Origin of the sequence: Angustibacter sp. Root456 (assembly GCF_001426435.1) — a bacterium.
GTDB lineage: Bacteria > Actinomycetota > Actinomycetes > Actinomycetales > Angustibacteraceae > Angustibacter.
Genome location: NZ_LMER01000002.1, coordinates 86,211 through 133,034, shown reverse-complemented (window position 1 = coordinate 133,034; position 46,824 = coordinate 86,211). Strand labels below are relative to the sequence as shown.

Genomic DNA, 46,824 nt, shown 5'->3' with positions numbered 1-46,824 from the left:
AACGCCGGCCTGCTCTGCGGCTTCCACCACCGCTACGCCCACACCACCGGCGCCACCGCACAAGTCATCAACGGAACAGTCGTCTGGGACACCACCCCACCAGGCCCACCAGGCAGCAACCCACCAGACCCACCCACGAGCGACCTAGCCCTCCCCCCACACCGACGAGACCACCTCATCCACCGCCTCGTCCAGCAGTGGGTCACACCCAGGCGTGAGTAGAGCTCAGCCGGCGGACCGGGAGCGATAGGCCGCTGTCTTGGTGCGGTTCTGACAGCTGGTGGAGCAGAACCGACGGCTGCCGTTCTTCGAGGTGTCGACGAACACGACGTCGCACCGCTCGGCGGCGCACGTTCCCATCCGTCCGGCGAGGTCGCTGCCGAGCGCCAGGGCGAGCGCCGCCGTGCACCCAGCCGCCCACCCCACGGCCAGGCTGTCGTCGGAGCCGTGGAAGTGCATGTGCCAGCCCCCGCTGGCGTGGGGGTCGAGCTGCGGACGCGCGCCGGTCTCGAGTAGCAGGCGGTTGAGCACTCGGGCCGCACCCGCGTCGTCTCCGTCACGGACGGCGTCGAAGACGGTGCGCCACTGCAGGGCGTGCTCGGCCAGCGCCGCCGCGTCCGCCGCGGTGACGCGGGGAGCGCGCCCGCCGCCGCGCTGCAGCACCGCAGCGGTCGCCGCAGGTGCGTCCGCAGCGTCCAGCTGCGACCGCTCGCGGCCGCGCTCGTCACGCCCGGAGTGGAGGTTCACCAGGCTTGCGGCGACGTCGATGAGCGTCACCAGGTGACTGTCGAACATCACTTGACCAGTCACCTCCAGCAGCCCTACGGTTCCTCAACACGTGACTGGCAAATTGCTGGTCGCCAGTCACCGAACGGTAGCGCATGCTGCTCTCTCGAACGAGCCGGACGGCGGGGCTTCCCACCACCGTGCGCGTCCTGGTCGTGGCGCGAGCCGTCAACCGGTTGGGCGCCTTCTCGCTTCCCTTCCTCAGCCTCGTGCTGGTGCACGAGCAGGGGGCGACCCTGCGCGACGTGGGGCGGTTGCTCGCGGCGTTCGGCGTCGCCACGATCGCGTCTCGGTTGCTCGGCGGCTGGCTCTGCGACCGCTGGTCGGCGCGCGCCACGATGGTCACCGGGCTCGTGGGGACGGCCGCCGCGCAGCTGGGGATCGCAGCGGCGACGACGATGCCGCAGGCCGCGGTGGGGGTCGTGGGTCTCGGCCTGGCGTTCGAGGTCTACGAGCCACCCAGCCAGGCCCTCATCGCCGACCGCACACCCCGCGAGCAGCACGCCGCGGCCTACGGGTTGCTCGGCGGGACGCTCGCGGCGGCGGGCATGGCGGCGGGCCTGCTCGCGGCCGTCCTGGCCCCACTGGGGCTGAGGTGGCTCTTCGTCGCGGACGCCACCTCGTGCCTGGCCTGCGCCGTCGTCGTCGCGGCCGTCCTGTCGGCTCGGCGGACGGCGTCCCCACCGGCCGGCCGCGGCCCTGCCCAGAGCGGCGAGACCGACCAGGGCGGCGAGACCGACGAGACCGACGAGGCGGCCGGCGGCGCGTGGCGCGACCGCAGGTTGCTCGCCCTGCTCGCGGTGGGGACCGTCTTCGCGACGGTGTACCTGCAGGTCACCGTCACCTTGCCGCTCACGCTGGCTGAGCGGGGGCTCGCGCCGTCGGTGCTTGGCCTGCTGCTCACGCTGTCGGCCCTCACGATCGCGCTCGGCCAGCTGGTACTGCGCCGCAGGGTGTGGTCGTACCGGCCGTTCCTCGCGATGGCGGTCGGCTACTCGCTGCTGGCCATCGGGCTCGGACTCTACGGCGTGGCGACGTCTCGTCCGACGTTCGCCCTCGCCACGGTGGTGTGGAGCGCTGGTGACCTGCTGCTGATCGGCCACGCCTACGCCGTGGTGGTGTCGATCGCGCCGGCTGGTGCGCGCGGCCGGTACCTGTCGACGTACGGGTTGAGTTGGGGCCTGGCCGCCGCCGTGGCACCGCTCGCGGGCACGCAGCTGCTGGCGCGTCTGGGCCCGGCGGGCTTCTGGGCCGTCGTCGCGGTGGCGGCCGCGTCGCTCGCGCTGGTGCAGCCGGCACTTCACCGGCGCCTCACGGTGCGGGGCGCCGCCTGACGCGCCGAGCGAGAGGGGCCCTCGTACGCTGACGAGCATGACCTCCGTCGTCGACGCAGTCCTCGGCGCTCCGGGCTGGCTGGTGATCCTCGTCGTCGCCGCGGTGGTCTTCGCGGAAGACGCGCTGTTCGTCGGCTTCGTCATCCCCGGGGAGACGGCGGCCATCCTGGGCGGGGTTGCCGCACAGCGCGGCCACGTCGCGCTGTGGGCGGTGATCGTCGCCGTGGTGCTGGCCGCGATCGTCGGCGACACGGTGGGCTACGAAGTCGGTAAGCACCTGGGCCCGCGGATCCTGCAGCTCAAGATCCTGCGCAAGCACGGACGGCGGTTGGACGACGCCCGCAGCTTCCTGGCCCGCCGCGGCGGCGCGGCCGTGCTGCTGGGCCGCTGGGTGGCCTTCTTCCGCGCCGTGATGCCCGCCCTGGCCGGCGCCTCGCACATGCGCTACCCGACGTTCCTCGCCTGGAACGCCACCGGTGGCGTCGTGTGGGGCTCGGCGGTGGTCGTCGCCGGCTACCTCGCGGGCGCGTCGTACGCGCAGGTCGAGAAGGCGATGGGCCGCGGGGGTGCGGCCGTCGTCGTGGTCGTGGTGGTGATCGCGTTCGTGGTCTGGCGCGTGCGCCGGCATCGCGCGGCCCGCGAGGCGGGCTGAGCCACTACTGTCGTCTCGACACGACCTGCGGGAGTCTCAGATGTCCTTGGCGCGCCAGTACCCGGACGACACCTACGCCGGCGACGGTGGTGAGGTCACCGCCTGGCTGCGCACACCTGACACGCCGCCAGACGTGACCTACCGCAGCGGTGTCACGTGCGAGTACCTCGCCACCGGCGACCAGACGGCGGGGCGGTTCGGCCTGTACCGCTGGACGTTCGGGGACGACGAGTCCGGACCCGACCCGCACTTCCACCGCTCGATCTCGGAGCAGTTCTACGTGCTGTCGGGCGAGGTGCGGTTGTACGACGGACGCGAGTGGGTCACGGGCCGACCGGGCGACTTCTTCTACGTGCCCGAGGGTGGTGTTCACGGGTTCCGCGGCGCCGACCGCGCATCGATGCTGCTGATGTTCGCTCCGGGCGGCCCGCGCGAGGACTACTTCGAGACGCTGGCACGCGGGGAGCCGATGACCGAAGCGCAGCGCGACGCGTTCATGCAGCGTCACGACACCTACTGGCTGTAGGGCCGCCTCGACACGCGTCGGTCAGTCGCCGCAGGTCGCCGTCGTCCCGTGCAGCCTACGGGCGTCGCTCAGAGCACCGACTGGCCGATGAGACCAGGGTTGTACGCGACCTCCCAGCGGAAGCCGTCCGGGTCGGCGAAGTAGCCGGTGTAGCCGCCCCAGTCGCGGGCGATCGCACCGGTCGGCGCCGCGGCCCCCGCGGCAGCCGCCTCGGCGAGCACACGGTCGACGTCCTCGGGTGAAGAGACGTTGTGCGCCACCGTGAAGGGCGGCGCACCGTCGCCGCGGGCGATGGGTCCGAGCTCGCCCACTGCGGCGTCCTCCTGCCACAACGAGAGCACGAGCTTGTCTCCGACGCGGATCATGACGACCTCGTTCGGCACGTCGAGCTCTGGCGCCCAACCGAGTCCACGCACGTAGAAGTCGCGGCTCCGGTCGAGATCGCGCACGACCAGGGTGATGAAGCTGACGCGAGGGTCCATGGTGACGAACCTACGCCGTCGTGGTCCCGCCACCGGGGGACGCCGACAACCGACGTCGCTGCTCGCAGAGGTGCTCGCGCTCGACGTCGTTGCGGCACAGAGCGATCGCCTCGTCGTAGGCCTCGCGGGCGGCGTCAGTGTCGCCCCGGCGCGCAAGCAGCTCGGCCCGGACGGCGGCTACCCGGTGGCTGCCCGGCACCTGGATCCCTTGCAGCGCAGCTAGTCCCGCATCAGCACCGTTCGCCTCGGCCACAGCAACCGCCCGCGCGAGCTGGGCGCTGGGTGAGGGAGCCAGCTGGAGCAACACGTCGTAGTGCTCGATGATCCGGTGCCACCGTGTGGCTTCCGCAGTGGCAGCGGTCGCGTGCTCGGCCGCGATCCGCGCCTGGACGACGTACGCCGCGGCGAGCGGCGGCAGCGGACCTCCCAGCCCGCGAGAGCCGAGCAACGACAGCGCCTCGTCGATCTCGTCGCGTCGCCACCTCTGGCGGTCCTGGTCGGCGAGGAGCACGAGCCGGCCGTCGTCCCCGACCCGCGCGTCCCGGCGCGAGTGCTGCAGCAGGAGGAGCGCGAGCAGCGCCGCGGGGGTCGGGTCGTCCGGGCGCAGGTCGGCGACCACCCGCACCAGTCGGATCGCCTCACCGGCCAGCTCCGCACGCAGCAGGTCGGGCCCGCTACCCGGCGCGTACCCGGCGGTGAAGGCGAGGTACGCGGTGCGCGCCACCGACTCCAGCCGCTCGGGCAGCACGTCAGCGCCGGGAACGGCGAACGCGATGCCAGCGGCCACGATCTTCTTCTTGGCCCGGGTGATGCGAGCCGCGACCGTCGCCTCGCTGACCAGGAACAACCGCCCGATGTCAGGGGTGCTGACGCCCAGCACGAGCCGCAGCGCGAGCGCGCTCGCCGACTCCGGCGCCAGCGCCGGGTGGGTGCACATGAGCACCAGGCGCAGCACGTCGTCCTCGACGAGACCACCTGGGTCGGCCATCGCCGCCAGCTGCTGCTGACGGTGCTCGGCGTCGGTGACGAGCAGGGGCACCTTGCGGTGCGCCATCGACTCGGCACGCACGCGGTCGATCACCCGGCGGCGCGCCGTCGTGAGCAGCCACGCCGCCGGGTTGTCCGGTGCGCCGTCGACCGGCCAGCGGCGCGTGGCGGCCTCGACCGCGTCGCCCAGGGCGTCCTCCACGAGGTCGAGTCGACGGAACTGCGCGAGGAGCAGGGACGCCAGGCGGCCCCACTCCTCGCGCACGACCGCCGCGAGGACGACCTGAGGGTCGCTCACTCCCGCCCGTACCCCTCGATCGCCACCACCGGGCGGATCTCGACCGCGTAGGACGACGGGAGCAGGCGGCCGGCCTCGATCGCGTGGTCGAGATCGGGCAGCTCGACGTCGTAGTAGCCGCCGACCTGCTCGACCGACTCGACGAACGGGCCGTCGGTGACGGTCACGTGCCCGTCGACGTGGCGGATCGTCGTCGCGGTGTCGGCTCCGGCGAGCGGCGCCGAGCCGAGCCGGCGTCCGTGCGCGTCGACGTACTTCTCGAAGGCGTGGTGCGCGTCGAAGTACTTCTGCCGCACCGCCTCTGACGCCGACTCCCACTCCCCCGCCTCGTAGGCGACGAGGACGACGTAGCGGGTCACGACGGCCGCTCGGCGGGGTCGACGGTGCGTCGCACCTCGATGCCGTCGCCGACACCGGTGATGATCGTGCAGCACTCGAGCAGGTCGTCGAGGTCGTCGCTCTCGACGAGGTAGAACCCGCCGACCTGCTCGGCCGTCTCGGTGAACGGGCCGTCGGTGACCACGGTGCTCCCGGGCCGGATCGACTTGGCCTCGGCGCTGTGGTGCAGCTCGGCGCCGCCCTTGATCTTGTGTCCGCGGCTCTCCAGCTCGCGACCGAAGCGTGCGTACTCGGCGTAGGCGTCCTTGCGCTCCTTCAGGCTCATCGACGTCCACCAGCGGTCGGCGTCGCCGACGATGATCACCATGTACTCGCTCATGACGTTCTCCTTCGCTCCCAGTCACTCGGCCAGGCGGCGGAACTCGATGAGCTCACCTCGAGCGGCGAACCGCTCGCACGCCGCGCGCAGGTCGGCCTCGTCGTCGCTGCGGACGAGGTAGAAGCCGACGATCTGCTCCGCCGACTCGGTGAAGGGGCCGTCGGTCACCAGCACCCCTCCGCCGCCGTCCGGGCGCATGGACGTCGCCATCGCCGAGGGCTCGAGCGGGCTGACGGCCAGCAGCTCGTGGCCGCCGGCCTCCAGGTCGGCCTGGAACTGCGCGTGCGAGCGCATGCCCTTCTCGTGGTCGGACTGCGGCAGCTTCGCCCACTCAGCCTCGGGTGCGGGCAGCAGCACGAGGTAACGACTCATCGGTAGGTCCTCCTGGGTGTGGTGGGGTCGCGGGGTGCGACCTCACCCCCGTGACGAACGAACCTGGCTCGCATCGACAGCACCGACCGACATTCTCGGCCGCTGGTCGACCAGTGTCTCAGTGCGGGCTCCGCCAGCGCCCTAGCCTGGCGGCGTGAACACCTTCGTGGCCGACGAACGGCGCACGCTCGAGCGGATGCTCGACCACCAGCGGCAGGAGGTCGCCGCGCTGCTCGCCGACCTCGACGACACCGAAGCGCGCGCCCGCCTCGTGCCCTCGCTCACGACGCCGCTGAGCCTGGTGAAGCACGCGACCTTCGTGGAGAAGGTGTGGTTCCACTCCCGCGTCGCAGGGGTGCCCCGCGCCGAGCTCGGGCTGCCGGACACGGTCGACGAGAGCTTCGTTCTGGACCCGCAGGACACCGTCGACTCGGTGCGCGCGGCGTTCCTCGCCGCCTGTGAGCACTCGCGGACCGTCGCGGCCAGCCACGACCTCGACGAGGAGTTCCCGTGGCACCGGGGACCGGTGAGCCTGCGGTACGTCTACGCCCACCTGGTCGCGGAGCTCGCTCGGCACGCCGGGCACGGCGACATCCTGGTCGAGCAGATCCGGTCTCGCCGATCGTGAGCTCTGGCTACGCCTTGACGCCTGTTGGCTATTTGCATTAGCTTTTCAGACATGAGCACTAGCCCGCCTCGCTTCGGCCCTTCCGCCCCGTCCGATGTCCGCACGCTCCAGCGCGATGAAGGACGCCTCGCCTACGACGTCCTGGGCGACGGGCCGCTCGTGGTGTGCCTGCCCGGCATGGGCGAGCTGCGCAGCAGCTTCCGCTTCACCACCGCGACAGTGGCCGCCGCCGGCTTCCGCGTAGCGACGATGGACCTGCGGGGGCACGGCGACAGCGACGCGACGTTCTCGGCGTACGACGACCCGGCCGCAGGCAGCGACGTGCTGGCCCTCGTCGAGGAGCTGGGTGGGCCGGCCCTCCTGGTGGGCAACTCGATGGGGGCCGCGGCCGCCGTGTGGGCCGCCGCCGAGCGCCCCGACCTCGTGGCGGGGCTGGCCCTGCTCGGCCCGTTCGTGCGCGAGGTGCCGCTCAATCCGCTGATGGCCTGGGCCTTCCGCGTCGCGATGTCGGGCCCGTGGGCTCCGGCGGTCTGGAACGCCTACCTGCCCTCGCTGTACCCGGGCCGCAAGCCGGCGGACTTCGCCGAGCACCGGGCGGCGATCCGGGCCAGCATGCGCCGTCCCGGCTACGCGAAGGCCTTCACCGCCACGACGCGCACGAGCCACGCCCCGGTCGAGGCGCGCCTCAACGAGGTCCGATCCCCCGCACTGGTGGTGATGGGCACCGCCGACCCGGACTTCCCGGACGCCACGGCCGAGGCCGAGTGGATCGTGGACCACCTCGCCGACGCCGAGCACCTGCTGGTCGAGGGCGCGGGCCACTACCCCCAGGCGGAGGAGCCGCAGCAGGTCAACCCCGCGCTGGTGGCCTTCGCGCACCGGGTGCTCGCCGATGCCTAGGGCCGGGCTCACCCCGGCCAAGGTGGTCGCCGAGGCCGCAGCGCTGGCCGACGAGGTCGGGTTCAGCAGCCTGTCGCTGGCCGCCCTGGCGCCGCGGCTCGGCGTCAAGCTGCCCAGCCTCTACAAGCACATCAGCTCGCTCGACGCCCTGCGCCTGGACGTCAGCGCGCTGGCTCTGCGCGAGCTCGCGACGGCGATGACGTCCGCCGTGCTGGGCAAGTCGGGCCGGCAGGCGTTCCTCGCGCTGGCCGAGGCGTACCGCGAGTACGCCCTGGCTCACCCGGGCCGCTACGCCGCCACCGTCAGCGCGCCCACCGGCGAGCACGTCGAGCAGGAGCAGGCCGCGGCCGCCGTCCTGCAGGTCGTCCTGGCCGCGCTCAGCGGGTACGGCCTCTCGGGCGACGACGCGATCGACGCGGCCCGGGCGCTGCGCGCCGCGCTCCACGGTTTCGTCGACCTCGAGACCAACGGCGGCTTCGGGCTGCCCACCGACATCGACCGCAGCTACCGCCGGCTCGTCGAGGGCATCGACACCACCATGACCGCCTGGGCCGACGCGGGCTGACCGCCCTGCAGCGTCAGGTCGGCTGCCCAGCCTTCATCGTCACCGGACGGCGCCGTCAGCCCCGAACGCTCGCCACTGCCCTTCGGAGACGACCTCGACCACCCCGTCCTCGACGGCGATCGCGGTCTGCTCGTCGATCGCGTAGGCGGGGCCGCCGATCTCGGCCGCCCAGCGCTCGGCGTCGGCCATCGTGTTGTCGGGGAACAGGTCCAGGTGGGGGAAGATCGAGAAGTCGACCACGCCGAGGGTGCGGTCGTCCGGCGCGCCGGACCAGTGAACGAAGTCGGAACCGACGCGAGGCGCCATCACCATGCTGCCGGCGCTCACCCCGACCCACACCAGGTCGGGCAACGACGGCAGCAGCTCGGCGAGCCCGGACTCCTTGATCCAGTGGGCGAGGTAAGTGACCTCACCCCCGTCGACCAGCAGGACGTCGGCGTCGCGCACCCACGGCACCCACCGCTCGGCGCCGATCGACGGCAACGCGGTGAGCTCCAGGACGCCGAGGGAGGCCCACCCCAACCCCGTGAAGGAGTCCCAGGCGGGGTCGGCGGCGACCAGCCCGCGCACCGACGCCGGGCCGCACATCGGGTGACCCCACTGCGCCGTGGGCACGACGAGGGCGCGACTGTCAGAGATCGGCTGGCCCAGCATCCGCTCGAGCGCCGCGCGGATGCTGTCGTTGCGGACGCCGCCTGAGGTCAGGAGAAGCTTCATCGTGCCGCCACCGTTCTGGTCGAAAGAGTCAGTTGATGATCTCGCCGTGCACCTCGGGCTGCCGGAGACGTCACACCTTCGTCCGGGCGAGCTCGCCCCAGGTCCGGCGGCGGACACACGCACAGTCTAGGGAGGCGCGTGAGCTGGTCGGTGAGTACGCGACCCGTTGCGAGCGCCCACGTCGTAGCCTGCAACGATGCAGCAGCCACAGGTGCTCCTGATCGGCATGGACCCAGCGGTCATCGACTTCTCCCCCTGGCCGGGCCAGGACGCGGACACGCTCCGGGCGCGCATCGCTGACGCCGACGCCGCGTTGCGGGCCGCTGGTCTCGACGTCACCCCGTGTCTCGTCCCGGCCGACGCTGATGCCGCGGAGGAGGTCGTCCGGGCGCAAGCGGCCGACCGCGCCTTCGAGGTGATCGAGATCGGATCGGGGATGCGCACCTCGCACGAGTACACCGCGGTCTTCGAGCGGGTCGTGAACACGGTCGTGGCCCTCCAGCCGGGCGTGCCGCTGTGCTTCAACGACTCACCCGAGACGACGCTGGAAGCCGTTCGGCGCGTGCTGTGACGTCGGTGCGGGGCCAGGTCCAGGCGTACCGCACGACGAGGGCGAGAAGGACCAGCTCCAGCGCGACGCCCAGCCCGTAGAAGTACCGATAGGACTCGCCCACCACGTTGAACGCCGTGACGGGGACGTACAGCGAGGCCACGACCAGGTTCGTGGTGCGGTTCGCCCGTGCGGCCAGCGTCATCGACAGCACGATCATGAAGATCGGGATGGACACGAGGATGAGCGCCGACGTCGAGAAGGTCTGAGAGAGGTCGAACTCGAAGACCTTGCCGTTGAGGAGGTCCTCGATGACGCCGGGGGTGAAGAAGTTGAGGATGTCGACGTAGGCGTACAGGAACATGAAGCTCGTCCACGTCGCGGCGAGCTTGTATCGCACCGGCACCTGCTGTTCTTGCAGTGTGGTGGTGGTCTGGGGTGTGCTCATCGTGGGCTCCCTTGTCGTGAGAGATCCGTCGTCGTGAGGGATCGGGAGGTCCACGATCGCTGCGCCCGGGCACCTGGCACCTCGGCCCGCAGGCCGGGCTTCGCCTGGCCGATGGTGGGGTCTTCCTCTCCTCCTTTCGGGGGGTACGCCGAGGCGCGCCGATCCCTACGCTGGAGCCGTGCTCACCGCCCGGCGCTCCATCTGGCACGAGCCGCGGCCTGCCGGCGCCCCACCTATCGGCCGGCTCGACTGGCTGCTGGTGGGCGTTTTCGCGGCGGCCGCCGTGGTCGAAGCGGCCGTTCGGCCGGGCATGGCCTGGCGCCCTCTGGTGACGGTGCTCGCCCTGGCGCTGACGCCGGCCCTGCTCTGGCGGCGGAGCCGCCCGCTGATCGCCGCGCTCATCGGGTGGGGCGTCGCTGGGGTGCTCTCGACCCTCCAGCTGATCCTGCACGCCGGGGACCTCGGCCTCGACTCCATGATGGCCGTCCTGATCCTGCTCTACTCCCTGGCGCGTTGGGGCTCGGGACGCGAGCTGGCGCTGGGGGCGCCGTTCGTCACCATCGTCGTCGTGCTGGGGATGAACGCCTCCTCGGCGGGCTGGGCCGACGTCTTCGGTGGGACCGCCCTGCTGTTGCTGGTCGTCGCTCTCGCGGCGGTGTTCCGCTACCGCGCGGCCCTCTGGGATCGCCAACAACGTGAGATCCGCAACGAGGAGCGAGTGGCGCTGGCGCGCGAGCTGCACGACACCGTCGCCCACCACGTCTCGGCCATCGCGGTGCAGGCGCAGGCCGGGGGCGTGGTCGCGGGCATCCAGCCGGAGAAGGCGGCCGAGGTCCTGGCCGCGATCGAGTCCGAAGCGTCGCGGACCCTGGCGGAGATGAGATCCATGGTGCGGGTGCTGCGCGAGGAGGAAGCCGCCGCGTACGCACCGCAGCGGGGGGTCGCGGACCTGCCTGCTCTGGCGCGCGCCGACGCGACGCCCACTGTCGAGGTCTCGCTGGACGCTACGTTTCCCCCGCTGGCCCGACCCGTGGACGCCGCGCTCTACCGGCTCGCGCAGGAGTCGCTGACCAACGCCGTCCGGCACGCCAGGGGTGCGACCCGCGTCGGGATCGACGTCCGCCGCGAGGGCGACGCCGTCAGGCTGCGGGTCAGCGACGACGGACAGACGGGGCCGGGGCCAGCCCCGCACCCTGGTTTCGGTCTGCTGGGCATGGCCGAACGCGCCCAGCTCCTCGGCGGATCGCTCAGCGCCGGGCCGGGGCCCGACGGTGGCTGGCTCGTCGAGGCCGTGCTGCCGGTGCAGGCGCCGGCATGAGCATCCGTGTCGTCGTCGCCGACGACCAGGATCTGGTCCGCGCCGGGCTGGTGATGATCCTCGGGGCGCAACCCGACCTCGAGGTCGTGGGTGAGGCAGCAGACGGCCTCGCAGCGCTCGACCTGGCGACCCGGCTGCGGCCCGACGTCCTCCTCGTCGACATCCGGATGCCTGGCCTCGACGGCGTCGAGGTGACACGGCGACTGGCCGGCCCTGACGTGACGGACCCGATGGCGGTCGTCGTGATCACCACGTTCGGCCTCGACGAGTACGTGCTCGGGGCCCTGCGCGCCGGCGCTCGCGGCTTCCTGCTCAAGGACGCCGGTCCGGAGCTCCTCGTGCAGGCCATCCACGCGGCGGCCGACGGGGACGCGCTGATCGCCCCCAACGTCACCCGCCGGCTGCTGGCGACCTTCGCCGACCAGGCGCCAGTGGTGCCGGCTCAGCCCATCGACCCGCTCACCGAGCGCGAGGAGGAGGTGCTCGCGCTGGTGGCCCGGGGCCGGACCAACGCCGAGATCGCCACCGAGCTCTACGTCGCCCTCAGCACCGTGAAGTCCCACGTCGCAGCGCTGATGACCAAGCTCGGCGCCCGCAACCGCGTCGAGATCGCGATGTGGGCCCACGACACCCGACGCGTGAGAGCCGACTAGCGGGGGCCGGCCGCCGGCCCCCGGCGGGGCTCGGTCGACTCACACGTTGAAGCGGAACTCCACCACGTCGCCGTCGGCCATGACGTAGTCCTTGCCCTCGATGCGCACCTTGCCGCGCGACTTGGCCTCGGCCATCGAGCCAGCGGCGACGAGCTCGTCGAACGACACGATCTCGGCCTTGATGAAGCCGCGCTGGAAGTCGGTGTGGATCACGCCGGCGGCCTGAGGCGCCGTCCAGCCCTTGCGGATCGTCCAGGCGCGGGCCTCCTTCGGCCCCGCCGTCAGGTAGGTCTGCAGGCCGAGGGTGTGGAAGCCGATGCGGGCCAGCTGGTCGAGGCCGGACTCGTCCTGGCCGATGCCGGCCAGCAGCTCGGCGGCGTCCTCGGGGTCGAGCTCGGCGAGCTCGGCCTCGACCTTGGCGTCGAGGAAGATCGCGTCGGCCGGTGCCACCAGCTCGCGCAGCCGCGCCTGCAGCGCGTCGTCGCTGAGACCGGCCTCGTCGACGTTGAAGACGTAGAGGAACGGCTTGCTCGTCAGCAGCGACAGCTCGCGGACGTCGGCGAGGTCGATCTCACCGGACGCCGCAGCCGCGTACAGCGTCGTACCGCGCTCGAGGATGCCGCGGGCGGCGACGGCGCCGTCGAGCACCGCCTTGTCGGTCTTCTTGCCCTTGACCTCCTTCTCGAGGCGCGGCACCGCGTTCTCGAGGGTCTGCAGGTCGGCGAGGATCAGCTCGGTGTTGATGGTCTCGATGTCGGACGACGGGTCGACCTTGCCTTCGACGTGCACGACGTCGGGGTCGTCGAACGCGCGGATCACCTGGCAGATGGCGTCGGCCTCGCGGATGTTGGCGAGGAACTTGTTGCCCAGCCCCTCGCCCTCGCTCGCGCCCTTGACGATGCCGGCGATGTCGACGAACGACACCGTGGCGGGCAGGATGCGGGCGCTGCCGAACACCTCGGCGAGCTTCGTGAGCCGCTCGTCGGGCAGCGGGACGACGCCGACGTTGGGCTCGATCGTCGCGAACGGGTAGTTCGCCGCGAGCACGTCGTTCTTCGTCAGGGCGTTGAAGAGGGTGGACTTGCCGACGTTGGGCAGTCCGACGATTCCGATGGTGAGGGCCACGAGGACGAGAGTCTACCGTCGTGGCGCCGCCCCGCTGTCGGTGCCGCCTGGCACCGTGATCGGCATGGACGTCTCGACGGTGGTCAGCCTGCTCGTCGCCCTCGTGCTCGGCGGGGTGCTCGGCGGTGTGGTCGGCGTGCTCGTGACGCGCGCGCGTCTCGGCACGGCCGCAGCGGTCGCCGAGAGCGAGCGCGACCTGCTGCGCGAGCGGATCGTCGACCTCGAGGCGACGAGCGGGCACGAACGCGAGATCGCGGCGGTGCTGCACCCCTTGGCCGACAGCCTGACCCGCGTCGAGCGGCAGGTCGCCCAGCTCGAGCGTGACCGCGTCGAGCAGTACTCGCGGCTCGGCGAGCAGGTGGCGGCGGTGGCGGCGTCCGGCGAGGCGCTGCGCGAGCAGACGTCGGCGCTGGCCGGTGCGCTGCGCTCGTCCAACACTCGCGGCACCTGGGGCGAGACTCAGCTGCGCCGCGTGGTCGAGCACGCCGGGATGCTGGCGCGCGTCGACTTCACCGAGCAGCCCAGCGTCACGGCGCCAGGAGGCAACGTGCTGCGCCCCGACCTCGTGGTGCACCTGCCCGGCGGCAAGCACCTCGTGGTCGACGCCAAGGCCCCGCTGACGGCGTTCCTGGACGCCGGAGCGGCGGAGGGTGACGAGCGCGCGCGACTGCTCGGCCAGCACGCCAAGGCGCTGCGCGGTCACGTCGACGTGCTCGCCGGCCGTGCCTACTGGGAGGCGTTCTCCCCCACGCCCGAGATGGTGGTCTGCTTCGTGCCCGGCGACGCGATCCTCGCCTCGGCGCTCGACGCCGACCCTGGCCTGCACGAGGCCGCCCTGGCCCGTCGCGTGGTGCTGGCCTCACCGGCGACGCTCATGGCGCTGCTGCGCACGGTCGCCTTCACCTGGCAGCAGGACGCCTTGGCCGGAAACGCCCGCGAGCTGTTCGAGGTCGGCCGCGAGCTGTACTCGCGGCTCGCCACGCTGGGCAGCCACTCGGCCAAGCTCGGCCGCACCCTGCACCGGGCGGTCGAGGACTACAACGCCCTCGTCGGCACCCTCGAGCGTCGGGTGCTCGTCACCGCCCGGCGGATGAACGACCTCGACCTCACCAGCGAGCCGCTGCCCAGCGTCGAGCCACTGGAGTCGACGCCGCGCACCCTCACCGCGGTCGAGCTCATCGACGACCTCGAGCTGGTCAACGGCCGCGTCGAGCGGCGCGACGACCAGCGCGACGCCGGCTGACCCGGCAGCCGCGAGATCGCAGCTCAGGTGAGGGCGTCGGCGCCTGCGGCGGCCTTGAGCGCCTCGGCCGCCTTGAGGTCGCGGCGCAGCTCGCGCGGCAGCGAGAACAGCAAGCTCTCCTGCGCCGAGACGACCTCGTCGACCTCACCGAACCCGCGCTCAGCGAGCCAGGCCAGGACGTCGCGGACGAGCACCTCGGGAACGCTCGCGCCACTGGTCAGGCCCACCGTCGTGACGCCGGCCAGCCAGGCCTCGTCGATCTCGTCGGCATAGTCGACGAGGTAGCCGGCGGCCGCGCCGTGCTCGAGCGCGACCTCGACGAGCCGCACCGAGTTCGAGGAGTTCTTCGACCCCACCACGATCATCAGCTCGACCTGCGGGGCGATCTGCTTCACCGCGACCTGGCGGTTCTGCGTGGCGTAGCAGATGTCGTCGCTGGGCGGGTCCTGCAGCGCAGGGAAGCGCTCGCGCAGCCGCCGCACCGTCTCCATCGTCTCGTCGACCGACAGCGTCGTCTGCGAGAGCCACACCACGCGCTCGGGGTCGCGCACCGTGATGTTCGGGACGTCGTCCGGCCCGTCGACCAGCTGGATGTTGGCCGGCGCCTCGCCCGCGGTGCCGATGACCTCCTCGTGCCCCTCGTGGCCGATGAGCAGGATGTCGAAGTCGTCGCCGGCGAAGCGCTTGGCCTCCTGGTGCACCTTGGTGACCAGCGGGCAGGTGGCGTCGATCGTCTTCAGCGCGAGGCGGGCCGCCTCCTCGTGCACGGTCGGTGCGACGCCGTGCGCGGAGAACACCACGGTGGCGCCCTCGGGCACCTCGTCGGTCTCGTCGACGAAGATCGCCCCCCGCTTCTCGAGCGTGGCCACGACGTGCTTGTTGTGCACGATCTGCTTGCGGACGTAGACGGGCGCGCCGTAAAGGTCGAGTGCCTTCTCGACGGCCACGACGGCGCGGTCGACGCCGGCGCAGTACCCGCGGGGGGCCGCGAGCAGGACGCGCTTGCCGGTGGGCTGCTGGGGAGAAGTCACCCCTCCATGGTAGGCGGCGAGCCGCAGCACGCCGTCCGCGACCGGGTTCGGCTCGAGGGCCGCCCTGCGTAGGCTGGCGCGGTGACGTCCAGCGCAGCCGAACCGGCGCGACCCGTGCGGCAGATCCCGGCCAAGGCGCTGCAGACCACCGCCGAGCACCCGTGGCCGGTGCGGCTGCTCAGCACGAAGATGGCCGAGTACGTCGACCGCATGCCGCCCGTGTGGGTGGAGGGCCAGGTCGTGCAGGTGTCGCAGCGGCCCGGCACCACCACGGCGTTCCTCACCCTGCGCGACGCGGACGTCGACTTCTCGCTGTCGGTCACCGCGAACGTGCGCGTGCTGGCACGCCTCGACGGCGGCCTCGCCGACGGAACGCGCGTGGTCGTGCACGCCAAGCCGACCTTCTTCACCCGCCGCGGCACGCTGCAGCTGAGCGCCGACGAGATCCGCCCGGTCGGCGTCGGTGAGCTGCTCGCCCGCATCGAGCACCTCAAGCGGCTGCTCGCGAGCGAGGGGCTGCTCTCGCCGGACCGCAAGCGACCGCTGCCCTTCCTGCCCCACCGCGTCGGCCTGGTCTGCGGGCGCGCCAGCGCGGCCGAGCGCGACGTCGTCGAGAACGCCCGCCGCCGCTGGCCCGCCGTGGAGTTCGCGGTGCGCGAGGTAGCCGTGCAGGGTCCGAACGCGGTCACCGAGGTCTGTGCCGCCGTCCGCGAGCTGGACGCCGACCCCGACGTCGACGTCATCGTCATCACCCGCGGCGGCGGCTCGCTCGAGGACCTGCTGCCGTTCAGCAACGAGACCCTCGTGCGCGTGGTGGCCGCGGCGGTGACGCCGGTCGTGAGCGCCATCGGTCACGAGGTCGACTCGCCGGTGCTCGACCTGGTGGCCGACGTCCGGGCCTCCACGCCCACGGACGCCGCCAAGCTCGTCGTGCCCGACGTCGCCGAGGAGAGCGCCGGGGTCGCTGCCGCGCGCGCTCGCGTCCGGCGGGCCGTGGCGCACCGGGTGGACGCCGAGCAGACCGGCCTGGACCACCTGCGCTCGCGCCCCGTGCTGGCCGCGCCCACGACGATGGTCGACCAGCGGCGCGAGGAGGTGCTCGCCGCATGCAGTCGCGCCCGCACCGCCGTCAGCGCCCGGCTCGACCGCGCGGCCGACTCCGTCGTCCACCTCGCCGCCCAGGTGAGGGCGCTCTCCCCCGCCGCGACGCTCGAGCGCGGCTACGCCGTGGTGCAACGCGACGACGGCGCCGTCGTCCGCTCGCCCGACGACGTCCGCGCTGGCGAGCACCTGCGCCTGCGGGTGGCGCAGGGTGAGGTCCGCGCGACGGTCGACGGCTGACGAGGCGCCCTCCGATCCGGATGATCTTCTGGCCCGCTCGTCGCGGCAGATCCGGGCGTTCAGATCCGGATGTCTTGTGCACGTCCTGCCAACCACGCATCCTCCCGGGCGTAGTCGAAGAAGGGCAGAAAGAACGGGTCGTGCGGCCGGGGCAGGATGGCAGCGGGGTCACCGGAGCGCGCAGCGGCGACGAGCCAGTCGACCTCTGCGGCTACCGTGGCCGCATAGTCCCCAACATGGACGAACCCGAGCCGTTGGGCGGCAGAAGTGTCCAGAACAAACGGCGGCATCGTGTTCCACGGGTGATCACCGAGGCAAGCCGGTGCGGTCGAGTCCAGCAGCACCTCACTCCACGAGTGCTCCAGATGCGCCGCGATGATCCGAGAAATCGTCAGGCCGTCCGGTGCGTCGGGGTCTGCGCTGTTGAGGATGCGCGTGCCAGGTTCATCGCGCAGAACTCTACGAGCGCGGCCAGATTGACTGCTGCGGTCGGGTGGTTGAGTCCCCGGCCTGCATGAGCGAGCACTACGTGCGATCGACGGTCGAGCACACGCTTGGCGAAGACCCATTCGCGCGGGCGTGCGGCCCCAACACCGTGAATCCGCGAAGGCCGCAGGACGCTGACCCGCAGGTCAGAGTCCAGCAGAACCTGTTCAGCAGCCACCTTGTTGCGCCCGTATCCCTCGCGGGAGTCGTAGTCGATATCCGAGGCCGGCGCCACCGTCGGCTGCTCCTCAGTCACCGGAGCACCGAACTCAGGAGGCACATCGGAGTTGGAGTGTCGGCCCTGATCGTCGACGTAGACGGCCTTGCTTGAGATGAACACCATCGACCCGATGCTGTGACTGAACGGAAGAAGTAGTCGGGCATGGGCCGCGGTGTATCCGACGCAGTCGACCACGACCTCTGCACCTCGACGGAGCACATCGTGGAGGTCGTCGGCGTTGTAGCGGTCGGACTGGATGAACGTGACACCGGCGTCCCGTAGATCGTGCGGGAAACGGTGCTCGGTGAGCCCCGTGGACGTGACCTGCCAACCTGCCGAGACCAGTTGCCGCGAACACGCACTACCAACCTGCCCGTTGCCGCCCAGGACGATTGCTCTTCGCACCTCGGAACCCTACGACGAATGTTGAGACACACCCTTCGAGATGTCCTCTCGTGGGCCACGAGCGGACTTGGCGCACCCGGTTGCTGCCGGTCTCGGGGCAATCGACACGTCGGGACCCCCAGGGAGAGTCAGCCCTCTGGCTGCCAGCTGAGCGTCGGCTGGCGGCGCTCGGCGAACCCCAGCGAGCGGTAGAGGCCCTCGCCGTCCCTGCTCGCACTCAGCTGCACCCGGCCCGCGCCCTGCTCGACGAACCAACCGAGCAGGTCGCTCACCGCGGCGCGCGCGAAGCCGCGGCGGCGCCACCGCTCATCGGTGGCCACCGAGCTGATGTGACCCACGGGCCCACGGCGCGTGGGCGACGGCAGGCGCAGGTCGACCATGCCCACGGCGCACGCGGCCAGCCCTGCGCCGTCCGGGGCCTCGACGACGCTGGCGGCCAGCCGGCCGCCGCCCAGGTGCTCGACGAAGAAGCGGTGGCACTCGTGCACCCAGAGCCCGTCGTGGGACTCGCCCATCGACGCGAACATGACACCCCGTAGGCGGACCAGTTCGGCGACGTCGGCGGCGGTAGCCCGGCGGGCGAGGGGTGCGCTCATGTCCCCGAGCCTACGGACGGTGCGCCGATGGAGCCGACCTCGCCGGATAGGGTGCCGACGTGCCAGCCGCGAAGAAGAAGCCCGCCGACGACCCGCTCGACGAGCTCAGCTACGAGCAGGCCCGCGACGAGCTGCTCGACGTCGTCCGGCGCCTCGAGGCAGGCGGCACGAGCCTGGAGGAGTCGCTCGCCCTGTGGGAGCGCGGCGAGGCCCTGGCCGACCGCTGCCAGCGCTGGCTCGACGGCGCCCGCGCCCGCCTCGACCGCGCGCGCGACTCCGAGTCTGACTCCGAGTCCCAGTCCGAGTCCGAGTAGCGCGCGTACTGGGGCGTTCTCCTGCCACAACTCGTGGCGACTGGGTGCCCCAGCTGCCAACCTATGGCGACAGGGTGCCCCCGCGGTCAACCCACGGGAGGGCCCCCGCGGTCAACCCACGAGAGGGCGCGGGGGGTGGGGGCTGAGCGTCAGGGAGCCGGGCGCAGGCTGGCCGCCAGCACCGCGAGCTCGTCGAACGACGCGGTGCCGGTGACGATCGTGGTGACCTTGCCGCTGGTGAGCACCAGGCTGTTCTGGACGTTGCGTCCGCCGGAGTAGCGCTGCCACGTCTGGCCCGCCACCTGCTGGGTGCCGTCAGCCCGACCGTGGTTGGTCTGCTGCGCCACCCAGGCCCGGGGTGCGTCCTGACCCTGCTCGACGGCGGCGTACTGGTTGCTCGGGCTCTGGTAGCCGGCGTGCCAGGTGATGACGTCGGCCGTCGAACGCGTGGTGCGCACGCTCGTCGCCCGCCAGCCCTGGGGCAGTCCGGTGGGCACCGAGGGCGTGAACTCCACCTTCGTGGCGGCCACGCGCGCCCCCAGCCCGACGTCGACCGGCGGCTGGGTGACGCCGTTGACCCGCGGCACCATGAGCACCAGCACCACGACGATGGCCAGCACGACGGCGAGCGACAGCACCATCGAGGTCCACGGGGCGCGAGCGCGCCGGGCCCGCCGCACTGCGGCCAGCTCGCGGGCGCGCTCGAGCTCGTCGTCGGGTCGCACCGTCGGCTGACCGTCCACGGCACCGGGCTCGCTGCTCACGCTCCTATGGTCGCCGATCGCCGCCGGCTTCGTGACGGGGGGCGCGATCACCCCCGGCCGCTAGCATCGGCGTGCGCGCTCTCCCGGGGGGCGGCCCCCGCCCGACCGACGCCCGACCGACGCCCGACCGACGCGAGGAGAACCATGCCCGACGACCGCACCGAGTCCGCCGAGCTGCCGCAGGCCCTGCAGGTGACGCCGGAGCACCCCGACCGCAACCTGGCGCTGGAGCTGGTGCGCGTCACCGAGGCTGCGGCGATGGCCGGCGGCCGCTGGGTCGGCCGGGGCGACAAGAACGGCGCGGACGGCGCGGCGGTCGGCGCCATGCGCGCCCTGATCGGCACGGTGTCGATGAACGGCGTCGTGGTGATCGGCGAGGGCGAGAAGGACAACGCGCCCATGCTCTTCAACGGCGAGCAGGTCGGCGACGGGTCCGGCCCCGAGTGCGACGTCGCGGTCGACCCGATCGACGGCACCAGCCTGTGCGCGAACGGCCAGCCCAACGCCGTCGCGGTGATGGCCGTGGCCGAGCGCGGCTCGATGTACGACCCCTCCGCGGTGTTCTACATGGAGAAGCTCGTCACCGGCCCGGAGGCCGCGGACGCCGTCGACATCACGCTGTCGGTGGCCGAGAACATCGACCGGGTCGCCCAGGCGAAGAACGAGACGCCCGAGGACGTCACGGTCGTGATCCTCGACCGGCCGCGGCACGCGCAGATCATCGAGGAGGTGCGGGCCACCGGCGCCCGCATCCGCCTCATCTCCGACGGCGACGTCGCGGGCGCGATCATGGCGGCGCGGCCCGACACCGGCGTCGACCTGCTGCTCGGCATCGGCGGGACGCCCGAGGGCATCATCGCGGCCTGCGCGATCACGTGCCTCGGCGGCACCATCCAGGGCCGGTTGTGGCCCCGCGACGACGCCGAGAAGTCCAAGATGGCGGCCTCGGGCGACGAGCTCGGGCGGGTGCTGCACACCGGCGACCTCGTGAGCGGCGAGAACGTGTTCTTCGTCGCCACCGGCATCACCGACGGCGAGCTGCTGCGCGGCGTCCGGTACCGCGCGGGCGGAGCCACGACGCACTCGCTCGTGATGCGCTCCAAGAGCGGCACGATCCGCGTCATCGAGAGCCACCACCGACTCGGCAAGCTCAAGGCGTACAGCGCCGTGGACTTCGAGCACGGTCGCTGACATGACGGCACCCGTGCTCGTCGTGGGCGAGTCGCTGGTCGACGTCGTGGTCCGCGAGGGCCTCGACGGCGCCGAGCGCGTCGAGCGCCACGTGGGCGGCAGCCCGGCCAACGTCGCGATCGGCCTGGGCCGCCTCGGCCACGACGTCGCCCTGGCCACGTGCCTCGGTCGCGACGCCGACGGCGACCTGGTGCGGGCGCGGCTGGCCGAGGACGGCGTCCGGCTGATCGAGGGGTCGGCGTCCGCGGCCCGGACGTCGACCGCCACCGCCCGCCTGGACGCCACCGGCTCGGCCACCTACGAGTTCGACCTCGTCTGGGACCTCCTGCCCGTCGACGTCACCGACGCCGGCCACGTGCACACTGGCTCGATCGCCGCGGCCCTCATGCCGGGTTCGGCCGCCGTGAGCGTCGCCCTGCACGGTGCCCGCGCGCAGGGCGCCACGACGTCGTACGACCCGAACCTGCGCCCGGCGGTCATCGGCTCCGCGGACGACGAGCGGCCAGCCGTCGAGGCGCTCGTCGCCGCGTCCGACGTCGTGAAGGCCAGCGAGGAGGACGTCGCCTGGCTGTACTCGGCGCACACCGTCGAGCAGGTGGGTCGGCTGTGGCTCGACCTCGGGCCCTCGCTCGTGGTGGTGACCCTCGGCGGCGAGGGTGCGATCACGTGGCACCGCAACGCGCCGGATGCGCCGATCCGCGTTGCGCCGCAACGGGTGCAGGTGGTCGACACCGTCGGCGCCGGTGACTCGTTCATGTCCGGGCTGCTCTCGGGGCTGGTGGACGCCGGGCTGCTGGGTCACGGCCGTCGTGACTCGCTGCGGGCCAGCTCACCGGACGACGTCCGGCCGGCCCTCGAGCGCGCGGTGACGACGTCCGCGATCACCTGCTCGCGCGCCGGCTCGAACCCGCCCACCCGCGCCGAGCTTCCCTAGCGCGCCACGCGGTGCAGCGTCAGGTCGTGCAACCGGCCGTCGCTCACCGCGACCGTCAGGTACGTGCAGTGCGGCTGACGGCGCCGGTCAGTGGGTGAGCCGGGGTTGAGCAGCCGCAGCCCGGAGTCGGTCGTGCTGTCCCACGGGATGTGGCTGTGCCCGAACACCAGCACGTCGTCGCCTGGGAACCGCTCGGCGCACCGGCGTTCGCGACCCGCTGCGGGTCCCGTCTCGTGCACCACGGCGAAGCGCACGCCGTCGACCTCTACGCGAGCCACCTCGGTGAGCCGCTCGCGCAGCGAACCGTGGTCGTTGTTGCCCCACACCGCCACCAGTCGCCTGGCCCGAGCCTGCACGGCGTCCAGCAACCGCACGTCGACCCAGTCACCGGCGTGCACGACGACGTCGGCGCGCTCGACCTCGCTCCACACCTGGGCGGGCAGGTCACGCGCGCGCTTCGGCACGTGGGTGTCAGCGAGCAGCAGCAGCCGAGTGGTCACCGGCCCCAGTGAACCCCAGAACGCGCTCGGTAACCTGGTGAGGCCCCTCCCCTTCGTCGCCGAGGTTCACCATGCCCAGCCCTGAGTTCGTCTACGAGGACCTGCTGCCGATCGGCACCGACACCACGCAGTACCGCCTGCTGACGAGCGAGGGCGTGAGCGAGGTCGAGGGACCTGGCGGCCGGCGCTTCCTGCAGGTCGAGCCCGAGGCGCTGCGGCTGCTCACCGAGACGGCGATGCACGACATCGCGCACTACCTGCGGCCCGCGCACCTGGCGCAGCTGCGCTCGATCCTCGACGACCCCGAGGCCAGCAACAACGACAAGTTCGTGGCGCTCGACCTGCTGAAGAACGCGAACGTCGCGGCCGGCGGTGTGCTGCCGATGTGCCAGGACACCGGCACCGCCATCGTCATGGGCAAGCGGGGCCAGCACGTGCTCACCGCCGGCACCGACGAGCGGGCGATCTCGCAGGGCGTCTTCGACGCCTACACGCGGCTGAACCTGCGGTACAGCCAGATGGCGCCGATCACCATGTGGGAGGAGAAGAACACCGGGTCGAACCTGCCGGCGCAGATCGAGCTGTACGCCGACACGACGCCCGGCCACGAGACGTCGTACAAGTTCCTCTTCATGGCCAAGGGCGGCGGCTCGGCCAACAAGTCGTTCCTCTTCCAGGAGACCAAGGCGGTGCTCAACCCCGCGGGCATGCGGCGGTTCCTCGACGAGAAGCTGCGCTCACTCGGCACGGCCGCCTGCCCGCCATACCACCTGGCGATCGTCGTCGGCGGGACGTCGGCGGAGTTCGCCCTCAAGACCGCCAAGTACGCGAGCGCCAAGTACCTCGACTCACTCCCGACGACGGGTTCGCTTGCGGCGCACGGCTTCCGCGACCTCGAGCTGGAGCAGGAGGTGCTCGAGCTGACCCGGCAGTTCGGCATCGGCGCGCAGTTCGGTGGCAAGTACTTCTGCCACGACGTCCGGGTGGTGCGCCTTCCCCGTCACGGCGCCTCCTGCCCGGTGGCCATCGCCGTGTCGTGCTCGGCCGACCGCCAGGCGCTGGGCAAGATCACCGCCGAGGGCGTCTTCATCGAGCAGCTCGAGACCGACCCCGCACGGTTCCTGCCCGAGACCACGCACGAGACGCTGGCCGACTCCGACCTGGCCCAGCGCGCCCGGATCGAGTCGACGTCCGGTGACGACGTCGTGCGCATCGACCTGGGCCGGCCGATGGACGAGATCCGCGCCGAGCTGAGCCGCTACCCCGTCACCACGCGCCTGTCGCTCACCGGGCCGCTCGTCGTCGCGCGCGACATCGCGCACGCCAAGATCAAGGAGCGGCTCGACGCGGGTGAGCCGATGCCGCAGTACCTGCGCGACCACGCCGTCTACTACGCGGGGCCGGCCAAGACCCCCGAGGGCTACGCGTCGGGGTCGTTCGGGCCGACGACGGCCGGGCGCATGGACTCCTACGTCGACCAGTTCCAGGCGGCCGGTGGCTCGCTGGTCATGCTGGCCAAGGGCAACCGCAGCAAGGCCGTCACCGACGCGTGCGCCGCCCACGGCGGCTTCTACCTCGGCTCCATCGGCGGCCCCGCCGCGCGGCTGGCGCAGGACTGCATCAAGCACGTCGAGGTGCTCGAGTACGCCGAGCTCGGCATGGAGGCGGTCTGGAAGATCGAGGTCGAGGACTTCCCGGCGTTCATCGTGGTCGACGACAAGGGCAACGACTTCTTCGCCGCCACGTCCACGCCGCTCGCGACGACGATCCCGCGTCGGCCGGGTGCATGATCGGCGGATGACGAAGCCGTTCACCTTCCTGGCCGACGCCGCCGACGTCACGAGCGCGCGCGCCCTGGGTGAGCGGGCGCGCGCCGCCGAGGACCTCGGCATCACGACGTTCGTGCTGCCCGACCACCTCGTCGCGCAGCCGGCCCCGGTGCCGTACCTCGCCACCGTCGCCGCCCTCACCGAGCGACTGCGGATCAGCGCTTTCGTGCACAACAACGACCTGCGCCATCCTGCCGTCCTGGCTCAGGAGCTCGCCACGCTCGACGTCCTCTCGCAGGGACGTCTCGACGTCGCCATCGGTGCGGGGTGGAACGAGCCGGAGTACGCCGCGATCGGGCTGACCTTCGACCCCATCGGGGTGCGTCAGGCGCGCCTCGCCGAGGCCGTGCAGGTGCTCAAGGGCTGCTTCGCGCCCGGCCCCTTCTCGTTCGCCGGGCAGCACTACACGATCACCGGTTACGACGCGCAGCCCAAGCCGGTGCAGCAGCCGCACCCGCCCTTCTTCATCGGCGGCGGTGGGCGCACGACCCTCGAGCTGGCGGCCCGTGAGGCCCAGACGGTCGGCCTGGCCCCGCGGATCCTGCGCGCAGGCAGGCTCGACGCGCGCTCCCTCACGTGGGCCGCCACCGAGGAGAAGATCGGCTGGGTGCGCGAGGCCGCCGGTGCGCGCTTCGACGACCTGACCTTCAACGTCTACCCGTCGTCGTGGCCGGTCACCGTCACCGACGACCTGCACGGCGAGGTCGCTCGGGCGGCGGCCGCCCTGCGTGAGCGCACTGGCGTCGAGCTGACAGCCGACGAGGTGATCGACTCGCCTCACCTGTTCATCGGCTCGACCGAGCGGATCGTCGAGAAGCTGCTCGAGCTGCGCGAGCGCCTCGGGATCTCGTCGGTGCTCGTCGGTGACCTCGACCAGCTCGGGCCCGTCGTCGAACGGCTCGCCGGTACCTGACGCCGCCTGCACCGCGTCAGCCGCCGCCTCCAGTTGCATGGCGTGACGAAACTGACACAGTGTGTCGCGCAGACCACCGGGGCCGGACCAGAGCAAGGGGCTGACGTGGCGACGACCCACAGCACGGCTGCGCCAGGCGAGTTCCTCACCAGCGCCCAGAAGGTCCTCGACCATCTCGCCGCTGCGCGGCCGGACGCCGGCTGGGCCGCGAGCCAGGTCGTCCGCGGCGGCCACGCGGTGCTCGCAGTCAGCGGCCGCCCGGCTCGCGCGCGGGTGGGAGACGTCCTGACGCCCGGGGAGGGCGCGGTGCTCGCCCACCGCCTGGTCGGACGCGACGGCGAGGAGTTCGGAGGGCTGTGGGCCCTCGGCCTGCCGTCCGGCGACGCGCACGCCGGTCAGGCCCCGCTCGACCTGCTGGCCGACCTGCTCGCCACGATCCTGGAGAGCGACCTCGCCCGCGTCGCGAGCGCCCGACGCTCGCAGGTGCTGCACGAGCAGGCGCTGAGCGACGAGCTCACCGGCCTGCTCAACCGCCGCGGGTGGACCCAGGTGCTCGAGGCCGAGCCGAGCTACCCGGACGTCGACGCCGCGCCGGCCGTCATCGTCGTCGACCTCGACCGGCTGAAGGAGGTCAACGACGAGCAAGGCCACGTGGCCGGTGACGAGTACCTCCAGCTCGCCGCGGTGACGCTGTCGGCCGCCTGCCGCGAGGGCGACCTGGTGGCCCGCCTGGGCGGCGACGAGTTCGGCGTCCTGGTCGAGGGGTCAGCGGCCTGCGGTGTGGCCGCCGTCCGGCGGTTGGTCGAGCGGATGCGCGAGGCCCTGGACGCCGCGGGCGTGGCGGCGTCGATCGGGTGGGCGCCGTACGAGCCCCACGGCGGCCTCGTGCGCAGCTGGTGGCTGGCCGACCGCGCGATGTACGGGGAGAAGCAGCGCCGGCGGGCGCAGGTGGCCTCAGCCGTCGTGCTCGCGTAGGAACGCGCCGACGACGTCCAGCAGCTCCTGCGGCTGCTCGACGTGCGGCATGTGACTGGCACCGGCGACCACGTGGCTGCGCACGTCGGGCACGAGCTCGACGAACGGCGCCCACGTCTCCGGCTGGGCCTCGTCGTGCTCACCGGCCACCACGAGCGTCGGCACGCTCAGCTGAGCGAGCCGGTCGACCACCGACCAGCCGACCAGCGAGCCCACGACGTGGAACTCCGACGGGCCGTTCATGGTCAGGTACACCGTCGGGTCGGCGTCCAGGGCCGCGAACGTCGCCGCGACCTCCGGCGGGTTGGGCAGCACTCGGCACACGTGCCGGTCGTAGAACACCTGCATGGCCTCGTGGTACTCGGGGTCGTCGGTGGTGCCAGCGTCCTCGTGCCGGGTCAGCGCCTCCTGCACCGCCACGGGCAGGGCCGCGCGCAGCCGCCCGGCCGCCGCGAGCCACAGCTCGATGGACGCCGGGCTGTCGAGCACCGACAGCGAGCGGACGTCGTCGGGGTGGGCCAGCACGAACTCGGGCCCGAGCATGCCGCCCCACGACTGGCCGACGAGGTGGAAGCCGTCGGCGAGCTCGAGGTGGCGCACGAGCGCGGCGAGCTCGTCGACGAAGAGCCCGACGGTCCACAGCCCCGGGTCGGCGTCGGGCAGGTGGCTGCTGCGGCCGTTGCCGACCTGGTCGTAGTGGATCACGGTGCGCCCGTCGCCCACGAGGTCGGCGAGCGCCAGCAGGTAGTCGTGCGTGGCGCCCGGGCCACCGTGCACGACGACCACCGGCGCCGCGCCCGCCCGGGGCTCGGCCGGCGTGGCGGTGCGGTGCCACGTCGTGACCTCGGTGCCGTCCGGCAGCGTCCAGGTCATCGAGCCCTCGGTCACCGTCGCGCGGCCTGCGTCACCCGTCGTCGCCATGCGCCCGACCGTACCGGCCGGCAGCGCAGACCACGCGCCGGGTCAGCGGCGCGGGCGCAGCCAGCGCGACAGCGAGGGTCGCACGACGAACGCCTCGGCCTGCAGCGCGGCCACGGCGACGTGCGGCAGGTCGGCGGGGCGCGCGAAGCACACCATGCGGGGCACCCACGCCGGCTGGTACTTGGCGTTGGCCCGGTACAGCGACTCGATCTGCCACCAGCGCGACGCCCAGAGCAGCAGCGAGCGCCAGGCCCGCAGCACCGGGCCGGCGCCCACCTGGCCGCCGCGCTCGAGCGCTGAGCGGAACACCGCGAAGTTGAGCGACATCCGGCGCACGCCGAGGTCGCGCGCGTGCGCCGCCAGCTCCGTCACGAGGTACTCCATCGTGCCGTTCTCGCTGTCCTGCGAGCGGCGCATGAGGTCGAGCGAGAGGCCGTCGTCGCCCCACGGCACGAGCGACAGCACCGCCACCAGCCGCCCGTCGGCGTCCCGGGCGCGCACGACGACGACGTCGCCGTCGGCGGGGTCACCCACCCGGCCCAGGGCCATCGAGAACCCGCGCTCGACGTCGCCGTCGCGCATCGCGTCGGCCGCCTGGGCCACCTCGGCCAGCTGGTCGGCGCTGAGGTCGCGCTGGCGCCCGACCTCGCACGTGTAGCCGGCGCGGCGCACGCGCGAGACGGCCTGGCGCACCGACCGGCGCTCGCGGCCCTCGAGCGAGAACGTCGTGAGGTCGAGCACGGCCTCGTCGCCGATCTCGAGCGCGTCGAGCCCGGCTCGCACGAACGCCGTGGCGCCGTCCTGGCTGGCGCCGAGCACGCCCGGGGTCCAGGCGAAGCGGTCGGCCTCGTCGAGCCAGGCGGCGATGGCCCCGGGCCACGCCTCGGGGTCGCCGAGGGGGTCACCAGAGGCGAGCGTCACGCCTCCGACGACCCGGTAGGCCACGGCGGCCTTGCCACTCGGCGAGAAGACCACCGACTTGTCGCGACGCAGCGCGAAGTAGCCGAGCGAGTCGCGGCACCCGTGCCGCGCGAGCAGATCGCGCAGGCGGCGCTCGTCGTCGGGCTCGAGCACTGCGGGCTTGCGCCGGGGCGACAGCATGATGAGCAGCACCACGCCGACCGTGGCGACGCCCAGGCCCGTGAGGACGACGCTCGTGAGGTCACCGGCAGCCGGCCGCCGGTAGGGCAGGTCGGGGACGAAGCCGAACAGGCCGCGCACGGTCTCGCGGACGGCGACCCAGGAGTCGGCGTCCGGAGCCGTGCGGGCGGTGAGGGCCAGCCCGCTGAGCAGCGACACCACCGCGGTGAGCAACCCGGCCCGCAGCGCCAGCCACCGCGACGACGGCTCGGACTCGGCCCGGAACTCACCGCGGGTCCACACCAGCAGCGCGGCCACGGCGAGGTTGAGGCCGGCCGCCTCCCACGCCCGCGCCCGGGCGTAGAGCACGGCGGCGACCGCGACGATCCCGAGCACGACGCGCCACGCGCGCCGCTTGCGGCGGGCCAGGGCCCGGGCCAGCACCAGGCTCACGGCCGCCAGGGCCACCACCACCACGATCGTCGTGCCGTCGAGCAGCGCGTCGCCCAGCCGGTGGTGGGGCTGCTCGCCGGACCGGCTGAACAACGACACCAGGGAGAGCAGGGCGACGGCCCGCACGACCCACGCCATCGCCCGGGGGACGCGTCGGCGCAGCGACCGCGCGCGCGAGGCTGCGCTCGACCCCGGCGCCGCACCGTCCCGCTCCGTCGTGGCGCTCACGCCCACCACCCTAGAGGCGTCACGTCCGGGGACGTGGGGCACGATGCAGGGCGTGCCCAGCCTGCCGGCCTCCCGCGCCCTCGCGCCCTGGCTCGGCCTGGCGGCGGGCGTGCTGAACGTCAACTTCGTGCTCGAGACGGTGCTGGGCCACCCCGGTCCGATCGCCCGCACCGTCGTGAGCGATCTCGCGGTCGACGGGCACCCGTGGAGCTGGGCCTATCGGACGGCCGACGTCGCGTCCGCCGTGCTGCTGGTGATGCTGTGCGCGCTCGGCTGGCGAGCCGGCCGCGGCCGGCTGTGGCGCCTCGGCGTCGCGATGCTCGCCGTGTTCGCCCTGTCGACCCTGCTGGCCGTGGTGTTCCCCGAGCACTGTGCCGCCTCGGCCACCGAGTGCCCTGCCGCACGCGACCAGGGGTGGGGCGACGTCGCGCACGACGCCATCAGCACCCTGGGGACGACGTGCGGCGTGCTGGGCGCGGCGGTGCTCGCGATGGCGACCCGCCGGATCCCCCGGCTGCGGCCGGTGGCGGCGCTGCACGCCGCGGTCTTCGTGCTCGCCGGAGGGCTCGGGCTGCTGTTCGTGTGGGCCCAGACCACCGGCCACCTGGCGTGGCTCGGCTGGCCGCAGCGGGGGCAGATCGTCACGCTGTCGGCCTGGTACGTGGTGGTCGGGGTGAGCGTGGCGCGAATGGAGCACCTTCGTCGTGCGCGCGCTCCACGACCTGAGAAGATGCCGCCGTGACCGACACGCAGAAGACCCCAGCCGAGGCGTGGAGCGAGCTGTACGCGGGCAACACGCGGTTCGCGGAGGGGCAGTCCACCAACGCCGACCAGGACCTCGCCCGCCGCGCCGAGCTCGCCCAGTCGCAGCACCCGTTCGCCCTGGTGTTCGGCTGCGGCGACTCGCGAGTCGCCGCCGAGCTCGTGTTCGACCAGGGGCTCGGGCGCCTCTTCGTCGTCCGCACCGCCGGCCACGTGGTCGACTCCGGCGTGCTCGGATCGGTGGAGTTCGGCGTCGACGTGCTGTCGATCCCGCTCGTGGTGGTGCTGGGTCACGACTCGTGCGGAGCCGTCGGCGCGGGCCTGGAGTCGGTGAAGAGCGGCGTGCTGCCCAACGGCTTCCTCCGCGACATCGTCGAGCGCGTGATGCCCAGCGTGCTCGCGGCGCAGCGCGCGGGCCGGTCCAAGCCCGAGGACGTCGGCGCCGAGCACGTGCGCCAGACGGTGCGGCTGCTCGTCGACCGCTCCTCCGTGCTGGCCGAGGCCGTCGACCGGCGTGAGTGCGCCGTCCTCGGCCTGGTCTACGCCCTCGACGAGGGCCGGGTGCGCGTCGTCGACGTCGTCGGCGACCTCGACGTCACCGTGCAGGCCTGAGACCCGCGCGCGTTCCTCGCCGCCCCCCACGTGCTGGGCCGGCCGGTCGGGGCCACGATGGACCCATGGCCGACTTCAGGATCGAGCACGACACCATGGGCGAGGTGCGCGTCCCCTCCGACGCGCTGTGGGGGGCCCAGACGCAGCGGGCCGTTGAGAACTTTCCCATCTCGGGAGTAGGCGTCGAGCCGGCCGTCGTGCACGCCCTGGCCCGGATCAAGGCGGCGGCGGCGGTCGTCAACCAGCGGCTCGGCGTGCTCGACGAGGACGTCGCCCACGCGATCACCGCGGCCGCTCGCGAGGTCACCGAGGGGCGGCACGACGACCAGTTCCCCATCGACGTCTTCCAGACCGGCTCGGGCACCTCGACGAACATGAACGTCAACGAGGTCGTCGCGCGGATCGCGAGCAACGCCCTCGGGCGTCCGGTGCACCCCAACGACCACGTGAACGCCTCGCAGTCGAGCAACGACACCTTTCCCACCAGCCTGCACCTGGCGGCCACTGCCGCGGTCGTCGACGACGTCGTGCCTGCGCTCGAGCATCTCGCAGAAGCGTTGGAGCGCAAGGGCTCTGAGTTCGCCGACGTCGTGAAGGCTGGGCGCACGCACCTCATGGACGCCGTGCCGGTGACGCTCGGCCAAGAGCTCGGTGGCTACGCCGCCCAGCTGCGGCACGGCGTCGAGCGACTGCGGTCGTCGCTGCCGCGCGTGGCGGAGGTGCCGCTGGGGGGCACAGCCGTCGGCACGGGCGTCAACACCCCTCCGGGCTTCGCGGCGGCAGTGATCGAGGAGCTGCGTCAGTCGACCGGCCTGCCTCTCACCGAGGCACGCAACCACTTCGAGGCGCAGGGCTCGCGCGACGGGCTGGTCGAGCTGTCGGGGCAGCTGCGCACCGTGGCGGTCAGCCTGGTGAAGCTGTGCAACGACCTGCGGTGGATGGGTTCCGGGCCGCGAGCGGGCCTCGCAGAGGTGCACCTGCCCGACCTGCAGCCGGGGTCGAGCATCATGCCCGGCAAGGTGAATCCGGTGATCCCCGAGGCGACGCTCATGGTGTGCGCCCAGGTGATCGGCCACGACGCGACGGTGACCTTCGCCGGCGCCTCCGGCAGCTTCGAGCTCAACGTCATGATGCCGGTGATGGGACGCGCCGTGCTGGAATCCACGCGCCTGCTCGCAGCCGCGTCCCGCCTTCTCGCCGACCGCTGCGTCGACGGCCTCGTGGCCGACGTCGACCGGTGCCGTGAGCTCGCCGAGTCGTCGCCGTCGGTCGTGACCCCGCTCAACCGCTACATCGGCTACGAAGCCGCTGCGGCAGTAGCGAAGAAGGCCGTCAAGGAGCGCACGACGATCCGCCAGGCCGTGCTCGACCTCGGCTTCGTCGAGCGCGGCGACCTCACCGAGCAGCAGCTCGACGAGGCGCTCGACGTCCTGCGCATGACGCGTCCGGCGCAGTGACCGCGAAGGTCACTGCGCCGGACGCGCGAGCCGGCGGCCCTCAGTACCAGCCGCTGGCCTGGCTGTGGTTCCACGCCGCGCACGGCGTGCCGTACGACGCCTTGATGTAGCGCAGCCCCCACTTGATCTGGGTGACCGGGTTGGTGCGCCAGTCACTGCCGGCGCTCGCCATCTTGCCGCCGGGCAGCGCCTGCGGGATGCCGTAGGCGCCGGACGACGGGTTGCTGGCATGGGTGTTCCAGCCACTCTCCTTCTGCCACAACGAGTTGAGGCAGCCGAACTGGCTGGAGCTGAAGCCGAATTCGCTGAGCAGCGCACGGGCAGCCGAGCGCGGGTCGGCGCTGAGCAGGCGCTTGCGCTCGGCGGCGCGGCTCGCGCGCAGGCGCTCGGCGCGTCTGTCCCGCTCGGCCTTCGCGGCTGCGGCCTTCTGCTCGGCACGCTTCTTGAGCTTCGCCCGGTGCGCGCTCGCCGCGATCTCGCGGCGGCGGCTGTCGGCGACGGGCTTGGGGTCCTGCACCGTCGGCGTGGGCGTCGACGGCGCGAGCTGGACGCTCAGGCCGGTCGCGCTGGCCTGCGTGGTGGTGGTGGTGGAGGTGAGGACGAACCCGCCCGCGGCGAGGCCGGCGGCGGTCAGTGCGGTGAGGCTGGACAGGACAGGACGGCGCAGGGCGCGTCGGATCACGAAGTGCCTTTCGTCGGCCACGCCCCCGCGTGCGGTGACGGCGTGGTCTCGTCGCACCCCTTCCTGGACGTGGGTCGGCGCCGCTACGCGGCCCGATCCGAGGTGTGCGCACGCGGGCGCCCAGCGATCGTCGGCCGCCGGTCAGGCAGCCACCGTCGCGCCAGGGGTGCTTCGGTCTGCTACCCACCGTGCGCGAAGGTCATGAGATCGCAAAATCTCGATCCGGCCGTCAGCACGAATTTCTCGACGCAGCGTGCGGCGTGCTCACTCTGCGTCGACAAACGTGACGATCCTCACCGATTCCGGCAGCGGATCCGGGCCCCTCAGACCTCCAGGCCCTCCAGCAGGTCGGTGACCAGAGCAGCCACGGGCGAGCGCTCGGACCTGGTCAACGTGACGTGCGCGAAGAGCGGGTGACCCTTCAGCGCCTCGATCACCGCCGCCACGCCGTCGTGACGACCCACCCGCAGGTTGTCGCGCTGAGCCACGTCGTGCGTCAGCACCACCTTGGAGTTCTGCCCGATCCGCGAGAGCACCGTGAGCAGGACGTTGCGCTCGAGCGACTGCGCCTCGTCGACCACCACGAACGCGTCGTGCAGCGAGCGGCCCCGGATGTGGGTCAGGGGCAGCACCTCGAGCATGCCGCGGTCCATGACCTCCTCGACGACCTCGCTCGACACGAGCGCGCCGAGGGTGTCGAACACCGCCTGGGCCCAGGGGTTCATCTTCTCGGACTCGCTGCCCGGCAGGTAGCCGAGGTCCTGCCCGCCCACGGCGTACAGCGGCCGGAAGACGATGACCTTGCGGTGCTGGCGCCGCTCCATCACGGCCTCCAGCCCCGCGCAGAGCGCGAGCGCGCTCTTGCCGGTGCCCGCGCGGCCACCGAGGCTGACGATGCCGACGTCCGGGTCGAGCAGCAGGTCGAGGGCGATCCGCTGCTCCGCACTGCGACCGTGCAGCCCGAAGGCGTCACGGTCGCCGCGCACCAACCGCACGCCCTTGTCGGCGGTCACCCGACCGAGGGCGCTGCCACGCTCGGACACCAGCACCACGCCGGTGTGGCACGGCAGCTCGGTCTGCTCGGGCACACAGGCCCCTGCGGCCCGCAGCGCCGTGAGGTCGAGCTGGCCGTCGTCGTACAGCCGGGCGACGTCGTCCGCCGAGACCTCCAGCTCGGCCATGCCGGTCCAGCCGGAGTCGACCGCGAGCTCGGCGCGGTACTCCTCAGCGCGCAGGCCCACCGCGGAGGCCTTGACGCGCATGGGCAGGTCCTTGCTCACGAGGGTCACGTCCGAACCCTCACCGGCGAGGTTCTTGGCCACCGCGAGGATGCGAGAGTCGTTGTCGCCCAACCGGAACCCGGCCGGCAGCGACGTCGGGTCGGTGTGGTTGAGCTCGACCCGCAGCGTGCCCCCGCCGTCGAGGGCGAGGGGTGCGTCCAGGCGGCCGTGCTGCACGCGCAGGTCGTCGAGCAGCCGCAGCGCGGTGCGCGCGAAGTAGCCCAGCTCAGGGTGGTGCCGCTTGGCCTCCAGCTCGCTCACGACCACCACGGGCACGACGACCTCGTGCTCGGCGAAGCGCAGCATCGCGCGCGGGTCGGACAGCAGCACGGAGGTGTCGAGCACGAACGTCCGTCGGTCAGTGGCCACTTCGACTCCCCTGGCCGGGCACGTGCCCGGCGTCGCTCGCGGGTCAGGTGCCGGGACCAAGCCCCCACGGGGCCGGGAGCCGGCCCCTTCCGCGGCCATCAGGTCGCGTCACGTGGGCCTCCCGAACGGCTCGGCGGGATGCGTCGCCGTCCTCTCGGACGCTACGCCGGACCCCTCGCAGGGCGACGGCAACACGCCGAAGGCTTGAGTTCGTCACCCCCACGGCCGATAGCGAGGTCGGGACGTCCAACAACGCGCGGAGGAGGCATGATGCAGGCGGCGCCGCCCGGCAAGTCCGCCCTGAGCTGGACCTTCGACATCACCGTCATCACCACCGGTGCCGCGCTCGCCGTCAACGCCCTCGCGCGGTTCGCCGGCTCGGGCGGCATCGACCCGACGTGGTTGGTGACCTTCGTCGTCGGTGTCCCCCTCATCGCGCTCATGGCGCGCTTCCCGCTGCAGCTCTCGCGGGCCGGCGTCGGCATCGAGGTCGGGTTCGAGTCCGCGGTGCTCGTGGCGCTCGTGGTGCAGGGCGACGCCTGGGGCGCGCTCGCCGTCTGGGCGGCGGGCCAGACCCTCGCCCAGGTGACCAAGCCCAAGCGCGTCGACGTCCGGCTGTTCAACGCGGCACTCACCGTGCTCTGCGGCAGCGCCGCCGTCGGCGTGATGTACGCCATCGACCCGCTGGGCCGGACGTCGGTCACCGAGCTCGCCGCCGTCGGCACCGGCTGCACGGTCTTCTTCGTCGTCGACTACGTGATCTCCGCTGCTTCGGTCGCCTTCGAGGAGCGCACCTCGCCGCTGGAGCAGCTGCGGTACAGCAACGGCCTGATCGCGGGCCTGGCCTTCGTGGGCATCGACAGCCTCGGCTACCTCGCCGCACTCGTCGCCCGGTCGCTGCCCGGGTGGGCCAGCGCGCTGCTCATCGTGCCGCTCGCGACGATCCTGGTCGCCAGCCGGGCGCTGAGCCGCGGCTCGGAGCACCAGCGGCGGCTCACCACGCTCTTCGACGCCTCCGGTGCGGTGCAAGGCGCCGCCACCAAGGAGGACGTGCTCAAGTGGTTGCCGCTGCAGGCGGAGAAGGTGCTCGCCTGGCCCCAGGTGGCGCTGCGCTACGACGCGCCGTCCGAGCGCGAGGTGGGCGCGGTGCTGGACGACGACGGCGCCCCGCTGTGGCTCGTCGCCCGCACGCCGGGGCTCAGCCGCTCGGCGCGTGAGCTCGACCGTCAGGCGCTGGAGGCGCTGGCCGGCGTCGGAGAGCAGGTGCTGGCCCGGCTGACGCTTGTCGAGCAGCTGGCTCGCCAGGCCCGCCAGGACAGCCTCACCGGGCTGCCCAACCGTGCGCTGTTCACCGAGCGGTTGGAGGTGGCGCTGGCGTCGGCCTCCGCGCGGCGTCAGGTGGCGGTGCTCTACCTCGACCTCGACGGCTTCAAGTCCGTCAACGACCGCTTCGGCCACGCAGCCGGCGACGAGCTGCTGCGCATCGTGGCCGAGCGCCTGGCCGCGCTCGCCGGCACCCGAGGCTGCGTCGCGCGCCTGGGTGGCGACGAGTTCGCCGTCCTGCTGCTCGATGTCAGCGACGTCGAGCAGGTCGAGCGGGTGTGCCAACGGGTGCTGGCCGCCGTGCGCCGCGAGGCGGTCGTCGCCGGCCACGGCGTGCTCGTGGGCACCAGCATCGGCGTCGTCGTCTCCTCCGGAGGCGAGGAGGCGTCGGAGGTCATGCGCAACGCTGACATGGCGATGTACAGCGCGAAGGGGCTCGGCAAGAGCCAGTACGCCATGTACGAGGGCTCACTGCGCGACGACCGCATCCTGCGCCTCGAGCTCATCGAGGCGCTGCGGGCCGGCATCGAGCGTGAGCTCGTGGTGCACTACCAGCCGGTGATCTCGCTGGAGTCCGGGCGCATCGCGGGGGTCGAGGCGCTGGTGCGCTGGCGCCGCAACGGTTCGCTGGTGCCTCCGGACCTGTTCATCCCGGCCGCCGAGGACTCCGGCCTCATCGTGCCGCTGGGGCAGCGGGTGCTCGCGCAGGTCGTGGCCGACATCCCGCAGCTCGTCGCCGCCGCCGGGCGGCCCATCGACCTGGCCGTGAACATGTCGGCGCACCAGCTGCACGACCCGGACTTCGTCGACCACGTCCGGGCGGCGGTGGCGGCGTTCGGGGCATCGCGCCTGGTGCTCGAGATGACCGAGACGGTGCTCGTGCAGGACGACCCGCACACCGCCGAGACCCTGCACCGGCTGACCTCGGCGGGCGCGCGGCTGGCCATCGACGACTTCGGGGTCGGCTTCTCGTCGATCGGCTACCTGCAGCACCTGCCGGTCGACGTCCTCAAGATCGACCGGTCGTTCGTCCGTGACATCGACGCGATGCCCCGCGCGCGGGCGCTCGTCGACGCGATCCTGGTGATGGCGTCCGCGCTGGAGCTCGACGTGGTGGCCGAGGGCATCGAGCGCGAGTCGCAGGCTGAGGTGCTGCGCGTGGCCGGGTGCACCGAAGGGCAGGGCTTCTTGTTCGCGCGGCCGCAACCACTCGACGAGGTGCTGCAGACGCTGCGCTGCGCAGAGGTGCGGGCGCTGGCCCCCGACCTCGACTGACCCCTCCCTCGCGCCACCGAGGCCGAAGGGGCTGGGACGGCGCGCGGGTCAGGCGCCGAAGCGGCGCTCGCGCAGGCCGTAGGCACGCAAGGCGCGCAGGAAGTCGACCTTGCGGAAGTCGGGCCAGTAGGCCTCGCAGAAGTAGAACTCGCTGTGCGCGCTCTGCCAGAGCAGGAAGCCACCCAGCCGCTGCTCGCCCGACGTGCGGATCACCAGGTCGGGGTCGGGCTGGCCGCGGGTGTACAGGTGCTCGCTGATGTGGTCGACGTCGAGGATCTCGGCCAGCTCCTCGAGCGACGTGCCGCGGGCGGCGTGCTCCTTGATGAGCGAGCGGACGGCGTCCGCGATCTCGCGCCGGCCGCCGTACCCGATCGCGGCGTTGACGGTGCGGTCGGTGATCGCGCTGGTGCGGTCCTCGAGCTCCTTGAGCCGCCGGGCGGTGGCGTCGGGCAGGAGGTCGAGTGCACCCACGGGGTGCAGGTGCCAGCGGCCGGTGGCGGCGATCCGCTCGGTGAGGTCCTCGATGATCGGCATGAGCGCCGCGAGCTCCTCGGGTGGCCGGTTGAAGTTGTCGGTCGAGAGCAGCCACAGCGTGACCACCTCGACGCCGACCTCGTCGCACCAGTCGAGCAGGCGCTCCATGTTCTCGGCGCCGGCGGCGTGGCCCACGGCGGTGCCGGCACCCGACTGGCGGGCCCACCGGCGGTTGCCGTCGACGATCACCCCGACGTGGCGCGGGATCGAGGCGGGATCGAGCGACGCGGCGAGCCGGCGCTCGTAGACGCCGTACGCGAGGTCACGAAGCCCCACGGGAACCTCGCTCACCCTGCCGTCGCTGCATGTGCCACTCTCCGTTGCTGAGACCGTCGGACACGGTACTCCCAGACCGCCCGCGCAGCCCCTAGCCGCGGCCGCGGCCGGCACTCCGGCACAGCATCTTCACCGAGCGAGCGACCCGTCGAGGCGTGACGTGGCTCAGGTCACGCAACCTACGCTTCCGTAACTTACGCCGTCGTAGGTTACGCTCGGTCCATGGGTGCGCCGCACGAACCGAAGGAGCCGGCGTCGGAGACCGTCTCCGACGCGGTCCACGACGCCGTGGCCGCGGTCAAGCCGCGGCTGCGCGGGTGGCTGCACGCGGGCACCGCTCCCCTGGCGGTCGCCGCCGGGCTGGTGCTGGTGATCCTCGCTCCGACGACGACCGCGCGCGTCGCCTCCGCCGTCTTCACGGTCTGCGCCGGCCTGCTGTTCGGCACGAGCGCGGTCTACCACCGCGGCAACTGGTCGCCGCGCACCCGCATGCTGCTCAAGCGGTTCGACCACTCGAACATCTTCCTCATCATCGCCGGCTCGTACACGCCGTTCGCGGCCCTGCTGCTGCCCGAGGGACGCGGCCGCACGCTGCTGTTCATCGTGTGGGGCGGCGCCATCGCCGGCGTGCTGTTCCGGGTCTTCTGGGTGGGCGCGCCGCGATGGCTCTACACGCCCGTCTACGTCGCCCTCGGCTGGGTCGCCGTGATGTACCTGCCCGACTTCCTGCGCACGGGCGGCCCGGCGATCGTCACGCTGATCATCGTCGGGGGCGGCCTGTACACGCTCGGTGCGGTGGTCTACGGCCTCAAGCGTCCCGACCCCAGCCCGCGGTGGTTCGGCTTCCACGAGATCTTCCACGCCTGCACGGTGGCCGCGTTCGTCACCCACTACATCGCGGTGTCGATGACGGTGTACGGCCACTCGGGCTGAGCCGGGCGCACTTCGCCTGAGCTCACCGACCCCGAGCCGACGTCGCCGCCCTCAGACGGGCCGCACCACGAGCACGGACGAGTGCGCGTGGCGCACGACCTGGTCGGCGGTCGAGCCGAGGAGCAGGTCGACGAAGCCGCCCTGGCCGCGCCGGGCCACCACCAGCAGCTGCGCGTCCAGCGACGCCGCCACGAGGGCGTCGACCGCCTTGCAGTGGTGCACGTGCGGCACGACCTGAAGGTCGGGCAGCTCGGCGCGCACGTGCTCCACCACCTGCTCGACCGACGTCCGCACGGCCTGCTCGACCTCGTCGAGGCTCGGCACGGTGCCCACCGGGGCACCGGCCTCGTCGGCCGCCGACGAGAACATCCACGCGCGCACGACGTGCAGCGGCACACCGCGCATGGCCGCCTCCTCGGCGGCCACCGCGACGGCGCGTCGCGAGGCGGGCGAGCCGTCGAAACCGGCGACGACTCCGCCCGTCACGACCGGGTCGAAGGTGATCTCCTTGGCCATGGCTACGCGCCTCCGGGTGTCGACGGGCGCCCGCTCGGGCGGTCGTCTCGATCTTCGCACCTGACGAACGCCCGCACGGCGCGGACGTCGACAGTGGGCAGGTCGCACACCTGACCTCGGCACGGGTACGCCGCCGGCTCGCCGCGCACCAGGCCGCGACCCTCGAGCAGCTCGACGGCGGGGACGGCGCCCGGTGCACCCGCGGCCACCACCAGCCCCGGTGCGGTGCCGGCGAGCGCCTCGAGCCACAGGGCCGTGGTGCGCTCGTCGCCGGGCGCCCCTACCACCGCGACCTCGCGTGGTCCGTCGACCGCGGCCTCAGCGGCCGCGAGCCCCCACCCGGCGAAGCGGGGTGACGCGGCCGAGACCTGGCGCACGCCGTCGAGTGCCTGCGCGGCCACGAGGCGCGCCGTGTCGTCGCCGGTGAGCGCCGCCCAGGTGAGCAACGCCGACGCGGCGGCCGAGGGGCCGGACGGGTAGGCGTTGTCGGAAGGGTCCGCCCCGCGGTCACCAGCGGCGTTGCGCAGCAACGGGTCCGAAGCGTCACTGGCGGTGTCTGAGAAGCCGGACCGCGCCGTCCAGAAGCGGCTGGTGATGGCCTCGACGAGCGGCCTGGCGGCGTCCACCCAGTGCGCCGCACCGGTCACCGAGTAGAGCGCCAGGAGGCCCTCGATGACGTCCGCGTGGTCTTCGAGCACGCCCGCCGGTGCGCCGACGCGGCCGGCCCGCGACACCCGTCGCAAGCGCCCGCCCACCACGTGCTCGCGCACCAGCAGGTCGGCGGCGCGCTCGGCGACGGACAGCAGGTCCGCGCGACCGAGCAGCACGCCGCACTCGGCGAGCGCCGCGACGGCCAGGCCGTTCCAGGCGGCGACCACCTTGTCATCACGGGCCGGCTGCGGCCGGCGGGCGCGCGCGCCGCGCAACCGGTCACGGGCGCTCTGCCAGCGACGCACGTCGGCGGGGTCGGCCCCTGCCGAGTCGACGTCCAGCCTCAGCTGCAGGGTGGACGTGCCGTGCTCGAAGGTGCCCTCCGGCGTGACGCCAGTAGCCTGCGCGACCCAGGGCCCGTCGTCCGGGCCGAGCACCTTCCGCAGCTGCTGGGGCGTCCAGACGTAGGTGAGGCCCTCGACGCCGTGCGCGCCCTCCCCGGTGGGGGTGTCGGCGTCGAGCGCGCTCGACAGGCCGCCCTCGGCAGTGAGCAGGCGTCGCACTATGAAGTCGCACGTCTCCTCGGCGACCCGACGGCCCAGCGGGTCGCCGGTGAGCCGCCACCAGTGCAGGTAGACCCGCGCCAGCAGGGCGTTGTCGTAGAGCATCTTCTCGAAGTGGGGCACGACCCAGTCGGCGTCGACGGCGTACCGCGCGAACCCGCCCTCGAGCTGGTCGTACATCCCGCTGAACGCCATGTGCCGCAACGTCTCGGTGACCATGTGCAGGGCGGCCGCGCCCGTCTGCTCGTGGTCGCCCACGCGAGCGGCGTGCCGCAAGAGGAACTCCAGCACCATCGACGGCGGGAACTTCGGCGCGCCGCCGAAACCACCACGTTCGGCGTCGAAGTCCGCATGGAGCCGGCGCACCGCGTCGGCGAGGTCCGAGGCGGACGGCGCACTCGAAGTGTCGGTGCCGCCTCGCCGTTGGCGGGCCGACAACGCCTGGGCCACCCGGGTCGCGGCACCCTCGACGTCCCCGCGCTGCCCCTCCCACGCTTGCCGGACGGCGCCGAGCAGCTGGGTGAACGACGGCATCTGCGGGTGCGGCCGTGCCGGGTAGTACGTGCCGGCGTGGAACACCCTGCCCTCGGGCGTGAGGAACACCGTCATGGGCCAGCCCCCGTGGCCGGTCATGGCGACGGTCGCCTCCATGTAGACGGCGTCGACGTCCGGCCGCTCCTCGCGGTCGACCTTGACGCAGACGAAGCCGTCGTTCATGAGCGCCGCAGTGGCGTCGTCCTCGAACGACTCGCGCGCCATGACGTGGCACCAGTGGCACGCGGCGTAGCCGACGCTGAGGATCACCGGGACGTCGCGGCGTCGCGCCTCCGCGAAGGCGTCCTCACCCCACTCCCACCAGTCGACGGGGTTGTCCTGGTGCTGAAGCAGATACGGGCTCGTGGCGTTCGCCAGCCGGTTGACCATGTCCCCACCTTGGCCCAGGGGCGGTCGACGTGCGACCGCCCCTGGCCGTCAGGCGCAGGCGCCGTGCAGCATCTGGAGGAACCGGCTGCGGTCGGCTCGGACGACGACCGTGGCGTTCGGCGGCCGGCCAAGCAGCCCGAGCCGGTCGACCACCGTCATGCCGCGCGTGAGCTCGCCCGACGTCTCGACCGCGACGTACGTCAGGACGGTCTCGGTCGCGATCGACGGGTCGATGGCGATCGCGGTGGTGACGGGGTCCGGGAGGTCGATGCCCTCGATCTGCGTCACGTCGTGGCAGAACCGCATCAGCTGCGCCTGGATGCCCGCGCAGAACGCACCCCTCTCACCCAGCGTCGACAGGTGCTCGACGTCGGAGGGTGACAGCGCCGCGTCGTTGCGCGACACGTCCCAACCCACCATCTCGATCGGCATGCCCGATCGGAACACCTCGTCCGCGGCCTCCGGGTCGACGTAGACGTTGAACTCCGCCGCCGGTGTGATGTTGCCGCTGTGGTCACCCGTGCCTCCCATGATGACCACCCGTCGGTACGCGGTGGCGATGGACGGGTCCAGCCGCAGCGCCTCGGCGAGGTTCGTCAGCGGCCCGAGCGCCACCAGCACCAGCTCGCCCGGGTGCTCGTGGGCGAGCCGCACCAGCGCCTGGGCGGCCGGCTCCTCCTGCGCTGTGGCTGGCGCCAGCGGCAACCCGATGTCACCCATGCCGTCCGCGCCGTGCACGTTCTGGGCACTGACGTGCTCGCGCACCAGCGGCTGGGCTGCCCCCGCGTGGATCGGGACGTGCTGCGCTCCGCAGAGGTCGCGGGTGTACGCGGCGTTCGCCAGACCCTGCTCGAGCGACACGTTGCCCATGACCACGGTGATCGCCAGCACCTCGACGTCCGGGTGGGTCAGGGCCATCACGAGCGCGACGGCGTCGTCCGACGCGGTGTCGGTGTCGATCACCATGCGCGTCACGAGCGGACCCCCAGCCAGCGCACGAGCTGGTCGAACAGCGTCGCGTAACCGCCCCACTCCAGGAAGCCCGGCGGCGCCCAGTGCGGCGCGACGTCGGAGGTGAACGCGGCCGACCGACCCTGCTCGTACTCCCCGAGCACCAGGAGGGGGTGACCGGCGCACTCGGCGACGACCACCGCGCCGTCGCGCGCAACGGTCTCGTTGAGCCCGAGCAGCGCGGGCCACCGCGCGTCCAGGCCGGCGACGACCTCGTGGTCGGCGACGACGACAGGCGGGACGCCCGACGGCAGCTCGACCCGGTCGTCGCGGTCGAGCACCTCCACCGGCAGGGCGCCGGCGAGGGGCGTACGGCCCCAGCGGGCCTTGGCGTCGATGCCGCTGAAGGTCAGGTAGCCCCCGACCATGAGCAGCCCACCGCCGCGAGCGACGTAGTCACGCAGCAGCTCCGTGCGGTCGGTGGTGGGCACCGACCTCTCGAACGTCTCCGGCAGCAGCTGGAAGGTGTTCGCCCCGACGTCACTGACCACCACGACGTCGAAGGCGTCCAAGGACTCGGCCGTGTCAGGGAACCGGGACGCCACCTCGTGGGACGGCACGTACACGACCTCGTGCCCGGTCGACTCCAAGGCGGCGATGAACGCACCGCCGCCCTCCTCGTAGGTGGAGGTGAAGAAGGAGTCGAATCCCTTCTGGTGCACCATGTGGACGAACCAGGACTCCCCCACCAGCAGGACGCGAGCCACGTCAGACCGCCCGCGCGAAGGTTTCCATCAGCTGCTGGACGAAGAGAGGCGCATCCGCCTGCAGGGCCACGTGGCAGTTCGGAGGCAGGCTGTCGTGGGTGCGCGTGTCGATGACGGTGCGTCCCACCGTGTACTTTCCCTGCGTCTCGACGCAGACGTGCAGGTGCCGCGTGCTGATCACCTTGGGCTCCACCAGGTACGCCGTGCAGAGCGCGTCGTGCACCGGTGCTGCGTCGGCGACGGCGACGCCGTGCCCACGGGTGTACGCCGAGACGCGCCGTCCGATGAGCACGTCCGCCGCGATCCCCGCGGGAGTGCCGAGAGCCTTCATGCGCGTGCAGTCGTCCGCGGACACCAGGGCCTGGTGCGTCGCGTCCAGCGGCACGAGCGTGACCTTCTCGAAGCCGGCCGCGAACACCATCTCGGCGGCCTCCGGGTCGGCCCAGATGTTGAACTCCGCGGACGCGGTCTCGTTGCCGACGTCGTGGCCGCCGCCCATGATCACGACCTCGTCGACGGCCTCGGTGATCTTCGGGTCGATCGCCAGCGCCGCGGCGATGTTGCTGAGCGGCCCGACCGGGACGAGCGTGATCTGCGACGTCGTCGCGCGCAGCGTCTCGACCAGGTACTCGACCGCACCAGTGTCGTGCTTGCTCGACGTGGGGTCCGGAAGCGGCAGCTTGGTGCCGTGCATGTCCTGCTCGGAGTCGCGCTCGTAGCGCTTGGGACGAGGGAAGTCCAGACGCACGATGGGTCGTGACAGCCCCTCGTGGACCGGGACGTCGGAGCGCCCGATGAAGTCGAGCACGCGCAGGCTGTTGTCGGTGCAGTGCTGCACGGGGACGTTGCCGTTGACCGTGGTCACGGCGAGCAGCTCCAGCTCAGGGTGCAAGGCAGCGAACATGATGGCGACGGCGTCGTCGGTTCCGGTGTCGACGTCGAGGATGAGCTGGCGAGACATGCGAGCAACTCCTTCAGTGNGGAGCGGGCCGCCGCGGTGAACACCGCGGCGGGGTTGGCGGTCAGCAGGCTGGCGATGGTCTGCTCGTCGACGCCCAGGCGTTGCAGACGCGGCAGGAAGGCGGCCGGGACGAACGCGTACCCGTTGCCGCCGTACCGGGTCCACATGGCCTTGAGGAAGACGTCGTGCGACAGCAGCAGCTGGGACGCGAACCCGTCGGCGATCAGGCCCGCCACCGCGTCGGCGGTCTCGTGGACGGCGGGCGACTGCCCCTCGCCCACGAAGTTGAAGGGCATGCCGACCATGTCGAACTCCAGCCACACGCCGCGCGCGGCCACCTCGCGCTGGTACGCGCGGTCTGCGCCGGACGGGTCCATGTGGCACAGCACCACCGCGCGCGGGTCGCACCCCTCGGCGAGCACGAGGTCGACGACCTCCTGGGCGCGCCGCTGCCATCCCGGGAGGTGGATCAGCAGCGGCAGACCGGTCCGCGTCTGCGCCTTCGCCGACGCCAGCAGCGTGACGCGCTCGGACGCCGTGAAGCTCGGCCCCACGCCGATCTCGCCGATGATGCCGGGCCGCACGGGGTCGCCGTCCCCGATGTCCACGCCGCCGGTGATCTCCGCGACGAGCTCGTCCGCGGCCTCCTCAGGGTCACGGCCGGCCCACGAGTCGTCGTGGCCGTGCGCGAGGCACCAGCCGCTGCCCATCACGAGGTTGAGACCCGTGCGCTGGGACACGCGGCGCAGCGCGGCGGGGTCGCGGCCCGGGCCGGTCGTGTTGTCGACCACCGTGCGTCCGCCGACCGCCGCGAAGAGCCCGAGCTCGGAGACGGTCACGTCCTCGTCGTCGAGCGTGCAGTTGTCCTCGTTGCTGTACGGGTCCTCGCGCAGGGCCCACGCGATCTCCGCGGACACCGGCTGCTGGGCGAGGTCGCTGACGAACGGCGCCACGCCTTCCTTCAGCGCCTCCCGCAGGTCGTTGAACACGTGCTCGTGCATGAGCGTCGTGCCCAGCTCGGACACCGGGATCGGCCCGAGCACGGTCTGGACCGTCTCGTCGTCGTGCGTCGTGCCAGTCTCGTGGATGACGTCCACGTCAGCCTCCAGTCGTCGTAGGTTGCGGTGGCCAGGTGCTGCGGGCGTGCCGACCTCGCAAGCCGGCCGCGAAGCTCGCGGCCACCAGCGCGGCGAGGCCCGCGGTCGCGAAGCCCCAGGGGGCGCCGCCGAGGTCGATGAGGGCACCGGCCGCCGCTGTGCCCGCGCCGGCGCCGGTGGTGACGCTGGTCGAGAGCCACGCCTGGCCCTCGCTGCTGCGGGCGGCCGGCGCGGCGAGGTCGACGAGGTTCTGCAGGATGATCAGCGTCGGCGAGATCGCGAGCCCGGTGAGGTAGAGGAGAGGCAGCAGCACCAGCAGCGCGGGCGAGGACTCGCCGATCAGCAGGGAGATCGGCGTCAGTCCGCAGGCGAACGCCAGCAGCAGGACAGGCAGGAAGCGGATCTGGGCCCGCTGGGTGACCCCGCGAGTGCCGAACCACAGCCCGCTCGTGGCGCTGCCTCCGGCGACGGCCGCGAAGAGGAAGCCCAGGGTCGCCTGGTTGCCCAGCACGTCGCGGGCTGTGGCCGCGAGCGCCGTGTCGATCGCGCCGAACGCCACGGCGAGCCCGAGACCGGTGACGAGCACCGGCAGCAGTCCGTGCGGCAGCACCCGGTCGAACCGCGACTGCGCAACGGCGGCCACCAGAGCTTCGGCCGTTCCTCGGCTCCCGGCGCGTCGCGCCGCCCCGGTGGTCGCGTAGGTGACTCCTCCGACGATGAGCAGCCCCGACGTGACGAGCAAGGGCACGACGGGCGACCCGACGACGAGCAGCAGCGACAGCAGCATCGGCCCGGCGATGAAGATGGTCTCCACCGACACCGCGTCGAGGGCGAACGCGGCCGCGTGCCGTGAGGTGTCGGGGACGGCCTCCCGCCAGGCCGACCGCATGGCCGGCGTCATCGGCGGGAAGGAGACACCTGCGAACGCCCCCAGCACGATGAGCACCGCCAGCGGTACGTGACCGGCGGTCAGCGCGATCAGCGCCGTGAAGACGGCGCTCACGACGGCGGTCGGGCCCACGACCCACGGCTGCCCGAGGCGGTCGATCGCGCGTCCCCACAGCGGCGCACCCACGGCGGTCCCGAGCGCGAAGGCGCCCGTCACGCTGCCCGCGAGGGCGTACGAGCCCGTGACGTGCTGCACCAGCAGGACGATGCCGAGGGGCGTCATGGCGATGGGCAGCCGGGCGATCGTCGCCGCGCCGAACGGTCCAGCGGCGGCGCCGGGCGCCACGAGCTGGAAGTACGTGCGCAGCGACCCCTTGCTCACTGCAGCGTCGCCCCGGCGTCGACGACGAGCTCGGTGCCCGTGACGTAGCGCGCTTCGTCCGAGCTGAGCCACCGCACCGCGTGAGCGACGTCCACCGGCTCCATGCGGTGGATCGGCATGGGCAGGCGCAGAGCACCGCCCACCCCCTCGACGCCCGCCTGCCACGCCTCGGCCGCAGGGTTCTCGGTCATGTACGTGCCCGTACCGCCCGGGTGCACGGCGTTGACGCGGATCCGCTCGCCCGCGAGCTCGAGAGCGAGGCTCTTGAGCAGCCCCACGAGCCCGTTCTTCGCTGCGCTGTAGTGACCGATCGTCGGCAACGGCTTGACCGCGGCGGTCGAGCCGATGAAGACGATCGAGCCTCCCCGGCCACCGTCGAGTATCGCCGGAATCGCTGCGCGACAGGCGTTCCAGGTGCCGGTGAGGACGACGTCGATCATGGTCTGCCACTGCTCCGGCGTCGCCTGCCACGTCGTCGTGGGCCAGCTGGCCACCCCCGCGTTGGCGACGAGGACGTCGAGGCGCCCGAGCTCGGCCCGCGCGAGGTCGACGGCGGCGACGAGGTCGTCGTGGCGGCGCACGTCCACCGTGGCGGGCAGCGCCCGGCGTCCGAGCGCCTCCACCATCGAGACGGTCTCGGCCAGGTCGTCGCCGCTCGCCGTCTCGTAGGTCAGGCCCTCGACCTGGCGCGCGACGTCGGTGACGACGACGTCGGCCCCCGCCTCCGCGAGCGACACCGCGACCGCGCGCCCGATGCCGCGGGCCGCGCCGGTGACGAGGGCGGCCTGGCCGGAGAGGTCGATCACCGACCAGCCTCGGCCGACTCGGCGGGCATCGACACGTCGATCCTCGCGTCACCTGCCGCCACGATGCGGGCGACGACCTGGTCGGCGAAGTGCGGGTCGGCCTTCAGCACCACCCTGCAGTGCGCGCCGTCCTGCGCGGGGAAGCCCATGTACATGCCGCGCAGGTCGCACACCGTCTGCCCCCGGCCGATGCCGTCCGAGGTGTCGACCTTCACGTCGACCACGGGCGCGAGGTCGGGCACCAAGGTGCCGGCGGCGACCGCGACGGCCATGGTGTCGTGCAGGCACCCGCGCCGCTCGCCGAAGGACGTCTCGGCGAAGAAGTCGAAGTA

The 46,824-nt window shown here is 72.5% G+C and carries 50 protein-coding genes; 22 read left to right on the top strand and 28 right to left on the bottom strand.

Features of this window, described 5'->3' with window-relative positions; translation table 11 throughout:
* Nucleotides 1-225 precede the first annotated feature (225 nt).
* Complete coding sequence (locus ASD06_RS03865; protein ID WP_200941867.1) at nt 226-777, bottom strand: CGNR zinc finger domain-containing protein; 552 nt, start codon at nt 775-777, stop codon at nt 226-228.
* 104 nt (nt 778-881) lie between these two features.
* Between ASD06_RS03865 and ASD06_RS03860 the strand changes: the two genes are divergently transcribed.
* From ASD06_RS03860 to ASD06_RS03850, 3 genes are read left to right on the top strand one after another with little or no spacing between them, the layout of a single operon-like run.
* Nucleotides 882-2,120 (top strand): MFS transporter, encoded by a 1,239-nt coding sequence (locus tag ASD06_RS03860; protein ID WP_056673442.1) that lies wholly within the window; start codon nt 882-884, stop codon nt 2,118-2,120.
* Nucleotides 2,121-2,157: 37 nt separating this feature from the next.
* A complete protein-coding gene (locus tag ASD06_RS03855) occupies nt 2,158-2,772 on the top strand; it encodes a DedA family protein (protein WP_056673438.1) in 615 nt (204 codons plus the stop codon).
* 40 nt (nt 2,773-2,812) lie between these two features.
* Nucleotides 2,813-3,298 carry a cupin domain-containing protein gene (locus ASD06_RS03850; protein WP_056673436.1) on the top strand — a complete coding sequence of 162 codons (486 nt, stop codon included), beginning with the start codon at nt 2,813-2,815 and terminating at the stop codon, nt 3,296-3,298.
* Nucleotides 3,299-3,366: 68 nt separating this feature from the next.
* Here ASD06_RS03850 and ASD06_RS03845 read toward each other — a convergent pair whose 3' ends face one another.
* Genes ASD06_RS03845 through ASD06_RS03825 form a run of 5 tightly spaced genes read right to left on the bottom strand, consistent with a single transcriptional unit; the run spans nt 3,367 to nt 6,155 of the window.
* Complete coding sequence (locus tag ASD06_RS03845) at nt 3,367-3,780, bottom strand: VOC family protein (protein WP_056673433.1); 414 nt, start codon at nt 3,778-3,780, stop codon at nt 3,367-3,369.
* Nucleotides 3,781-3,790: 10 nt separating this feature from the next.
* The gene (locus ASD06_RS03840; RefSeq protein WP_056673432.1) at nt 3,791-5,065 is read right to left on the bottom strand and encodes an RNA polymerase sigma factor; all 1,275 of its coding nucleotides are present in this window, start codon (nt 5,063-5,065) and stop codon (nt 3,791-3,793) included.
* Nucleotides 5,062-5,424: a YciI family protein gene (locus ASD06_RS03835; RefSeq protein WP_056673429.1), complete on the bottom strand. Its 363-nt coding sequence runs from the start codon at nt 5,422-5,424 to the stop codon at nt 5,062-5,064. Before ASD06_RS03835 ends, ASD06_RS03840 begins: the two co-directional genes overlap by 4 nt.
* Nucleotides 5,421-5,783, bottom strand: coding sequence for a YciI family protein (locus ASD06_RS03830; protein ID WP_056673426.1), 363 nt, complete (start codon nt 5,781-5,783; stop codon nt 5,421-5,423). Before ASD06_RS03830 ends, ASD06_RS03835 begins: the two co-directional genes overlap by 4 nt.
* A gap of 21 nt (nt 5,784-5,804) precedes the next feature.
* Nucleotides 5,805-6,155 carry a YciI family protein gene (locus ASD06_RS03825; protein WP_056673424.1) on the bottom strand — a complete coding sequence of 117 codons (351 nt, stop codon included), beginning with the start codon at nt 6,153-6,155 and terminating at the stop codon, nt 5,805-5,807.
* A 154-nt stretch (nt 6,156-6,309) separates the two neighbouring features.
* Between ASD06_RS03825 and ASD06_RS03820 the strand changes: the two genes are divergently transcribed.
* The 3 genes from ASD06_RS03820 to ASD06_RS03810 are packed head-to-tail and all read left to right on the top strand — an operon-like array spanning nt 6,310 to nt 8,248.
* Nucleotides 6,310-6,783: a DinB family protein gene (locus ASD06_RS03820; RefSeq protein ID WP_200941866.1), complete on the top strand. Its 474-nt coding sequence runs from the start codon at nt 6,310-6,312 to the stop codon at nt 6,781-6,783.
* 51 nt (nt 6,784-6,834) lie between these two features.
* On the top strand, nt 6,835-7,683 hold the full coding sequence (locus ASD06_RS03815; protein ID WP_056673421.1) for an alpha/beta fold hydrolase: 849 nt from the start codon (nt 6,835-6,837) through the stop codon (nt 7,681-7,683).
* Nucleotides 7,676-8,248: a TetR/AcrR family transcriptional regulator gene (locus ASD06_RS03810; protein WP_056673418.1), complete on the top strand. Its 573-nt coding sequence runs from the start codon at nt 7,676-7,678 to the stop codon at nt 8,246-8,248. The genes ASD06_RS03815 and ASD06_RS03810 overlap by 8 nt, the downstream gene beginning before the upstream one ends.
* 39 nt (nt 8,249-8,287) lie before the next feature.
* Here ASD06_RS03810 and ASD06_RS03805 read toward each other — a convergent pair whose 3' ends face one another.
* Nucleotides 8,288-8,965 (bottom strand): Type 1 glutamine amidotransferase-like domain-containing protein, encoded by a 678-nt coding sequence (locus ASD06_RS03805; protein ID WP_056673416.1) that lies wholly within the window; start codon nt 8,963-8,965, stop codon nt 8,288-8,290.
* A gap of 196 nt (nt 8,966-9,161) precedes the next feature.
* Here ASD06_RS03805 and ASD06_RS03800 point away from each other — a divergent pair, with 196 nt between their 5' ends.
* Nucleotides 9,162-9,536, top strand: coding sequence for a hypothetical protein (locus ASD06_RS03800; RefSeq protein ID WP_056673413.1), 375 nt, complete (start codon nt 9,162-9,164; stop codon nt 9,534-9,536).
* Here ASD06_RS03800 and ASD06_RS03795 read toward each other — a convergent pair.
* On the bottom strand, nt 9,487-9,963 hold the full coding sequence (locus ASD06_RS03795; protein WP_056673409.1) for a DUF6326 family protein: 477 nt from the start codon (nt 9,961-9,963) through the stop codon (nt 9,487-9,489). The two genes, ASD06_RS03800 and ASD06_RS03795, sit on opposite strands and share 50 nt — an antisense overlap.
* A gap of 178 nt (nt 9,964-10,141) precedes the next feature.
* Here ASD06_RS03795 and ASD06_RS03790 point away from each other — a divergent pair, with 178 nt between their 5' ends.
* Complete coding sequence (locus tag ASD06_RS03790; protein ID WP_056673406.1) at nt 10,142-11,281, top strand: sensor histidine kinase; 1,140 nt, start codon at nt 10,142-10,144, stop codon at nt 11,279-11,281.
* The gene (locus ASD06_RS03785) at nt 11,278-11,934 is read left to right on the top strand and encodes a response regulator transcription factor (RefSeq protein WP_056673404.1); all 657 of its coding nucleotides are present in this window, start codon (nt 11,278-11,280) and stop codon (nt 11,932-11,934) included. Before ASD06_RS03790 ends, ASD06_RS03785 begins: the two co-directional genes overlap by 4 nt.
* A 39-nt stretch (nt 11,935-11,973) precedes the next feature.
* Here ASD06_RS03785 and ychF read toward each other — a convergent pair whose 3' ends face one another.
* Entirely contained in the window at nt 11,974-13,059 is a 1,086-nt protein-coding gene (gene ychF, locus ASD06_RS03780) for a redox-regulated ATPase YchF (protein WP_056673401.1), read from the bottom strand.
* A gap of 64 nt (nt 13,060-13,123) precedes the next feature.
* Here ychF and ASD06_RS03775 point away from each other — a divergent pair, with 64 nt between their 5' ends.
* A complete protein-coding gene (locus ASD06_RS03775) occupies nt 13,124-14,302 on the top strand; it encodes a DNA recombination protein RmuC (protein ID WP_056673482.1) in 1,179 nt (392 codons plus the stop codon).
* A 23-nt stretch (nt 14,303-14,325) separates the two neighbouring features.
* Here ASD06_RS03775 and ASD06_RS03770 read toward each other — a convergent pair whose 3' ends face one another.
* Nucleotides 14,326-15,333 (bottom strand): 4-hydroxy-3-methylbut-2-enyl diphosphate reductase, encoded by a 1,008-nt coding sequence (locus ASD06_RS03770; RefSeq protein WP_056673479.1) that lies wholly within the window; start codon nt 15,331-15,333, stop codon nt 14,326-14,328.
* Between the two features lie 81 nt (nt 15,334-15,414).
* Here ASD06_RS03770 and xseA point away from each other — a divergent pair, with 81 nt between their 5' ends.
* On the top strand, nt 15,415-16,674 hold the full coding sequence (xseA, locus tag ASD06_RS03765; RefSeq protein WP_056673400.1) for an exodeoxyribonuclease VII large subunit: 1,260 nt from the start codon (nt 15,415-15,417) through the stop codon (nt 16,672-16,674).
* Between the two features lie 59 nt (nt 16,675-16,733).
* Here the strand turns inward: xseA and ASD06_RS19250 are convergent, their stop codons facing one another.
* From ASD06_RS19250 to ASD06_RS03755, 3 genes are all read right to left on the bottom strand, one after another.
* The gene (locus ASD06_RS19250) at nt 16,734-17,018 is read right to left on the bottom strand and encodes a hypothetical protein (RefSeq protein ID WP_200941865.1); all 285 of its coding nucleotides are present in this window, start codon (nt 17,016-17,018) and stop codon (nt 16,734-16,736) included.
* Between the two features lie 47 nt (nt 17,019-17,065).
* Nucleotides 17,066-17,785 carry an NAD-dependent epimerase/dehydratase family protein gene (locus tag ASD06_RS03760; RefSeq protein WP_200941864.1) on the bottom strand — a complete coding sequence of 240 codons (720 nt, stop codon included), beginning with the start codon at nt 17,783-17,785 and terminating at the stop codon, nt 17,066-17,068.
* 128 nt (nt 17,786-17,913) lie between these two features.
* Nucleotides 17,914-18,381, bottom strand: a complete 468-nt coding sequence (locus tag ASD06_RS03755) for a GNAT family N-acetyltransferase (protein WP_056673397.1) — start codon at nt 18,379-18,381, stop codon at nt 17,914-17,916.
* 59 nt (nt 18,382-18,440) lie between these two features.
* On the opposite strand from ASD06_RS03755, the gene ASD06_RS03750 reads away from it, so the two are divergent.
* On the top strand, nt 18,441-18,695 hold the full coding sequence (locus ASD06_RS03750) for an exodeoxyribonuclease VII small subunit (protein ID WP_056673393.1): 255 nt from the start codon (nt 18,441-18,443) through the stop codon (nt 18,693-18,695).
* 149 nt (nt 18,696-18,844) lie between these two features.
* On the opposite strand, the gene ASD06_RS03745 is transcribed toward ASD06_RS03750, so the two are convergent.
* Nucleotides 18,845-19,459 carry a DUF4245 domain-containing protein gene (locus tag ASD06_RS03745; protein ID WP_056673390.1) on the bottom strand — a complete coding sequence of 205 codons (615 nt, stop codon included), beginning with the start codon at nt 19,457-19,459 and terminating at the stop codon, nt 18,845-18,847.
* A 144-nt stretch (nt 19,460-19,603) separates the two neighbouring features.
* On the opposite strand from ASD06_RS03745, the gene glpX reads away from it, so the two are divergent.
* Both glpX and ASD06_RS03735 read left to right on the top strand, forming a co-directional pair.
* Nucleotides 19,604-20,650: a class II fructose-bisphosphatase gene (gene glpX / locus ASD06_RS03740; RefSeq protein WP_056673388.1), complete on the top strand. Its 1,047-nt coding sequence runs from the start codon at nt 19,604-19,606 to the stop codon at nt 20,648-20,650.
* A gap of 1 nt (nt 20,651) precedes the next feature.
* Entirely contained in the window at nt 20,652-21,584 is a 933-nt protein-coding gene (locus ASD06_RS03735; protein ID WP_056673386.1) for a carbohydrate kinase, read from the top strand.
* Here ASD06_RS03735 and ASD06_RS03730 read toward each other — a convergent pair.
* The gene (locus ASD06_RS03730) at nt 21,581-22,084 is read right to left on the bottom strand and encodes a metallophosphoesterase (protein ID WP_056673383.1); all 504 of its coding nucleotides are present in this window, start codon (nt 22,082-22,084) and stop codon (nt 21,581-21,583) included. The genes ASD06_RS03735 and ASD06_RS03730 overlap by 4 nt on opposite strands.
* A 71-nt stretch (nt 22,085-22,155) precedes the next feature.
* Here ASD06_RS03730 and ASD06_RS03725 point away from each other — a divergent pair, with 71 nt between their 5' ends.
* The 3 genes from ASD06_RS03725 to ASD06_RS03715 all read left to right on the top strand — a co-directional run bounded on the left by ASD06_RS03725 (nt 22,156) and on the right by ASD06_RS03715 (nt 25,801).
* Nucleotides 22,156-23,874 (top strand): fumarate hydratase, encoded by a 1,719-nt coding sequence (locus tag ASD06_RS03725; RefSeq protein ID WP_056673381.1) that lies wholly within the window; start codon nt 22,156-22,158, stop codon nt 23,872-23,874.
* Between the two features lie 7 nt (nt 23,875-23,881).
* Nucleotides 23,882-24,826 (top strand): TIGR03621 family F420-dependent LLM class oxidoreductase, encoded by a 945-nt coding sequence (locus tag ASD06_RS03720; RefSeq protein WP_056673379.1) that lies wholly within the window; start codon nt 23,882-23,884, stop codon nt 24,824-24,826.
* Nucleotides 24,827-24,931: 105 nt separating this feature from the next.
* A complete protein-coding gene (locus ASD06_RS03715; protein WP_056673376.1) occupies nt 24,932-25,801 on the top strand; it encodes a GGDEF domain-containing protein in 870 nt (289 codons plus the stop codon).
* Here the strand turns inward: ASD06_RS03715 and ASD06_RS03710 are convergent.
* Nucleotides 25,781-26,674 (bottom strand): proline iminopeptidase-family hydrolase, encoded by an 894-nt coding sequence (locus ASD06_RS03710; RefSeq protein ID WP_056673476.1) that lies wholly within the window; start codon nt 26,672-26,674, stop codon nt 25,781-25,783. The genes ASD06_RS03715 and ASD06_RS03710 overlap by 21 nt on opposite strands.
* A 90-nt stretch (nt 26,675-26,764) precedes the next feature.
* A complete protein-coding gene (locus ASD06_RS03705; RefSeq protein WP_157371485.1) occupies nt 26,765-28,483 on the bottom strand; it encodes a phosphatidylglycerol lysyltransferase domain-containing protein in 1,719 nt (572 codons plus the stop codon).
* A 52-nt stretch (nt 28,484-28,535) separates the two neighbouring features.
* Between ASD06_RS03705 and ASD06_RS03700 the strand changes: the two genes are divergently transcribed.
* From ASD06_RS03700 to ASD06_RS03690, 3 genes are all read left to right on the top strand, one after another.
* A complete protein-coding gene (locus ASD06_RS03700; RefSeq protein WP_162248036.1) occupies nt 28,536-29,225 on the top strand; it encodes a DUF998 domain-containing protein in 690 nt (229 codons plus the stop codon).
* The gene (locus ASD06_RS03695) at nt 29,222-29,857 is read left to right on the top strand and encodes a carbonic anhydrase (RefSeq protein WP_056673362.1); all 636 of its coding nucleotides are present in this window, start codon (nt 29,222-29,224) and stop codon (nt 29,855-29,857) included. The genes ASD06_RS03700 and ASD06_RS03695 overlap by 4 nt, the downstream gene beginning before the upstream one ends.
* 65 nt (nt 29,858-29,922) lie before the next feature.
* Nucleotides 29,923-31,314 (top strand): class II fumarate hydratase, encoded by a 1,392-nt coding sequence (locus tag ASD06_RS03690; RefSeq protein ID WP_056673358.1) that lies wholly within the window; start codon nt 29,923-29,925, stop codon nt 31,312-31,314.
* A gap of 40 nt (nt 31,315-31,354) precedes the next feature.
* Here ASD06_RS03690 and ASD06_RS19245 read toward each other — a convergent pair whose 3' ends face one another.
* Both ASD06_RS19245 and ASD06_RS03680 read right to left on the bottom strand, forming a co-directional pair.
* Entirely contained in the window at nt 31,355-31,996 is a 642-nt protein-coding gene (locus ASD06_RS19245) for a hypothetical protein (RefSeq protein ID WP_200941863.1), read from the bottom strand.
* Between the two features lie 323 nt (nt 31,997-32,319).
* Entirely contained in the window at nt 32,320-33,744 is a 1,425-nt protein-coding gene (locus tag ASD06_RS03680) for a PhoH family protein (RefSeq protein ID WP_082537675.1), read from the bottom strand.
* A 168-nt stretch (nt 33,745-33,912) separates the two neighbouring features.
* Here ASD06_RS03680 and ASD06_RS03675 point away from each other — a divergent pair, with 168 nt between their 5' ends.
* The gene (locus tag ASD06_RS03675) at nt 33,913-36,243 is read left to right on the top strand and encodes a bifunctional diguanylate cyclase/phosphodiesterase (RefSeq protein ID WP_056673350.1); all 2,331 of its coding nucleotides are present in this window, start codon (nt 33,913-33,915) and stop codon (nt 36,241-36,243) included.
* Between the two features lie 48 nt (nt 36,244-36,291).
* Here the strand turns inward: ASD06_RS03675 and ASD06_RS03670 are convergent, their stop codons facing one another.
* A complete protein-coding gene (locus ASD06_RS03670) occupies nt 36,292-37,053 on the bottom strand; it encodes an isoprenyl transferase (RefSeq protein ID WP_056673347.1) in 762 nt (253 codons plus the stop codon).
* A gap of 222 nt (nt 37,054-37,275) precedes the next feature.
* Here ASD06_RS03670 and ASD06_RS03665 point away from each other — a divergent pair, with 222 nt between their 5' ends.
* The gene (locus ASD06_RS03665; protein ID WP_056673344.1) at nt 37,276-37,986 is read left to right on the top strand and encodes a hemolysin III family protein; all 711 of its coding nucleotides are present in this window, start codon (nt 37,276-37,278) and stop codon (nt 37,984-37,986) included.
* A gap of 51 nt (nt 37,987-38,037) precedes the next feature.
* Here the strand turns inward: ASD06_RS03665 and ASD06_RS03660 are convergent, their stop codons facing one another.
* The 8 genes from ASD06_RS03660 to ASD06_RS03625 form a co-directional block, all read right to left on the bottom strand.
* A complete protein-coding gene (locus tag ASD06_RS03660; RefSeq protein WP_056673341.1) occupies nt 38,038-38,502 on the bottom strand; it encodes a universal stress protein in 465 nt (154 codons plus the stop codon).
* 2 nt (nt 38,503-38,504) lie between these two features.
* Complete coding sequence (locus tag ASD06_RS03655; RefSeq protein ID WP_056673338.1) at nt 38,505-40,640, bottom strand: thioredoxin domain-containing protein; 2,136 nt, start codon at nt 40,638-40,640, stop codon at nt 38,505-38,507.
* A 48-nt stretch (nt 40,641-40,688) separates the two neighbouring features.
* A complete protein-coding gene (locus ASD06_RS03650; RefSeq protein ID WP_056673335.1) occupies nt 40,689-41,606 on the bottom strand; it encodes a nucleoside hydrolase in 918 nt (305 codons plus the stop codon).
* 5 nt (nt 41,607-41,611) lie between these two features.
* On the bottom strand, nt 41,612-42,358 hold the full coding sequence (locus ASD06_RS03645; protein WP_082537673.1) for a glutamine amidotransferase: 747 nt from the start codon (nt 42,356-42,358) through the stop codon (nt 41,612-41,614).
* Between the two features lies 1 nt (nt 42,359).
* Nucleotides 42,360-43,319 (bottom strand): nucleoside hydrolase, encoded by a 960-nt coding sequence (locus tag ASD06_RS03640; RefSeq protein ID WP_056673332.1) that lies wholly within the window; start codon nt 43,317-43,319, stop codon nt 42,360-42,362.
* A gap of 20 nt (nt 43,320-43,339) precedes the next feature.
* The coding region (locus ASD06_RS03635) for a phosphotriesterase (RefSeq protein WP_235502201.1) at nt 43,340-44,416 on the bottom strand (1,077 nt) is incomplete at its 3' end.
* A gap of 1 nt (nt 44,417) precedes the next feature.
* The gene (locus ASD06_RS03630) at nt 44,418-45,686 is read right to left on the bottom strand and encodes an MFS transporter (RefSeq protein WP_056673329.1); all 1,269 of its coding nucleotides are present in this window, start codon (nt 45,684-45,686) and stop codon (nt 44,418-44,420) included.
* A complete protein-coding gene (locus ASD06_RS03625) occupies nt 45,683-46,492 on the bottom strand; it encodes a mycofactocin-coupled SDR family oxidoreductase (protein WP_056673326.1) in 810 nt (269 codons plus the stop codon). Before ASD06_RS03625 ends, ASD06_RS03630 begins: the two co-directional genes overlap by 4 nt.
* Nucleotides 46,493-46,824 lie beyond the last annotated feature (332 nt).

Coding starts and splice junctions, on each gene's coding strand:
- ASD06_RS03710 (WP_056673476.1), bottom strand. CDS start 26,674: ATGACCTGGACGCTGCCGGACGGCACCGAGGTCACGACGTGGCACCGC.
- ASD06_RS03675 (WP_056673350.1), top strand. CDS start 33,913: ATGATGCAGGCGGCGCCGCCCGGCAAGTCCGCCCTGAGCTGGACCTTC.
- glpX (WP_056673388.1), top strand. CDS start 19,604: ATGCCCGACGACCGCACCGAGTCCGCCGAGCTGCCGCAGGCCCTGCAG.
- ASD06_RS03830 (WP_056673426.1), bottom strand. CDS start 5,783: ATGAGCGAGTACATGGTGATCATCGTCGGCGACGCCGACCGCTGGTGG.
- ASD06_RS03795 (WP_056673409.1), bottom strand. CDS start 9,963: ATGAGCACACCCCAGACCACCACCACACTGCAAGAACAGCAGGTGCCG.
- ASD06_RS03825 (WP_056673424.1), bottom strand. CDS start 6,155: ATGAGTCGTTACCTCGTGCTGCTGCCCGCACCCGAGGCTGAGTGGGCG.
- ASD06_RS03810 (WP_056673418.1), top strand. CDS start 7,676: ATGCCTAGGGCCGGGCTCACCCCGGCCAAGGTGGTCGCCGAGGCCGCA.
- ASD06_RS03855 (WP_056673438.1), top strand. CDS start 2,158: ATGACCTCCGTCGTCGACGCAGTCCTCGGCGCTCCGGGCTGGCTGGTG.
- ASD06_RS03680 (WP_082537675.1), bottom strand. CDS start 33,744: ATGGCCGCGGAAGGGGCCGGCTCCCGGCCCCGTGGGGGCTTGGTCCCG.
- ASD06_RS03850 (WP_056673436.1), top strand. CDS start 2,813: ATGTCCTTGGCGCGCCAGTACCCGGACGACACCTACGCCGGCGACGGT.
- ASD06_RS03665 (WP_056673344.1), top strand. CDS start 37,276: ATGGGTGCGCCGCACGAACCGAAGGAGCCGGCGTCGGAGACCGTCTCC.
- ASD06_RS03755 (WP_056673397.1), bottom strand. CDS start 18,381: ATGAGCGCACCCCTCGCCCGCCGGGCTACCGCCGCCGACGTCGCCGAA.
- ASD06_RS03640 (WP_056673332.1), bottom strand. CDS start 43,319: ATGTCTCGCCAGCTCATCCTCGACGTCGACACCGGAACCGACGACGCC.
- ASD06_RS03800 (WP_056673413.1), top strand. CDS start 9,162: ATGCAGCAGCCACAGGTGCTCCTGATCGGCATGGACCCAGCGGTCATC.
- ASD06_RS03725 (WP_056673381.1), top strand. CDS start 22,156: ATGCCCAGCCCTGAGTTCGTCTACGAGGACCTGCTGCCGATCGGCACC.
- ASD06_RS03735 (WP_056673386.1), top strand. CDS start 20,652: ATGACGGCACCCGTGCTCGTCGTGGGCGAGTCGCTGGTCGACGTCGTG.
- ASD06_RS03785 (WP_056673404.1), top strand. CDS start 11,278: ATGAGCATCCGTGTCGTCGTCGCCGACGACCAGGATCTGGTCCGCGCC.
- ASD06_RS03720 (WP_056673379.1), top strand. CDS start 23,882: ATGACGAAGCCGTTCACCTTCCTGGCCGACGCCGCCGACGTCACGAGC.
- ASD06_RS03815 (WP_056673421.1), top strand. CDS start 6,835: ATGAGCACTAGCCCGCCTCGCTTCGGCCCTTCCGCCCCGTCCGATGTC.
- ASD06_RS03660 (WP_056673341.1), bottom strand. CDS start 38,502: ATGGCCAAGGAGATCACCTTCGACCCGGTCGTGACGGGCGGAGTCGTC.
- ASD06_RS03655 (WP_056673338.1), bottom strand. CDS start 40,640: ATGGTCAACCGGCTGGCGAACGCCACGAGCCCGTATCTGCTTCAGCAC.
- ASD06_RS03805 (WP_056673416.1), bottom strand. CDS start 8,965: ATGAAGCTTCTCCTGACCTCAGGCGGCGTCCGCAACGACAGCATCCGC.
- ASD06_RS03775 (WP_056673482.1), top strand. CDS start 13,124: ATGGACGTCTCGACGGTGGTCAGCCTGCTCGTCGCCCTCGTGCTCGGC.
- ASD06_RS03860 (WP_056673442.1), top strand. CDS start 882: ATGCTGCTCTCTCGAACGAGCCGGACGGCGGGGCTTCCCACCACCGTG.
- ASD06_RS03845 (WP_056673433.1), bottom strand. CDS start 3,780: ATGGACCCTCGCGTCAGCTTCATCACCCTGGTCGTGCGCGATCTCGAC.
- ASD06_RS03690 (WP_056673358.1), top strand. CDS start 29,923: ATGGCCGACTTCAGGATCGAGCACGACACCATGGGCGAGGTGCGCGTC.
- ASD06_RS03650 (WP_056673335.1), bottom strand. CDS start 41,606: ATGGTGATCGACACCGACACCGCGTCGGACGACGCCGTCGCGCTCGTG.